Below are 56547 nucleotides of genomic sequence, written 5' to 3'. Positions count from 1 at the left end.
CGGTAATGACCATCGGAAAGGTCAGCAGCAGCGCCATGCCGGCAAACACCCAGGCGGCGAGAAACTTGCCGGTGACTGCCTCGAACAAGCTGATCGGTAGCGTCATCAACAGTTCGATGGAGCCGGATTTACGCTCCTCCGCCCATAAGCGCATCGCGATGGCGGGGATAAGGAACAGGTACAGCCAGGTATGGAAGCCGAAGAATGGCACCAGATCCGCCTGGCCCCGTTCGTAGAAGCCACCCAGATAAAAGGTGAACACCCCGGACAGTACCAGGAAAATCAGAATGAACACATAGGCGAGCGGCGTGGCGAAATAGCTGCCCAGCTCGCGCTTGAAGATCACCGGCAACTGGCTCATAGCGCCTCCCCGCGGGTCAATGTACGGAACACCTCGTCCAGCCGACCACGCTCCACGTTCAGCTTCACCGGCCAACCCTGCTGGCCGATCAACGCATTGATCTGCGGGAAGATCACCTCGCCCGGCTTGGCCAGCACCGTGACGCTGTGTTCCGGCTCGTTGTGCTCGACCCCCGCCACGCCCGGCATGGCTGCCAATGCAATCTCATCCAGCGGACCGTCGCTGACCAGCGTCACCGCCTGGTGATATTTCGAACGGCTCTCCAGCTCGAGTGGTGTGCCATCGGCCACCAAGCGACCGCTGGCGATCACCACCGCGCGGGTACATACCGCGGTGACCTCTTCAAGGATATGGGTCGAAATGATCACGATCTTGTCCTGCGCCAGCCCCTGAATCAGCTCGCGCACCTGATGCTTCTGGTTCGGGTCAAGGCCATCGGTGGGCTCGTCGAGGATCAGCACGCGCGGATCATGCAGAATCGCCTGCGCCAGCCCGACGCGCCGCTTGAAGCCCTTGGACAGCGTCTCGATCGTCTGGCCGAGCACCGCCTCCAATTCGACCTGCCCCGCCGCGGTATCGACCCGTACGCGCTTGTCCGCGCCGCGATAGCCGCGCACCTCAGCGATGAATTCAAGAAAGCCGCGTACCGTCATGTCGCCATAACAAGGCGCGCCTTCCGGCAGATAACCGATCTGCCGCTGGGCCTGCAACGTCTGGGTCTGGATGTCGCAACCGAAAATGCTGGCCGTACCGGAAGTCGGCGCGAGAAAGCCGGTCAGCATCTTCATGGTAGTGGACTTTCCGGCGCCATTGGGGCCGAGAAAACCCAGCACCTCACCAGGCTGGACGCTGAACGACAGCGCATCGACCGCCGTGTGCTGGGCAAATCGTTTGGTCAGATTCTTTAACTCGATCATTGGCCTCTCATCCATGGATCAAGGCCGGCGCCACGCATGCACCACGCAACCGGCCTGCAAAAATGCCGGCGGAACTATATGAAGATGGACGCGGCGAATGCAACGGACAAAGCGGTTGGGAGATTTACCGGAGATTGCATCGTTCGCTTCGCCCACTAGACCTTCGCAAAGCTACGCTTCTGCTCGCTTCTTAATCATTAAACATCATGGCTATTTCTGTACCTGAGGAAATTCGGCACAGCTGTCGCAGGCACTCGATATCGTCCAGTGTCATCTGGCATCGACGCTACTGGCAGTGCACTTTTTTTACGGTTCCGCGCTGAATCGTTAAATTGCTCGATGCCGGCACTAAGAATGTCTAACAATTCATCAAGCGTTAGATACACCTATGAAATTCCGGTGATAAGCAAATCAAGAGCAGCAATGATTTCATCGCGTTGCGCGGAGAGTTCCGCAACTTGGGTGCCAAGTTGCTTCTTGGTGATACTGGGCAGTTGCGGAGTTACCATCACGTACTGCCTGCCTTCAATTTCAAAGGTTGGCGTGAGGGTCGTGAGGGTTTTCCCTTTCATGGCAAAAGCCGTGTAGAGAGGCACCACAACTCGCGTACCCAGCTCGGCGATCAAATCGCTTTGCACATGGGTACGGCAGCTTTGGTGGCTGAGTTTGTGTTCTTGTAAACGGTAAACTCAGCATCAGAAGCTCCTCAGCTCATCGCTGAACACACCCTGGGCTTCCACGTATTCGTTATAGGCATCGATGGCTTTGCTGTTCTCTGCCAGCCATTGCTCACGCTGTTTGTTCTTCAGGGCCTCGACCAGAGCCTGTTCCAATGTCGCGGAGAGGTTGATATTCAAGTCTCTGGCTTTATGGAGTAAGTCACCGTTAACGCCGAGGTTAACAGCCCGCTTGGGGGCATGAGGGTCATAAGCTGCGAGCATGGTCCTCACTCCTTTGCTATGCATGCGCAGATGCCATGCGCGTACCGGCGTTCCATCAAAGGCGCATCCGACAACAGACGCAATCGTTCGCTTCGCTCACTGGGAGGGGCAAAAGCCGCCCCTTTCGGCGACCCGTCTCAGCTCTTGCCCTCCACATGCCGACCGAAGTTATCCAGAATAGCCTGCCAACCCTGGCGCTGGAGTTCGGGTGGGTTTTCGGTCTCCGCGTCGAAGCTGACGGTCACGAGAACGCCGTCGGGGCGCTCGGCAAACTCGATCTCGGCCTCACGGCCATCGCCCATCCGGTATTCGATGAGCTTCTTCGGTACGACGCGGGTGTAGGTGCCTTCGAAGTCGAAGCCTTCGCTGCCGTCCTTCGCTTCCATGCGTGACATGAACGTGCCGCCTTCGCGCAGATCGACGGTGCTGCTGGTCGTGTGCCAGTCATCCTGAGCCGCATTCCATTGCTTGATGTCCTCGGGATTGTTGTAGGCATCCCAGACTTTTCCGAGATCGGCCTTTACGTGAGTCTCTACGGTGATTTTCACGATGTTCTCCTTTGGATTGCAGTTGCCCTGTCCTGTAGTCGAACGGGGAAGTGGAAATTCGACACGGTAGTTGTTACGGCGGATATGCAATCCTCGAAAACGGTAGCGAACGGCAGGTGACCTGCCCGCTTCTCATTCCGCACGTTAAGGAATCATCGATGGCATTCGTGGCAAGCCTTATCGCAACACTGTCCCTGGCGGGTTATTTGCGTGGGCGCCGTGTTAAAGCACTGGTGGCCATTGCCGGCGCCGGCCTGGTTTTGCCGGTGTTGGTGGCGTTCACATCCTTTGTTTATCCGGCGGACCCGGAAGCACGCATGTGGGCAGCGATTGCCATTCCTGTCTCATACCTGTGGGGGCTGGCCGCCGCGGGTCTGGGCTATGGTGTAGCGGTGCTGGCGCTGAAAGGCCGGCGCGATATCTGATACCCCGAGGCGTGTACCCGACCTGAGCCTGCAAAAGGAGTCCCCATGCGCAGAGATGAGATCAAGGCGATATTCGATCAACAGGCTTCGAGCTATGACGAGCGCTGGGCCAAGACGGCGTCTATTCGCGAGGCCTTGCACTTGCTCCTCGAAGCGGTGTTTGCCGAGCTTCCGACTAATGCACGGCTGCTGTGTATCGGTGCGGGTACGGGTGAGGAGATCGCCTATCTCGCACAGCGCTTTCCGCAGTGGACCTTCACGGCGGTGGAGCCGTCCGCTGCCATGCTGGAAGTGTGCCGCGACAAGGCGATGAAGGGAGGCTTTGCATCGCGCTGCGAGTTTCACGAGGGTTATCTGGAATCACTGCCAGGGCAGGCGCCGTTCGATGCGGCGACCTGCTTCCTGGTTTCCCAGTTCATCCTGGAGCCGGAGGCTCGCACCGCATTTTTCCGGGCCATCGCGACGAGGCTTGGCCCGGGGGCGATATTGGCGAGTTCCGATCTGGCAGCGGATGTGGATTCGACCGCGTACGACGCCCTCCTCCATACCTGGATGAACATGATGCGGGCGGCGGACATCCCCGCCGCGGGCGTCGAGCAGATGCGTGCGGCCTATGCCAAAGACGTTGCGATTCGTCCTCCCGAGCGAATAGCTGCGATCATCGAGGCCGGCGGCTTCGGTGAGCCCGTTCCCTTCTACCAGGCCGGGTTGATCCATGCCTGGTTCGCGAGGCGCGCATCAGGCGAGGCGCCATGAGCCGGTCATGGGCCCTGCCCTTCCTGATCGCAGCGCTTGCAGGCGCGGCGATCTGGGCGTTGTCGCCCTTGATCACCGGCCAGACTGAACCCTGGGATGCAGGCCTGTACTACAGCGGCGCGCTGCTGGCAGCAGGATTGCTCTCGGGCGTCACGGTGCCGAAGCCGCTCTGGGCGCACTACCTGGGTGGCCTAGTCGGGCAGGCGCTGTACCTGCTGCTGTTCCTGCCGCCCAGCCCCTTGATGGCGGTAGGCCTGGTGTTCCTGCTGGTGTGGTCACTGCTGTTGCTGGTCGGTGCCGGTGCCGGCTCCCGCAGTTGGACGCGCTGAAGGCATCCGCCGTGCCGCTGCTCGTATAGCCAACACGCATCGTGCGAAGCTGAACTAGTGTTTCAAGACCGACAATACGACTCGCGCAACGGAGGATAAGCAATGGCTCCAGCCGATCTGGCCAGCATCTATCGACAGTACATCGCCTGTCTAAATGCCAGGGATTGGTCGAACCTGGGACACTTCGTGCACGACGAGGTGAGTCATAACGGCAAGCGGATCGGCCTGGCCGGTTATCGCCAAATGCTGGAGAACGACTACGCCAGCATTCCCGATCTACACTTCAACATCGAATTGCTGGTTGCCGAGCCGCCTTATGTCGCGAGCCGGCTGCAATTCGACTGCTCGCCAAAAGCCCGGTTTCTGGAGCTGAACGTCTACGGGCGGAAGGTTTCGTTCGCGGAGAACGTCTTCTATGCGTTCAAGGACGGGCGGATCTTCGAGGTCCGCTCCGTCATCGACAAGGCGGCCATCGAGGCGCAGCTGTCGACTCGGTCCGAGGGCACCTGATACTTCGCTCGCGCACCTCGGTTCGAGTCGGCAGGAAGGAATATCTGCGCTGGAAAACGCTTCGCGGTTTTCCACCCTACGCACACATCGAGCATCAATTTTTTTGTCCACTGCCTGCGCTTGCGGCACACTTGCCGCCTTCGAGGGCCCTGCCCCTTTTTAGCCGAATATTCGTATGACCCGCTCCCCTATCCGTCGTCTGCTCTTCTCCATCGTGCGCCGTGTGCTGTATTTCTGGGTGCGCTCGGAAACCATCAACCAGTCAGCCTTCAACCTCAAGCTGGACCGCAGCAGGCCGGTGTTCTATGTGTTGCAACGCGCCTCGCTGAGCGATCTGGCGGTACTCGATCAAGAGTGCGGCAAGGCCGGTTTGCCACGTCCGGTGGCGGAGGTCGCTGTGGGTAGCCATATCGAGCCAGCGGCGTTCATCTTTCTCAATCCCGCCGCGAGCTGGTTCGGTCGACGCACACGGATCGCGCCTCCGGCACCGCTGGTGCGGCTGGTCGGTGCACTGGAGCAGAATGCCGTGGATAACGCGCAAATCGTCCCGGTGAGCGTGTTCTGGGGCCAGTCCCCGGATCGCGAAACCAGGCCCTGGAAGCTGCTGTTCGCCGACAGCTGGGCGGTGACCGGCCGACTGCGCAAGCTGCTGAGTATCCTGATACTCGGGCGCAAGACGCGTGTGCAGTTCTCCACGCCGATCCAGCTCGACGAACTCGTGGCGATGAACAAGGGCCACGAGCGCACCCTGCGCATGGTTCATCGCATGCTGCGGGTGCACTTCCGGCAGCAGAAGACCTCAGTGATCGGTCCAGACCTTTCGCACCGACGCAATCTGGTCAAAGGGCTGGTACACGCACCGGCGGTGCGTCAGGCGATCCGCGACGAAGCCGAGCGCGAGAATATTTCCGTGGAGAAGGCGGAGGCCAAAGCGCTGCGCTACGGCAACGAGATCGCCTCGGACTATGCCTATACGGCGGTGCGCTTTCTCGAGGTGGTGCTGTCCTGGTTCTGGAACAAGATCTACGACGGCATCCGGGTCAATCACATCGAGCCGCTGCAGGAGGCGGTGCGCGGGCATGAGGTGATCTACGTGCCGTGCCACCGCAGCCATATCGACTATCTGCTGCTGTCCTATCTGCTGTTCCGCAACGGGCTGACGCCGCCGCACATCGCGGCTGGCATCAACCTCAACATGCCGGTGGTCGGCGGGCTGCTGCGCCGCGGCGGCGCCTTCTTCATGCGCCGCTCGTTCAAGGGCAACCCGCTGTACACCTCGGTGTTCAACGAATACTTGCACACGCTGTTCAGCCGGGGCTTTCCGGTCGAGTACTTCGTCGAGGGTGGCCGCTCGCGCACCGGGCGCATGCTGCAACCAAAAACCGGCATGTTGGCGATCACGCTGCGCAGCTACCTGCGGTCGCCGCGGCTGCCGATCCTTTTCGTGCCGGTGTACATCGGCTACGAGCGCGTACTGGAAGGTCGCACCTACCTGGGCGAATTGCGCGGCGCGCAGAAGAAGAAGGAGTCGATTTTCGACATTTTCAAAGTCATCGGCGCGCTAAAACAGCGGTTCGGCCAGGTCTGGGTGAATTTTGGCGAACCGCTCAAGCTCAACGCATTCCTGGACAAGGAGCAGTCCGGTTGGCGCCAGCAAAACCTGGCGCCGGATTACCGCCCGGAATGGCTCAGCGGCACGACCAATCGCCTCGCCGAGCGCATCGCCCAGCGACTCAACGAAGCGGCGGCGGTCAATCCGGTCAATCTGGTGGCGCTGGCGATGCTGTCCACCAGCCGTCAGGCGCTGGATCAGCGTTCGTTGGCGCGCATCCTCGATCTCTATCAGCGCCTGTTGCGCGCAGTGCCCTATTCGCCTCATACAACGCTACCGGACGGCAATGGCGAGGTACTGATCGACTATGTGAAGGACCTTGGCCTGCTTGCCGAACAGAAGGACGCGCTGGGCAACATCCTCTATCTCGACGAGCAGAACGCCGTCCTGATGACCTATTACCGTAACAACGTAATGCACATCTTCGCCCTGCCGGCGCTACTGGCGAGCTTCTTCCAGAGCAGTTCGCGGATCAGCCGCGCGCAGATCCTGCGCTTTACCCAGGCGTTGTATCCGTACCTGCGCGCGGAGCTGTTCATACGCTGGGAGCAGGAAGAGCTGGAGGCAGTGATCGACCAGTGGCTGGCGGCCTTCGTCGACCAGGGCCTGCTCAAGCTCGATGGCGAAACCTATGTGCGCCCGGCACCGAGTTCGCGTCAGTTCGTGCTGCTGACGCTACTGGCGCGGGTCATCGTGCAGACATTACAGCGCTTCTATATGGCAATTTCCCTGCTGCTCAACAGCGGTCAACACAGCCTCACCGCCGAAGAGTTGGAAACGCTCTGCACGGTGATGGCCCAGCGCCTGTCGATCCTGCATGGGTTGAACGCACCGGAATTCTTCGACAAGAGCCTGTTCCGCCATTTCATCAAGAGCCTTCAGGAGCAGGACGTGCTGCGTCTGGACGCGGCCGGCAAACTCGCTTACCACGACAAACTCGGCGAACTGGCCGAAGGCGTGGCCAAACGCGTGCTGCCCGCCGAGATCCGCCTGTCGATCCGTCAGGTGGCGCTGGAACGGCACGAGGAAGACCAACAAACGGGCTGACCGATTCCGGCATTCGCAACTGCGCGCTGCAAGGCGTCAGTGAATATTTCGGTAGTGCCGGTCTGGACGTCACGTACCGCATTGATTGTCTGACTTCGGCCAAGCGCCTGAGTGAGCGATATGCATATATGGCCAAGCTGGCGGGGCTGAAACACACATGCCACGTCGTTAGCCGAACGGCACTATCGGGGCATGTAGCTTCCTGCAGTTGCAATGACATTTCTGCCTGACAATTTTGTAAGCAAACTCACAGCAAACCCGCATGAATTCTAGCCTGGCGCGATCGAACGACCCGCCCTCATACGAGTCAGCATCATTACAACAGCTATTGTTTGACTGGATGATAGGGAAGACTCGATGACTAACTACGCCCGATTCGGCGCGATGATCGCCACTTCCACGATAGTCATGTTCGGCTTGATGTATTTGAATACATTTCAACTCGATCATATCCGCCTCAGCGAAACGCGCGTCTATATGGCGTTGATCATGGGTGCGACCATGGCGATCATCATGCTGTCGTTCATGCTCGGTATGTATCAAAAGCGCGGCGTAAATATTGTCATTTTCGCCGGCAGCGTGATGGTGTTCATCGCGTCGCTCTGGCTGGTACGCAGCCAGCAGACGGTGGATCAGGTGTCCTGGATGAAGGCAATGATCCCGCATCATTCGATCGCCATCCTCACCAGCGAACGCGCCACCATTACAGATCCGCGGGTGCGTGAGCTGGCGGATCAGATCATCCAGTCACAGCGCGAAGAGATCGTCCAGATGGAACGGTTGATCGACGAACTCGACAATGCGAAGTAAACACATCAGGTGCGAATGCGGAACAGGATTTCAAACGTGGTCCAACCGTCCTGGCTGCTGCAGCGAATCTCTGCTCGATGCGCTTCGAGGATGGAACGGGTGATCGCCAATCCCAGCCCAGCATTGCTCGGGCTACCTTCACGACGCGCTGGGTCGACCCGGTAGAAACGATCGAACAACCGCGGCAAATGCTGCTCTGGAATGGTCGCGCCCGGGTTGCTGATCGTCAGCACAACGTTTGTTTCATCCGCCTCGATCCTGAGCCGGATCACCCCGCCGTCCGGCGTGTAGCGCAGTGCATTGGACAGCAGATTCGACAGCGCACGGTGCAGCATCGCAGGGTCGCCCTGGATGCCTGCCATGCCGGATAGCTCGAAATGGACGCCGCGCTCGTCAGCGGTCAGCTGGTAGAAATCCAGCAGCTTTTCGCACAGCAGGTGCAGGTCGATCGGCTGCGCCCTTGGGATGACCAAGCCATTGTCCGCCTTGGCCAGAAACAGCATGTCATCGATCATTCGCGCCATGCGTCGCAGCTCTTCCAGATTGGAATAGAGGTTTTCCTGGTAGTCCTTGCTGCTGCGAGCACGGGTCAGCACCACCTCGGTATGCGTCATCAGATTGGATAGTGGTGTGCGCAGCTCATGGGCGATGTCGACAGAGAAGTTAGATAGCCGCACGAAGGCGTCCTCCAACCGCGCCAGCATGGCGTTGAAGGCCAGCATCAGTTGCTGCAGTTCGGCTGGCGTCGACTCGGCGGGTATGCGCTCGGTCAGCGACTTTACCGACATTGACGCTGCCACCTGAGTGACCTCACGCAACGGGCGCAAACCGCTGCGGGCCAGCAACCAGCCGAGCACACCGCTGATCAACGCGCAGAGCACCAGTGCGCTCCAGAGCCAGCCCGTGAGGACATGGAAGAACATCTTGTGGGTGGTGATATCGAGCGACAGCTCGACAGTCAGCGGCCGCCCCGCCACTTCGACCACGCCGGTCCTGCTGCGCCAGACTCGATTTCCACGCGGCACCTCGACGCCGGCGGAGCCGTGCGAATGGGAGTTAGCCGCGCGCGTGGCGCCCATATCAGCGAACAGCACCCGACCCTCGACATCGATGATGCGCGCCGACAGATCGCTGTGACCACCAAGCAAGGCCTGCAACTGCGGGCGCATAGCGTCGAACTGAGCCAATTCGTCGAGCCCCTGCAGCAAATGGCGGCTGGCCTGAAGCTTGTCTTCCAGCGTGTGGCGATCCAGCTCGTCGAAATGGTGCTGGCTTAGTTGGTAGAAGAAGAAACCAGCCGCACCGAGTACACCGGTGACGGCGAGCATGAACATCAGGCTGAGCCGGGCGGTAAGCGACAACCGCCTCATGGTGCATCCGGCTCGTCGAGCATGTAGCCCATGCCACGCGCGGTATGGATCAGCTTGGGTTCGAAGCCGTCGTCAATCTTGGCGCGCAGCCGCCGGATCGCCACCTCGATGACGTTGGTGTCACTGTCGAAATTCATGTCCCAGACTTGGCAAGCGATCAGCGACTTGGGCAGCACCTCGCCGCGCCGACGCAGCAGCAATTCCAACAGCGCGAACTCTTTAGCGGTGAGGTCGATGCGCTGGCTACCACGCATGGCTCGGCGCTTCATCAGGTCGACCTCGAGATCGGCAATCTTCAGCTGCGTCTGCAGCGCCGCGGCGTGGCCTCGGCGCAACAACGTGCGCACCCGCGCCAGCAGCTCGGAAAAGGCGAACGGCTTGATCAGATAATCATCGGCGCCCAGCTCCAGCCCCTTGACCCGGTCCTCGACGCGATCGCGCGCGGTAAGAAACAGCACCGGCACCTCGTTACCCGAGGCGCGCACCATGCGCAGCACTTCCCAACCCTCCAGGCCGGGCATCATCACGTCGAGGATTAGCAAGTCGTACGGCGCGCTCAACACGGCCTGCAGCGCATCGGTACCGGTGGTAACGCGGTCGACGGTAAAGCCCGCCTCGCTCAAGCCCTGTTGCAGGTAGATGCCGGTTTTCGGTTCGTCTTCGGCGACCAGAAGCTTCATCGACTCATTCCTTTCAAACATGGCGAGAGTGTGCGGCCAACGAGTGTGAGGAGCCAGAAGCTGACAGAAAAGTAATGTTCCGCTCAGCTTATCGAAAGCCGCATGGGGCTATTTTTCGATAGCGGAAAACGGGACTGTTAGTCGCTTGACCCTGCCATGAGGACAAGGTTGAAGATCATGCCAAGCCGGACTGACCGGCGTCTGTTTGAGGACTTCTCATGAGCACTATCGATCTTCGCGTACAAGGCATGACCTGTGGTTCCTGCGTCCGCCAAGTAAACCAGGCGCTGACAGCCGTCGTTGACGTCGTCCGCGTCGAGGTCGACGTCGACACGGGTCTGGTTCGGGTGGAAGGCAACGCCGACAGCACGGCGCTGATCGCCGCACTGGAGGACGCGGGTTATCCGGCGCACCTCGAGAACAACGCAGCGCCGATGACCACACGCAAAACCGGTTGTGGCAGCGGCTGCGGTTGTCGCTAAGTTCTTTTTTGCCAGGCTCTTCTGGAGGACATCCATGAAACTGAAACTCGCCATCTTCGCCGCCCTGTTCATGGCCGGTAGCGCACAGGCCGCTGAGATCATCGATGTGCACCGCGACGCCAATTGCGGCTGTTGCAAGGACTGGGTCAAGTACCTGCAGGCCAATGGCTTCGAGGTACGCGACCATGTCGAAAGTAATATGAGCGCGGTCAAGCAACGCCTCGGCGTGGCGCCGCGCCTCGCCTCCTGCCACACCGGCGTGATCGATGGCAAGTTCGTCGAGGGGCACGTGTCGGTGGCGCAGATCCACGAATTGAAGCAGCGAAACGACCTTGCCGGTGTCGCCGTGCCGGGGATGCCCGCAGGCTCTCCTGGCATGGATTACGCCCAGCCCGCGCAGGCCTATCAGGTGATCGGCCTGACGACTGGCGGCAGGGACGAGGTAATCGCGCGATATCCGGCGGACTGAGGAATCGATCCTCCATGCACTGCTTGGGTCGACACCAAGCAGCTCCTGAGCCGAGCGTGGGCACGCCCATACCAAAGACAGCTGACCAAGCAGGGCCATCATGCATTGCACATCTTCGCGCCGCACCTTCGTCAAAAGCCTGACCGCTGGCGGCATCGTTGCCGGGCTGGGCGTGTGGCGTCAGCCCGTGTGGGCCGTGGGGCAGCCCGGTCAGTCGAATGAACAGGGGGTGTTGGCGGGCACCGAGTTCGATCTGGCCATAGACTCCCTCAGCGTCAACTTCAGCGGACGCGAACGCACCGCCATGGCCATTAACGGCAGCATTCCTGGTCCGCTGCTGCGCTGGCGCGAAGGCGATACCGTGACATTGCGGGTGCATAACCGTCTGCCACAAGACACGTCCATCCATTGGCACGGCATCCTGCTGCCGGCCAACATGGACGGCGTGCCCGGCTTCAGCTTTGCCGGCATCGCCCCCGACGGCATGTACGAGTACCGCTTCAAGGTGAAACAGAGCGGCACCTATTGGTATCACAGCCACTCGGCGTTTCAGGAACAGCTCGGCGTCTATGGGCCGCTGGTGATTGATCCGCTCGAACCCGAGCCGTTCCAATACGAACGCGACTACGTGGTGATGCTCACTGACTGGACCGATGAAAGCCCGGCGCGAGTAATCGATAAGCTGAAAAAGCAATCCGACTATTACAACCGTGGCCGCCGCACAATGGGTGACTTCATCAATGACGTCGCCGACCGAGGCTGGCGCGAAACCGTAAGCAACCGCTGGGCCTGGGCGAAGATGAGGATGACGCCCACCGATCTTGCCGACGTCAGCGGCGACACCTACACCTACTTGCTCAACGGCCAGGCACCGAGCGGCAACTGGACCGGCCTGTTCCAGCCAGGCGAGCGTGTGCGCCTGCGCCTGATCAACGGCTCGGCGATGACCTATTTCGACTTTCGCATCCCTGGCTTGAAACTCACCGTGGTCGCTGCTGACGGCCAGAACGTCGAACCCGTGGAGGTTGATGAGCTGCGCCTGTCTGTGGCCGAAACGGTCGACATCATCGTCACCCCGGACGGCAATCAGGATGCCTATACCCTCTTTGCCCAATCCTTGGACCGCAGCGGCTATGCCCGCGGTACTCTGGCCATGCGCCAAGGCCTGAGCGCACCGGTACCCGAGCCGGATGCTCGTCCGGAGCTGAGTATGGACGACATGGGACACGGCGACGATCACGCCTCCCATGGCCCCGGCTCAGCGCAGCCGCACGCCATGGGACACGCTGCGATGAACCATGGCGAGACGAGTCACGCCGACATGGATCATTCGAGCATGGAGCATTCTTCCATGCAGCATGACGGCGCTGGGCGCAGCCAGATGCAGTCCCACCCGGCCAGCGAGAAAGCCAACCCGCTGGTGGACATGCAGACCATGATGCCTGTCGCCAAGCTCGACGATCCCGGTATCGGCCTGCGCGACAATGGCCGCCGCGTGCTGACCTATGCAGACCTGCGCAGCACCTTCCCGGATCCGGACGGACGAGAGCCGACACGCACCATCGAGCTGCACCTGACCGGCCATATGGAGCGCTTCGCCTGGTCGTTCGATGGCATCCCCTTCGCCGACGCCGAACCGATCCGCCTTGAATACGGTGAGCGTGTGCGCTTCGTGCTGGTCAACGACACCATGATGCACCACCCCATCCACCTTCATGGGCTGTGGAGTGACTTGGAAGACGAGCACGGTGCATTTCAGCTGCGCAAGCACACCATCGACATGCCGCCCGGCTCGAAACGCAGCTACCGCGTCACCGCCGACGCACTGGGACGCTGGGCCTACCACTGCCACATGCTGATGCACATGGACCTCGGCATGTTTCGCGAACTCCGCGTCGAAGAACCGAAGGAGCTCGCGCATGCGCCGCGCGCTGCGTCCGATAAAGGGAATCCGCATGACAATTAAAATCCCGCTAGCGATCGCCTTGAGCCTCACCGCTGCCGTGAGCCAGGCGCAGGAGCACATCGACCATTCCAGTCATGCCGGCCACGACCAAATGAAGCCCTCAATTGGCCATGGCGAGATAGTTCATGGTGCCAAGCCGCATGGCTCGGATTCAAACGACCCCCGCCCACACGGCTCCACTTCGCATCCTCCCAAGCATTCAAGCGCCACCGGGATTCCACCAGGCCAGGCGATCCGCTCCCCTATACCAACGCTCACCGAGGCGGACCGATCCGCGGCTTTTACCGACCAGCCGAAGCATCAGATGCACCAGGGCGGCACGCGGTTTTTCTTCGTCGCAGACGAAGTGGAATGGCAGGACAGTGACGCTGGCGACACCTTGGCCTGGGAACTGAACGGCTGGTTTGGCGGCGACATAGATCGCCTGGCCTTCCGCTCCGAAGGCGAACGCACCAACGGCCACACCGAGGAAGCCGAGCTGCAACTGCTCTGGAGCCACGCCATCGGCCCTTGGTGGGAGACCGTTGTCGGCGTACGCCAGGACTTCGAACCCGGCGCGCCGCAGACTTGGGGCACCCTTGGCGTGCAAGGCATGCCGCTGTACGGGCTGGAAACCGAAGCCACCGCGTTTCTCGGTGAAGACGGTCAGACGGCCCTTCGCCTGGAAGCCGAATACGACATTCTGCTGACCCAGCACTGGGTGTTGCAGCCCAAGGCCGAAATCAATATTCACGGGCGCAACGACGAGCGCCGAGGTGTCGGCTCAGGGCTGAGTGATGTCGGCGCCGGGCTACGCCTGCGCTATGAAATCAACCGAGCATTCGCGCCATACGTCGGGGTCACCTGGGTGCGCAGATACGCGAACACGGCCGACATGGCGCGCTCGGATGACGAAGACATCAGTGAAGCGCGCTTGGTGGCGGGTATCCGGTTCTGGTTCTGAAGTTACTCATATCCTCGCTCACCGGCAGCTATAACCGTTCTGCCTCATTAGCTCGCCTTCTTCGCTTACGATCAGCGCTTTCGCCGCTGGCGCCGGCGAACGCGGGCTACGTGCTCTAGCGCCTCCGGCCAAGAGCCGGTTGGCCGAATGAGTACGGCCCTACCAGTTGATGTGAGCTTCCACGGCTCGTAGGGCCGAACGTGTTCCGCCAGCCGCTCCTCACAGACAAGATCTGTACATCCATACAGATAAAGATTGCCTGAAGTCGCTCCGCTGCTCATCCTATGCCATTGTGAAAAATGGATAGATGACGGCGATGCGGCTTTTTCTCTGCGAAAAACCCTCCCAGGCCAAGGACATTGCCAAGGTCCTCGGCGCCAATCGGCGTGGCGACGGCTGCTGGCTCGGCCCTGGAGTGACCGTGACCTGGTGCATCGGCCATCTGCTGGAAACCGCCCCGCCGGATGCCTATGACACCCGCTACAAGCGCTGGGTGCTGGGCGATCTGCCGATCATTCCCGAGCGCTGGAAAATGCAGGTCAAGCCGAAAACCGCCAGCCAGTTCAAGGCGGTCAAGCGTTTGCTGAGTGAGGCCAGCGAACTGGTGATCGCCACCGACGCCGATCGCGAAGGCGAGATGATCGCCCGCGAGCTGGTGGAACACTGTCGTTTTCGCGGCCCTATCCAGCGGCTCTGGCTGTCGGCGCTAGACGATGCCTCGATCCGCAAGGCCTTGGCGGCGCTCAAGCCCGGCGCCGAAACTTTCAGCCTCTATCATTCGGCACTGGGCCGCTCGCGCGCCGACTGGCTGATCGGCATGAATATGAGCCGATTGTTCACCTTGCTAGGTCGCCAGTCCGGCTACCAGGGCGTGCTGCCGGTGGGCCGCGTGCAGACGCCAACATTGCGCCTGGTGGTGGATCGCGACCGCAGCATCGCCGACTTCGTGCCGGTGGCTTACTGGGCCATCGAGGTGCAGCTGCAGGCCGACAGCATGCCCTTCACCGCGCAATGGCGCGCCGCCGAGGATCGCTGCGACGACCAGGGCCGTTGCCTCGACCCGGAACATGCGCGCCAGGCAGCTACCGCCATCGAAAGCGCTGAGCAGGCGCAGGTGCTGAAGGTACGCACCGAGCGCATGCGTGAAGCGCCACCACTGCCCTTCGACCTCGGCACCCTGCAGGAAGTCTGCTCGAAGAAACTCGGCCTCGGTGCCCAGGAAACCCTGGATATCGCCCAGGCGCTCTACGAAACCCATAAGCTGATCACCTACCCGCGCAGCGATTGCGGCTACCTGCCGATGAGCCAGCATGGCGAGGCGCCGGCAATAATCGCCGCCCTTGGCCGCAGCGATCCATCACTGTCCGAACTGCTCAGCCATGTGCAGCCGCAACGCCGCTCGCGTGCTTGGAACGACGCCAAGGTCAGTGCCCACCACGGCATCATCCCCACCGCCGCTACCGATCTGTCACGCCTGGTAGGCAAACAACGCTCGGTCTATACGCTGATTCGCGCCCGCTACCTGGCGCAATTCCTGCCGAATCACGAATACGACCGCACCCAGGCGGACTTCGACTGCGCCGGCCGGGCGCTGCGGGCAGTGGGCAAGGTGATCGTCGAACCCGGCTGGCGCCGAGCGTTGCCCGAAGCGCTCACGCCGGCCAAGGGCCGTGAGCCGACACCCACCCAGGCTCTGCCAGCGCTGAGCGAAGGCCAGCACTGCGAAGTGGCCAGCGTCACCTTGAAAGATCTCTGGACCCAGCCGCCCAAGCCCTTCACCGAGGGCGACCTGATCAAGGCGATGAAGAACGTCGCCAAGCTGGTGGACGACCCACGCCTCAAGCAAAAGCTCAAGGACACCACCGGCATCGGCACCGAAGCGACGCGGGCCGGCATCATTCAGGGACTGCTTGATCGCGGCTACCTGAGCAAACAGGGCAAGGCGCTGTCGGCCAGCCCGGCGGCCTTCAGCCTGATCGATGCCGTGCCGCGCGCCATCGCCGACCCCGGCACTACGGCAATCTGGGAACAAGCGCTGGACATGGTGCAGAGCGGCGAGATGAGCCTGGAAGAGTTCGTCGCCAAGCAGTCCGCCTGGATGCGCAAGCAGGTGGAGCGCTGCCGCGACCTGCGCCTGACCATCAGCGGACCGCCGAACCCATCCGGCAAAGGCGCGCCCTGGAAGAAGAAGCGCAAGGCGGCGCCGCGCAAGAGTGCCAACGCTGGCAAGCGGGCGGCTCGTACAAGCACCCATCCCGCCTGAACTGCTCGCCAACGGGAGGGATCGGCCTCAGAAGCTTTGCCAGCAGCTGATTTTTGTTCTAGCGCGAAGCTTTGGCTTTGCTGACAGGCTAGCGCCTGCGTTCGCCGCGAGGGCGCGCCTCCTACAAAAAGCGGTGCAGTGTGGGCTTTTTGGCTTTGTAGGAGGGACAACCTCGGGGCGATGCTTTTGAGCTGCGTTGCGGGCTACTGCCGGTGATACGCCTCGCGCCAGATCTGATATTGCTCGTCCTGCCAGACGCGATCATGCAGGCGCGCCATGCCTTCGGGGTCGTTGAGCAATCGCCAACGCGCCGCTTCGGCGGGGCCATCGGGCCCGGCAGCGAGAATTTCACGCATACGCTGTTCACGTAGCACTTCGGCCGCTGGTACCACCTTGGCGTGTCGCGCACGCGCCATGGCGCAGACCAGCGCGTTGAATGAAGGGTCCACCGTGGCGGCGATGAACCCCTGCTGCAATGCATCGGCCTGGTTCTGTTGGTTGTAGCGGTCCGTGGCGGCCAGTTCGGCGGGCGGGTTGAATTCTTCGGGAATCAGGAACAGCTTGCGCCGGAGCGCCGCCAAGCCGGGGCCCGTGCGGCTGGTGAGTACCGAGACCGGCGCAGAGAGGATCAGCGACACCACGATGGGCGCCAGCCACCAGAGGAACGCTGGATCGAGCCAGGCTACCAGTACCGTCCAGAGCACGCCCAGCAGCATCTGCGAACCATGCCGGCGCAGCGCTTCGCCCCAGGGCGTGGCGTTGTCGGCGCGTTGCGGCGACTTCCACTGCACCGACCAACCAAGGAATGCCGCCGTGACGAAGACGGTGTGGAACAGCATGCGCACCGGCGCCAGCAGCATCGAGAACAGAGTTTCCAGAATCATCGACAGCAGCAACCGGAGCCCACCGCCATATTCCTTCGAACCCTGAATCCAGATCAGCACCACGCTGAGCAGCTTGGGCAGGAACAGTAGTGTCAGCGTCGCGGAGAACAGCGCAATCGCCTCCCGCGGATGCCACTGCGGCCACAGCGGATACAGCTGGTTGGGCTGCAGGAAATACTCCGGCACCATCAGCGTATGGATCGCCAGCAGCCCGGTGGACAGAGCCAGGAAGGTGAACCACAGCGGTGCCGACAGATAGGACATTACCCCGGTGAGGAACACGAAGCGGTGCACCGTGTGCATGCCCTTGACCAGGAACAGCCGGAAGTTCATTAGGTTGCCATGGCACCAGCGGCGGTCGCGCTTGAGTTCGTCGAGCAGGTTCGGCGGCAACTCTTCGTAGCTGCCGGGCAGGTCGTAGGCGATCCACACGCCCCAGCCGGCGCGGCGCATCAGGGCCGCCTCGACGAAATCGTGGGAGAGGATGTCGCCGGCGAAGGAACCCTTGCCCGGCAGCGGCGCCAGCGCGCAGTGCTCGATAAAGGGTTTGACCCGGATGATCGCGTTATGGCCCCAGTAGTGCGACTCGCCCAGCTGCCAGAAATTCAGCCCCGCGGTGAACAGCGGCCCATAGACCCGCGTGGCGAACTGCTGCATGCGCGCGTAGAGCGTATCCATGCCGGAGGCTTTCGGCCCGGTCTGGATGATGCCGGCGCCAGGGTTGACCTCCATCAGCCGCACTAACGACGTCAGGCAGCCGCCGCTCATCACGCTGTCGGCGTCCAGCACCACCATGTAGCGGTAACTGCTGCCCCAGCGCCGGCAGAAGTCGTCGATGTTGCCGCTCTTGCGCTTCACTCGGCGGCGACGGCGGCGATAGAAGATATGGCCGAAACCGTCGACCTCGCGGCACAGCTCCAGCCAGGCCTTCTGCTCGGCCACGCAGGTGTCGGGGTCGTTGCTGTCGCTGAGCACGAAGATGTCGAAGTGCTCGATCTCACCCGTGGCCAGCAGCGATTCGTAGGTGGCTCGCAGCCCGGCGAATACCCGTGGCACGTCCTCGTTGGCGATGGGCATTACCAGCGCCGTGCGCGCCTCGGCCGGAATCGGTTCGTTGCCCGTGCTGGTGGCGGAAATGTTGTAGCGGTCGCGTCCTTTGAGCAATTGGAAGAAGCCCATCAACGCCGTCCAGAAGCCCACCGACACCCAGCAGAACAGCAGAGCGAACAGCAACAGGATGCTGGTCTGCACCACGTAAGGCAGGATCTGCCGCGCCGACTCCTGCAACGGTTGGTGATAGACCACCTGCAGATCGACCAGCGCCCAGCCTTGATATGGCAGCACGGCCTTCATGTGCCAGGTGGCGATGGCCGTCTGCGCCAGCATCAGGATCAGCAGCGCGGCACGCCGGTAAGCGGCAACCCGGCGCCAGCCCGACCTGTCGATGGGCTGCGGCGCGTCGGGCTGCTCCACCGTGCGGTTCTTCTTGAACAGCAGGCGCCACCAGCTCAGGCGCAGCACGCTGGTATGCCAGGGCTCCGGCACCATCCGCGTGCGCACGATCGGCGGCGTCGACTGGATGCAGGTGCGGCCCTGATGATCCGCGGTCAGCACCCCGCCACGCTCGAAAAGGTCACCCCAGGCAAGCTTCAGCCGCGCCGCAGCCGAGCCGAGCGGATCGCTCGGCGATTCATTCCCGTCGGACGTGCCCTGTGCCAATGCCCGATGCACATCGGCCAGCTCGCCTCCTTGCCGATCCACCTGCTCGCCCAGCGCCTGGCGTTGCTCGGCATCGAGGGGAAGCTCGGCGAGATAACGCTGGGCGAGCGATTGTTGCGCGTGTTCAGTCATGGACGGGTATCTGATAGCTCCAGGTTTCGGACAGCGTGGTCTCGCCATCCACCAGCGCCGCGCGCAATTCCACCGGACGCGCCGGGTCCTTGACCCGCAGCCGCAGCGTCAGCCGCCAGCCCTTGGTGACCGGGTTATGGCGCAGGTTGTTCTCCACCAGCTCGACATTGTCATCGACGCTGACCTGGGTGCTGACCGGCGCGTCGGCCGGCAACTCGGCCAGGTTCGGCCCGACGAAGTCGACGATCAATGCGGTGCTGCCATCGGGTTGGCGAATCAGGTTGGACTGCTTCACATCGCCGGCCGACAGGCGCGTCTGCTTGACCCAGGCGAGCTCGGGATCATGCAACTCGGGTTCGTCCATAGTGAAGTGCAGGCGATATCCGATCTCGATCGCTTCGCCCGGCGCTGGCGTCTTTTCCGGCACCCAGAAGGCAACGATGTTGTCGTTGGTTTCATCCGGCGTGGGAATCTCGATCAGTTCGACGTGGCCCTTGCCCCAGTCGCCAACCGGCTCGATCCAGCCGCTGGGCCGCAGTTCGTAGCGATCGTCCAGATCTTCGTAACGACCGAAATCGCGGGTACGCTGCAGCAAGCCGAAGCCTCTCGGGTTCTCCACGTTGTAGCTGCTGATGGCCAGGCGCTTGGGGTTGTTTAGCGGACGCCAGATCCACTCGCCGTTGCCGGCATGGATCGCCAGGCCTTCAGAATCGTGCAACTGTGGCCGGTAGTTGAGCTGCTCGCTGGGCTGATTGGCGCCGAACAGGTACATGCTGGTGAGCGGTGCGATGCCGAGCTTTTCCACCGGCGCACGCAGGAAGACCTTGGACTGCACATCCACGATGCTGTCCTTGCCCGGCGTGACTTCCATGCGATAGGCACCGGTGGCACGCGGCGAATCCAGCAAGGCGTAGATCAGCAGGCTGCCGCGGTCGGCCTGTGGGCGCTCGACCCAGAACTCGGTGAAACGTGGAAATTCCTCGCCGCTCGGCAGTGCCGTGTCGATCGCCAGCCCACGTGCCGACAGGCCGTAGACCTGCCCCTTGCCGACCACGCGGAAATAGCTGGCGCCAAGCAGCGTCATCAGCTCGTCCTGCTTGTCCTTCTTGTTCAGCGGATAGAGCACCTTGAAGCCGGCGAAGCCGAGGTTCTGCAGCGCAGCGGGGTCGATGTCTACATTGCCGAACTCGAACATCTCCGGGTCGTAGCGGATTTCACGAACGCGGGTCGCGGTGACCTCGTTGATCTTCACCGGTACGTCGAAATGCATGCCCTGATGGTAGAAGAACAGCTCGAAAGGCGTTTCGGCATCGCGCCAGTAGCCCTTGTCTTCACGAAAGCGCAGCTGCTGATAATCGGCGAAGGCCATCTCACGGAATACCGCCGGCAGATTGCTCTTGGCCGGCACGTAGGGCGCCGCTGCCAGCTTCTCGGCCTTGCTAGCGACATCATCGAGGCTGAACGCCCAGCTGCTGCCGACGACAAAAGCCATGCAAAGGCCCAGCAGATTGCCCAGCACCCGGCTTCTGGTGCGAGCCTTCGATCCTTGATTCAAAATGGTAAACACGGTGCCTCCTGAACAGTACGAATTGCGCACAGACCTTTGCCTGCTTGCGTTCCTTGGTCTACTACCCGCACGAATGATTCCCCGCTGATCGAAAACAGCGCCGCTCGTCAGGCCATTTTTGGCCGTTACATTGGCTCTATTGCAATCAACGCAACTCGAACTGCTGCGTCTGTACGCGCTGCGAATCGAGCCCTACCTGCACCTCGAACATCCCCGCTTCAGCCACCTGGCGCAGTTGCGCATCGACGAACTTCAGCTGGTCTTCGCCAACCCTGAAACGCACCTGCTGCTCTTCGCCAGCCTTGAGCCAGACCTTGCGAAACCCCTTCAGCTCCTTGACCGGACGCACTACCGAGGCGGCCAGGTCATGGATATACAACTGCACGACCGTCGCGCCATCGTACTTGCCGATGTTCTTCAGCGTCACGCTGACGTCTAGGCTTGCGCCACGTGAAAGCACATCGGTCGACAGGCGCGGCGGCGACAGGCTGAATTGTGTGTAGCTCAGTCCGTAGCCGAAGGGGTACAGCGGGCCGTTCGGCTCATCGAAATATTGCGAGGTGTAGTTGCCCGGCTTGCCTTCGACGAAGGGCCGGCCCAGACGCGGATGGTTGTAATAGGTGGGAATCTGTCCCACGGAGCGCGGAAACGAGATCGGCAGCTTGCCCGAGGGGTTGTAGTCGCCGAACAGCACCTCGGCGATGGCGTGCCCGCCTTCGGTGCCGCTGAACCAGGTTTCCAGCATCGCGTCGGCGTTGGCCTGCGCCCAGGAAAGATTCAGCGGGCGGCCATTCATCAGCACCAGCACCAACGGCTTGCCGGTCTGTTTCAGGGCGCGCAGCAAAGCCTGCTGGCTACTCGGCAGCTGCAGGCTGGTGCGGCTGGATGATTCATGGGACATGCCGCGCGACTCGCCCACCACGGCGACGATGACGTCCGCCTGCTCGGCTGCAGCGACCGCCTCGGCGATCATCTCCTCGGCCGAGCGCCGGTCCTGCACGACCTCGGGATTGTCCCAGTTGAGGAAGTTCAGGTACTCGACCATCCGCGGGTCGTCGGTGATGTTGGCGCCACGGGCGTAAATCAGCCGTCCGCGCTCGCCGAGGGCAGCCTGGAGGCCTTGGCGCAGCGTAACCGTCTGCTTTGCCACACCCGCTGCTGACCAGCTGCCGAGCATGTCGATATGCGAATCGGCCAGCGGCCCGACCAAGGCGATGCGCGCCGCCTTGTCGAGTGGGAGGACATTGTTGCGGTTTTCCAGCAGTACCAGCGACTGGCGCGCCACCTCGCGGGCGGCCTCGCGGTGCAGGCGGCTTTCGGCGTTGACCTCGGGCGGATCTTCGCTGGGCTGGCCGATGCGCCGGTACGGGTCGTGGAACAGGCCCAGATCGTATTTTGCGCCCAGCACTTCGCGCACAGCCTGGTCGACGGCCTGTATCGGCACGTCACCCGCCTGCACCAGTTCGGCCAGATGCTCACCGTAGAGCGAGTCCGCCATGCTCATGTCGAGCCCGGCGTCTATTGCCAGCTTCGCCGCCTCGCGCCCATCGGCGGCCACACCATGGCGGAGCAGTTCGGTGATCGCTCCATGGTCGCTGATGGTCACGCCGGAAAAGCCCCAGTCATCACGCAGCAGGTCGCGCAGCAACCAGCGGTTGGCGCTGGCCGGTACGCCGTTGATGGTGTTCAGCGCCACCATCACCGCGCCGGCCCCGGCATCAACGGCCGCACGGTATGGCGGCAGGTAATCCTGGTGCATGCGCAGCGGGCTCATGTCCACCACGTTGTAATCGCGCCCGCCTTCGACCGCACCATAGAGCGCGAAATGCTTGACGCTGGCCATCAGGCTGTCGGGGTTACGCAGAGACTCGCCCTGGTAGGCGCCAACCATGGTGCGGGCGATCTCGGACACCAGATAAGGATCTTCACCGAAGCCTTCCGAGGTCCGCCCCCAGCGTGGGTCACGGGCGATATCGACCATGGGTGCGAAGGTCATGTCGAGCCCGTCGGCGCTGGCCTCGATGGCCGAAATACGCCCCGCCGTAGCGACCGCCTGCATGTCCCAGGTCGAAGCCAGGCCGAGGCCGATGGGGAAAGTAGTGCGATGCCCGTGCACCACGTCGTAGGCGAAGAAGATCGGGATCTGCAAGCGGCTGCGCAGCGCGGCATCCTGCAGGGGACGGTTGTCCTGCCGGGTGACCGAATTGAAGGTGCCGCCGACATTGCCTGCAGCCAGCTCCTCGGCAAGCCGCTCCCGGGGCATGTCCGCACCGATGCTGATCAGACGCAGCTGGCCTACCTTTTCCTGCAGCGTCATCCGCTGCAGCAACTGCTCGATAAACGCCGGTTTGTCGTCCAGCCTGCTTTCGGCCAGAACCGGACAAGCTATGAAGATGGTGAGCAAGCCGAGTAGACACAGCCTTTTCATGAGGGGTTCCCGCATAAGGGTCTTGGAGGCACAGTGTCGCGCTTCACGCGGACCCATGGATCGCGGTGTAGTGACATAGGGAAATGAACGGCACCAAAAAACCAGAGACAGGACGGCTCTGGTGAAGGAAATCGAAAGGTATTCAGCCCGCTTTGACGCTCATGCGGGACGAGGCGGCGATTATTACCGCCTTCATTTCGCGGCGTCGATCTTTTTTACAGTCTCGATCCAGGTCGGTTCCAGGCGCTGCTGATCGACATCCAGGCCCAGCGCTTCCATGGCGCTGCGGTGCTGTTCGATTTCCGCCCTCATTTCGAGAAGAGAGCCGCTGTTGGCGTCCAGCTGGTGCATCTGGGTGAGGCCCAGATGGTAGAAGCGCAGCAGCTTCATCGCGGTAGGATCTTCGAGCGCCACGCCCGCTTTCACGTGATGCATGACGTTAGTCACGCTCATCAGGCTGCGTTTGAGCCGCCAACCGTAGACCGCCGATGCCATCCACGGCTGCTGCCAATAGACCAGGCGAACCAGCAGTACCGTCAACCCGAGCCCGATCACCACACCGGCGATGTTCAGGCGCAGGTTGTCGCCGCCCGGCTCGCCGAATATCGCCACTGCGGCGGCGGACAGCCCCATCGCCAAGAGCACGAAAGTGGCCACGACGGCCAGCGTGCTGCGTCTGGTTTGCTGGCGGTAGGTTTCGGGATTCAGCGGCTTGATTTCGAATGCGGGCATCAGGGCTCCTCGATTGCCAGATATGTTACGTGCGGCGAGAGCTTCGCGGCTGAAGCCGCGCCCTCAGTCGATGCACCTGTGGGACGGCTCTGGGTAGATTGCTGGTGGGCTGAAGCCCACCCTACGATACTGAAGTGGAGCGCTGCCCGGCCCACCCTACGCCACATCGGCGCGCATTATCACCGTATCGACTACACGCAGCTATCTGTATCGGAGCGGAAAGCGGGCCGGACAGGCAATGCCATCCGGCCCGCTGTGAAAAGGCAGCTACGAGCTGCCTACGAGTAGATCAACCCTTGAGCTTGAGCGTGGTCTTGGCGACCAGCTCGCCCTGATAACGCGCAATGGTCAGTTCCTTGGTGGACGGCTGACGCGAGCCATCACCGCCGGCGATGGTCGAGGCACCGTAAGGCGTGCCGCCGTTGGTCTCGGAAATATCGAAGAACTCCCCAATGCCATAGCCGGTGGGCACGATGATCATTCCGTGGTGGGCCAGGGTGGTCCAGGTGGAAGTGATGGTCATTTCCTGCCCGCCACCCGTGCCGGTCGACGTAAACACACTGGCGACCTTGCCGTGCAGCGCGCCTTTGGCCCAGAGGCCGCCGGTCTGGTCGAGGAAATTGCGCATCTGCCCGGACATGTTGCCGAAGCGGGTCGGCGTGCCGAAGATGATCGCGTCGTAATCGGGCAGCTCGGCGGCAGTAGCGATGTCTGCAGCCTGATCGGTCTTGCCGCCTGCATTCTTGAAGACATCTTGCGGCATGGTTTCCGGCACACGCTTGATGGTCACTTCGGCGCCTTGAACACGACGCGCACCGTCGGCGACCGCGTTGGCCATGGTTTCGATGTGGCCATACATCGAGTGATACAGCACGAGAATCTTCGCCATTTTCGTTTCCTCTTTCTGGGTTATGTTTCGACTCTGTTTCTATCTACGCTGTCGCCGAATCGCTCAGCGAACGTCCACCAGCACCACTTCGCTATGTTCCAGCGCCTTGATGGTGAGCAGCGTCTCATCACGCACCGCCACGCCATCCCCTGTCGCTGCAACGAGCCCAGCAACCTCGATACGCCCACTGGCGGGCACCAGATAGACCTTGCGACCATCACCAATTCGGTATTGGGCAACCTGACCTGGTGAAAGTGCAGCTGCGGCCAGACGCGCGTCGGCCCGGATCGGCAACGCATCGCTGTCATCAGCCATGCCGCTAGCCAGCGTGACAAATGCACCCGCACGCTCCACTGTAGGGAACGGGCGCGTACCCCAGCTTGGAGGCAGCCCGGTTTGGTCCGGGTAGATCCAAATCTGGAAAATCTCGGTGGGCTCGCTTTCGAGGTTGTATTCGCTATGGGCGATGCCGGTGCCGGCACTCATGACCTGTACATCACCGGCAGCCGTACGACCGCTATTACCCAGGCTGTCTTCGTGGCTGATGGCGCCCTTGCGGACGTAGGTGATGATTTCCATGTCGCGGTGCGTATGGGTCGGGAAGCCCGAGTTCGGCGCGATGGTGTCGTCATTCCAGACCCGCAAGCGGCCCCAGTGCATGCGCAGCGGGTCGTGATAGTCGGCAAATGAAAAATGATGGCGGGCATGCAACCAGCCATGGTGTGCGGCGCCAAGCTCGGCGCGCGGGCGGATTTCGATCATCGATGGCAGCCTCTGGGTCAATCAGCTCGACACCTTGCCGAGCGCTATGGCCGCCATTTTCCATTCAATCGATCGTCTGAATAGCGGATATTCTCGGTAAAACCTATCTATCTATCCGATACTTCAGGCGCCTGATGTTACGACAGGAATCCGAGAACCTCGTCCAACAGCAGTTGCGGAACCTCTTCGGCGATGTAATGACCTGCCGGCAGCGCCTTGCCTTGCACGCTCGTTGCGACGGCACGCCACTCTTTGAGCGGATCGAAGCAACGCTCGACGACGCCTTTAGCGCCCCATAGCACCAGCAGGGGCGCCTCGATACGCCGGTCAGCGGCACGATCTTCCCGGTCGTGCTGCAGATCGATACCGGCACTGGCCCGATAATCCTCGCAGAATGCGTGAACGGTGCCGGGCAGCTTCATGCAGCGCAGGTATTCGGCGTAGGCGGCAGCGGTGAACGGATGATGGTCGGCGCGGGTCGCCACGGCGGTCTTCAATACCAGCTCGGGCGCAGTCTCCATGAGCGTTTCCGGCAACGGTGCCGGACGGATCAGAAAGAACCAGTGCCAGTAAGCGCGCGCGAAGGTTTCATCGGTCTGGCTGTACATCGCGAGGGTCGGTGCGATGTCCAACAGAATCAGCCGGCGAACCGTCTGTGGATGATCCATCGCCAGACGATGGCTGACCCGCGCGCCGCGGTCGTGGGCAAGAATATCGAAACGCTTGAAGCCCAAGGTGCGCATCAACTCCACCTGATCAAGCGCCATCTCGCGCTTGCTGTAGGCCACGTGATCCTGACCGCCTTCGGGCTTGCTGCTATCACCGTAACCGCGCAAATCGGCCGCCACGACGGTGAAGTGTTCGGCAAGCTGATCGGCCACTTCGTGCCACATGACATGCGTCTGCGGGTAGCCGTGGAGCAGCAGCAAGGGCGGTCCGGAGCCGCCTTTGCGATAGGCGATCCGTACGCCATTGACCTCGCACTCGTCACGCTGGAACTGCTCGAACATGGGACCACTCCTGAAGGTTAGGACCTTAAGATTAGGCCCACATCGTTCAAGCGCAACAGCATCATTCAACCCATCAGCAGCGGCAGAAATAGCGCGATGAGAATGCCCAGCAGGCTCATGCCCAGCGCAGCGAAGGCGCCGCACTCATCGCTTTCCTCCAACGCGCGAGCTGTACCGATGGCGTGGGCGTTGATGCCGTAACTCAGGCCCCGGGCAGCGGGATGATCGACACCGGCCCAACCCAGCAGCCACGGCCCCAGCGCCGTACCGATGACGCCGGTGAGCATCACGAATACCGCCGCCAGCGAAGCGAGGCCGCCAATCTGCTCAGCCACCAGCATGGCGATTGGCATGGTTGCAGCCTTGGGCGACAGGCTCATCAGCACCGACAGATCCGCCCCCAAAGCGCTGGCGATCACCAACGTCAGGACGACGCCCAGCACGCCGCCGCTCACCAGGGTGATGAGGATCGGCCAGAACAGCTGCTGGATGCGCTTGATATGACGATACAGCGGTACCGCCAAGGCCACCGTTGCGGGGCCAACCAGCACGGCGATCATCGAGGCGCCCTCGCGGTAGCTCGCATAATCGATCCCGCATAGGTAGAGCGTTCCGACCACCAGCAGCATGCCTATCATCACCGGCTGCAGCACCAGCCAGCCGCTGCGTCGGTAGAGTGCCAGTGCGAGCTGGAACGCGATCAGCGTCAGCGCCACGGAAAACAGCGGGTGGTCCAGTGTCATCGCCCAGACATCACGCCATTCAAGACGATTCATAGCTGATTCTCCTTGCGGCGCTCCGTCCGCCGAATGAGGTACTGCATCAGCCAGCCGCAAAACGGAACGGTGACCATCAACGAAAGCACCAGCCCGGCCGCGATGGCAGGCAGATCGGCCAGCAAGGCATCGCTACTGGTCATGATCCCGGCCGCCGGCACGATAAGCAGCAGCGGCAGGTATTGCAGCAGCAGCGCGGCGGTTTTCTCGAGTGGTTCGGGGATGCCGCGGCGCAGCAACAGCAGGCCGAACAGCAGCACCATGCCGATGATTGGCCCAGGCAATGCCGGAAGCAGCAGAAGATTGATGACGCTGCCAAGCAATTGCAGCACTACTAGCCAGGTCAGGCCTTTGAGGATCATTGGAATTCCTTGAGTCGACAGCAGAACGGAACGCAGGGGGTTAAGCCAAGGATCGATAGCAGCATGCGCGCACAACCGATGCAAGCCCGGGACTATCGCCCGCTGCGGTGGTGGCAAAACAGGTGCAGATAGACGGAAAAAAACCGGATCAGTTAGCCAATGGATTTCGTCCTGATTCACCTGTGACCCGGCGTCGCAGGGCCTAGATAGTTAGTCGTCTCGTTAGGTTGCCGAAATTGAGCAGAAGTCCAGGCACGGCCAGCCTTCCACGCTGTTTCGGTCATCGCAAACCTTCATTCGTCCGCTATCTGATCCGTATTTAAGCTCGATGTCTGAGTCTGTTATGCACTTCTGCTCCACTCGATCATTCGCCCTGCCTGAATACCTGATGGGGCGCATGAAATGACCGAACGAATTCCCGCCACGATCATCGCCACTGTTGATCCAAGCAAACCGATACGCCTGACGCCCGCACAGACTGGCGGGCCGATCCATACCCGCAGCTTCTCCGGCCTGTTCCGCAATCTGCGCCTGCTGGGTGGCGGTCTGTTGCTGCTGCTCTACTTCGGCACCCAATGGTTGAACTGGGATGGCCGCCAAGCAGTGCTCTGGGATCTCGGTAAACAGCAATTCCATATCTTTGGGGCCACCTTCTGGCCGCAGGACTTCATCCTGCTGTCGGCATTGCTGATCATCGCGGCCTTTGGCCTGTTCTTCATCACGGTACTGGCTGGCCGCGTATGGTGCGGCTCCGCGTGCCCGCAGAGCACCTGGACCTGGGTTTTCATGTGGGCGGAAAAGGTCACCGAGGGCGACCGCGGGCAGCGGATCAAACTCGACGCCGCGCCCTGGTCCGCCTCGAAGTTGCTACGCCGCACCGCCAAACACGCGATCTGGCTGGCGGTTAGTCTCGCGACGGCGCTCGCCTTCGTCGGCTACTTCACTCCGGTACGCGAATTGGTCCGTGATCTGTTCACCCTGGAGCTCGGGTTGTCCGCCGGCTTCTGGCTGTTCTTTTTCACCGCTGCGACCTACCTCAATGCGGGGTGGCTGCGTGAAAAGGTCTGCCTGCACATGTGTCCCTATTCGCGCTTCCAGGCGGTGATGTTCGATGCCGACACGCTGCTGGTTTCCTACGATGCGGCCCGTGGCGAAAGCCGCGGCGCGCGACGCAAGGACAGCGATCCGCGCGCGCAGGGCCTCGGTGACTGTATCGACTGCACCCTGTGCGTGCAGGTCTGCCCCACCGGCATCGACATCCGCGACGGCCTGCAGCTGGACTGCATCAGTTGCGGCGCCTGCGTCGATGCATGCGACAACGTGATGGACAGGATGGGCTATGCGCGCGGCCTGGTTCGCTTCACGTCTGAACGCGCGCTACAGGGCGGCAGAACGCGCCTGCTTCGCCCGCGCCTGATCGGCTATGCCGCCGCACTGCTGATGATGATTGGCGCCTTCGTCTGGGCGCTGGATGTTCGGCCGATGCTTTCGCTGGATGTCACCAAGGACCGCACCCTGTATCGCGAAAATACGCAGGGCCAGGTCGAAAACATGTACAGCCTCAAGGTCATCAACAAGACCCAGCAGCACCGGCAGTACGCGATATTGCTCGGTGAGGGACCATTCGAGCTGCACGGCCGACGCGAAATCAGCCTGGCGCCCGGCGAGATCGCCGACCTGCCGGTCAGCGTGGCGCTTACCGACGCCAGCCATGGCCGGGCGCTGAGCCGCAGACTGCAGTTCGAGGTACGCGACCTGGTCGATCCGCACAGCGCCGTCAGTACCTACAGCACCTTTGTCGCGCCAGCCAATCCGTGAGCCGCGCGGCAACACGAGATACACCGTCCGCGCTTCGTGCAGTATCGTCACCCATTGCCGCAGCTGAGCCAGACGCATGAAGCGCTACGAAAAATTCGCTGACGAGATAGCCGAACTGATCCGCACCGGGGTACTGGGGCCGGGCGAAAGAGTGCCGTCGGTGCGCCACGCCAGCCGCACCTACGGGGTCAGCCCGTCGACGGTATTCCAGGCTTACTACCTGCTCGAAGATCGCGGCCTGATTCAGGCGCGGGCGCGTTCGGGCTACTTCGTTCGCGAACATGCCAAGCGTCCGCTGCACGAACCCGAGATCGGCCCGCGGCTGGCCGAAACCACCGACGTTGGCGTCAGCGAGCTGGTGTTCTCGGTGCTCGCCTCGCTACGCGATCCAAACACCGTGCCCTTCGGCTCGGCCTTTCCCAGCCCGGAACTCTTTCCGCTGCAACGCCTGGCTCGGTCCATGGCTCAGTGCGTACGCGACATGCCGGCCAGCGCGGTGATCGCCGAGATGACGGCCGGCAATCCGGACCTGCGCCGGCAACTCGCCCTGCGCTACATGGTCAGCGGCGTGATGCTGCCGATGGACGAACTGGTGATCACCACCGGCGCCATGGAGGCGCTGAACCTGTGCCTGCAGGTCGTGACCGAGCCAGGTGATCTGGTTGCCATCGAAGCGCCTGCTTTCTACGCCACGCTGCAGGTGCTGGAGCGGCTCAAGCTCAAGGCGGTGGAAATCCCGGTGCATCCGCGCGAGGGCATCGATCTGGACACACTCGCTGACAGCCTCGCCAAGCTTCCGATCAAGGCGTGCTGGTTCATGAGCAGCCTGCAAAATCCGCTGGGCGCGAGCATGGGTGAACCGAAGAAACTGCAGCTTTACGAGCTGCTGCGGCAGCATCAGATACCACTGATCGAAGACGACGTCTACGCCGAGCTCTATTTCACCCAGGAACCGCCCAAGCCCGTCAAAAGCCATGACCGCGACGGCCTGGTCATGCACTGCGGCTCATTCTCCAAAAGCCTCGCGCCGGGTTATCGAGTCGGCTGGGTCGCTGGCGGGCGGTACGCCGAGCAGATCGGCCGGCTCAAGCTCATGACCACGATTTCTCCTTCCGTCCCGGCCCAGGCGGCCATCGCCAACTACCTGCAGCACGGCGGTTACGACCGTCATTTGCGCAAGCTGCGCCACGCGCTGGAAATGCAGCAAGGCGCAATGCTCGCCTCCGCCGCCCGACATTTCCCGGCGACCACGCGGGTCACACGCCCCGGCGGCGGCTACTTTCTGTGGTTCGAATTCCCGGAGCAGGTCGATTCCCTGCAACTGCTGCAGCTCGCGCTCGCCCAAGGCATCAGTCTCGCCCCCGGCCCGATCTTCTCGGCCACTCAACGATTCCGAAACTGCGCGCGGTTGAACCATGGCCACCCGTGGGATGCGCGCAGCGAAAAGGCCATGGAATTGCTCGGACGGATGATCAAATCGTTCTAAATCGAAGCCTCGGCAGTAAGCCACGCACGACGCTAAATCTCGATCGTTCCCTGCAGGTACTGCACTGCTCGCCCGGCGACGAACACGCGCTCCCCTTCCACCCGGCAATACAGTAGCCCGCTACGACGCGAGGCCTGCAGCGCAACCAGCGATGATTTGCCCAGGCGCCCGCTCCAGTAAGGCGCAAGACCGGCATAAATCGAGCCCGTCACCGGATCTTCATCACCACCATTGGCCGGCCAGAAATAACGCGAGACGAAGTCCTGCTCACGCCCCGGCGCGGTGATCACCACATCCAGCGGGGCGAGTGTCTTGAGGGCAGCAAGGTCCGGCGTCAGAGCGCGTACCTGCTCCTCGTCCTCGTATACGGCGAACCAGGCCTGACTGCTTTTCAGGACGGCTTGCGGAACGATGCCTAGGCCGTTGGATAACTCCGCCGGAGGGTCATCCACGCGCTCGGGTTCGCGGTTGGGGAAGTTCATTTCCAGCAAGCCGTCGTCCAGCTGCGCGACGCTGATGTCGCCCACCGCCGCCGCACGGAAGGTCAGCGGCGCCGTCGCCATTCGCTGGCTGAGCAGCACGAAGGCGCTAGCCAACGTTGCGTGACCGCAAAAGTCGATCTCGGTAATGGGCGAGAACCAGCGAATATGAAAAGCACCGTCCGGCTCGCGTACCAGAAAGGCGGTTTCCGACAGGTTGTTCTCGATGGCGATCGACTGCATCTGCGCATCGCTCAGCCATTGCTCCAGCGGCACCACCGCGGCGGAGTTGCCCTTGAACAACACATCGGTAAATGCATCGACCTGATAGATCGGCAGTTTCATGCTCGCCCTCATCCCTGCTTGGCGCCCGCCATCGGGCGCGCTAATCGAACGAGTCTCGCCGAGCGGGAAGCGCTCGGCAATCTTCCTGAGTGACTGGCTGTGGCCGGGTCAGGAGCTCGACACCATGCTGGCGGTCAGCGTGGGCTTGATCGGCTCTGCCGGTGGCTGACATTGCGTCTGTGCGCCGACCTGCAGATAGGGCTGGAGAATCGGCGCCATGCCTTTGAGCACCTGCACCGGCAGCGCCGAGGTGAAGCGGAAACTGTCCGCGCCGCGCCCTGGAACGTAGGCGGTCAAGGTGCCGAAATGATTCGGGCCGAGAAAGAAAACGAAGGTGGCAGTCCGGTTCAATGCCAGAGAACTGATCAGCCGCCCGCCTGCCCCAATGGTCTGGATGCGGTTGTCGCCCGTTCCGGTCTTGCCGCCAACACGCAGCGGTTCGCCGTCACTTTGCAGGAAGCTGCCGCGCAGCCGGCGCGCCGTACCACCCTCAACCACATTGGCGAGCGCTTCGCGTAACGCCGCGGCCACCTCACTGTGCAGCACCCTGACACCCGTATTCGGCCTGATGCCCACGCGCGTTTCATACGGCGTGTCGCTGGCAAAATGCAGGCTGTCGATACGCACGCTGGGCAGGCGCACGCCGTCGTTGACGATGATGCCCATCAGCTCCGCCAGCGCGGCCGGGCGATCGCCGGAACTGCCCAGCGCGGTGGCGAGCGACGGCACCAGATGATCGAAGGGATAACCCAGACGCTGCCAGCGACGGTGGATGTCGGTGAAGGCTTCCACTTCCAGCATGATGCGAATGCGGCTGTCGCGCGCGCTCTTGTGCCGGCTGCGGAACAGCCAGCCGTAGACCTCCTGGCGCTCGGCGGTGCTGGCAGCGATCACCTCGGAGATGCCTGCATCCGGGTGCTTGATCAGATAGCCCAGCAACCACAGGTCCAGCGGATGCACCCTGGCGATGTAGCCCTGATCCGGCAGGCTATAGGCGCCCGGTCCGTAACGGGTGTAGAGCGAATCGAGCTTGTCGTCGTTGAGTTCGACGCCCGGCAGGGCTTGCTTGAGGAAGCGGTCGAAAGCAGCACGATCGGCCTCCGGCATCAGGTAGCGGTGCACCGCGGCGAGCCGGGGCGGCGTCGGGCGCATGCCGTCCAGCAGCACTTCGATGCGTTCCTCAGCAGTCTTGCCACGGTACTTTTTCCAGAAGCGCTGAAGGAACACCGAGCCCTCGCGGTCGGCGAAGCGTCGCAGATATTCACGCCGCTCGGGGTTGTCGTCACTTTTCAACAGCTCGGCGCCGTTGGAGGTCTGGTAGGTGCTGTACCTCACCAGATCACGCATCAAGCGTACGAACGGCAGGTTGATCGACTCTCGCAGCGCCTCGCGCATGGTGGGCAAACGTCCGTCATCCTCACGACGAAAATTGCCGAATCGATGCATACCGGCCCCGGTGAAGAAACGCTCGGCGGGACTGGCCGAGTAGCGGCGTTCCAGCGCCGCATCGAGCATCGCCGGTAGGTTGCGGTCCTCGTGCTCGATCAGATAACCCACGGCCCAGCGTGTCAGCGGATCGAGCGCCTCGGCTTTGCGCAATTCGCTGATTTCGGTTTGCGCGTAGCGATCGTGCAATTCGGCGATCACTTCGAGATAGGTAGTCAGCACGCGCAGCTTGGCCGTGGAGCCAAGCTCCAGTTTGCTGCCTTCATTGATATCGAACGGCTGGTTGGTGTTGTCGGTCTGTACACGCACGCGGAAGCCCTGCTCACCGCGCTCGAACAGCGTGAAGCTGTAGCGGACGTCCGCGGTGCGCTCCGGCGACAACATGCGTTCGCCGAACAGCCCTACTTCACCAGCAAACTCCGGCTCCGCCAGGCGCAGCAGATAGTCGCTGACTTGCTTCTGCAATTCGCCGTGCAATGGTGTGGTGGCGGCCAGATCGAGACGATCCAGTTCATACAGCGACACGCCGAGCAGACTGCTCAAACGCATGCGCGCGGCGGTAATGCCCTTGCTGGTCGGCACCTCGCGGATGCCCGGCTCGCGGCGTAGATCACGGAACATCACCTTCTGCTGCAGCGCCGCGTTGCGCAGCCGGGTGCCGATCACCCCACCGTTGGCCAGCAGACGGATGTGGCTGTCGGTGAGCTCCGCCATGTCTTCACGTCCGGAGAACAGGTAATACGACGGGCGCCGCTGAGCGATCAGCAACGACAACACCTGGCGCAGCGCCAGGCCCCGTGCCTCATAACTGACATCGGCGTTGCGGCGCGAGTCCAGCGCACGGTTGACCTCGGCGAAATCCGCGCCGAACCAGAGGCGCAGTCCATCGGCAATGCCATGCACTTCGCCGTGACCGTACGCCGCCGACAGCGGCACGCTGTTGAGGTAGTCGCGCACGATACGCTTGCGCGTGGTCAAGGTTTGCTGGCCTTCGCGGTAGGTGCGCACGCTCGCCGAAATCATCTGCCGAATCTTTTCTTCGACGCTTCCGGTTCGGCCTTCAGGCGAGTGGCGGTATTTCTCTACCTGGGTCGCGAGCGTACTGCCGCCAGCCGCCTGTACCGGCAGGCCGAGCTTCTTTTCGACCTGGCTCACAGCCGCCATGGTGAAACGCGGCCAGTCCACAGCCGGGTTCGCGCGGGGTCGCTCGGCATTGAGCAGCCCACGATCCTCAATGAACAGCAGGCTCATCGCGATGATGGGCGGCACGTCTTCGAAGGTTTCGTAGTACTGATGCGGGTAGCTGTTGGCGTATAAGGGCTCGCCACGGCAATCGCCTATCGTCAGCCCCGCCTGCGACTTTTCCGGATAGGGCAGGAAGAAGCCGTGGCTGGCGTAGCGTTGCAAGGCCGGCGAAAAACGCACCTGCTGTTGGATATCGAAACCGCGCTCGGTCAGCCGCTCGAGAAACTTTGGCAGCGCCGCATAGCCCAGACGCCGATCGAAAGGCCCAGCCTCGGGGAAGCGGATATTGGTGCTCGCGCCGGGCTCGACCCGATAGTCGAGGTTCTCGGCATAACGGCTCAGCCATAGCGCCTGCAGCTTTGAGGTATGCATCTCATGCCAGGCCGCATAGCCACCGCCTGCCAGCAGCGAGATGCCCAGCAACAGCGTCATGCGGCGCGCCAGACGGCTGCCGTGCGTGGTTGGTCTACCGGTTTTGCTGGCCTTCGATGCGCGCTTGCCACCAGCCGCCCGGGAGGTATCGCTCCGCCATACTGCGCCCATATGTTCCGGCCTGGCTTCCTAGGAAAATCACAGGCTTAAGCTTAGCTGTTGGCGTTTCGTTCACGTGTTCAAGCAGACGAACGGAGCCGCTCAAGAACGGCCTTGGCAGAGCCCCTTATTCGATCCACGTTGGATAAAAACCGAGCCGCGCTTGCAGCTGAGCATCCCGCACCTGCAAAACCTCGGCAGGCAACGGCTTTTGATTGCTTTCACTGCCGACGGCATCGCCATGAAAGAAGTAGCGCTGCCCATCATCCAGGGTGAGAAACAGCCCTAGCGCGCCATGCCCGGGCAGTTTCACCACAATCAGCCGCCCGTCGCCAAACAGGTCGAGGCTATCCTCGAATCCATAAAAAGAACGCCGTTCGAAGCGCAGCGGCTGCCAATCGACCCCATGAGCGAACTGCGCCGGGATGACTGCAGGCGGCGTTGCGGTGCGGGCGTAATGAATGCTTTCCGGATTGGCCAGCACCGGCAGATCGGCAAAGTCGGCCAGCCCGGACGCGTACTCCCAACGGGCGCAACCCAGCACAACCCGGTCGACGCTTATGCCATCGCGATCAAGCTGATCACGCGCAGGCTGTACGGCCCGGTAGCGCCTTTCACGCCAAGGAATCACGCTGTCCAGCTGCGCATCGATCTGCCGGCCGAGGCCCGTGCCGAATAGCAGCCGACTGCCCTGATGCTCGATCAGGACGGCAATTTGATTGACGGTTGGCGGCTGTACCCAGCCACCGTCGCGCCAGGAGAATTCACCGCTGGACGTGGTCTGCGCGGTGCGAACCAAGCTGAAGCGCAGTTCCGCTGCGCTCACGGTTCCGGCCAATAACATCAATGACAAGCCAACTATCCTCAGGCTGCGCATGGCTCACACTCCTGCCTCGGGAAGGAATGGCGAAAACTGGGGCGAAGCGAACGCCAACGGCAGGCGCGAGCGGCGCAGCGTCCAGCGTCCCGGCGTCAGTGCGAGCATTCGCTCCGCGCCGGCCGGCGGTGTGACATTCAACGCCTCGTACTGCTCAGGCCAGATCAGCTCGGCACGCGCCTGCAGGTGCAGCAGATCGCCGCTGCTGAAATCGATCAACAGCAGCCCACAGCGCGGGTCGCGCAGCAGATTGCCGAGCGTGTTGAATAGCCGGTTGCCGCTGTAGTCCGGTATCCAGAGCCGACCGTCCCGGCCGACCTCGATAAAACCGGCCGGTCCGCCACGATGCGAAATATCCACCCCGCCACCCTGTGGGTCCGAACTCTGGCTGGCGATGAACAACGTGTCCGCCGCCTGTACCAGCCCCAGCCATTGTTCGTCCAGGCCGTCACCCTCAAGCATTAACCCCGGCAGGCGCGGGGTTGCCTGCCAATCGCGTGCCTGGATGTACTTCGGGCAATTGCCGAACGACTGCGCGACCGCGACGCTGAAGCCGCGCTCGTCACTCTCGACTATGCGCCCATTCATCCTGTTGCGTCTGCGGGTCGGCCATTCGAGCCCGAGCAGACCGACCGCGGCGCGCGGCTGCAGCAATGATGCGATCGGATCGTCGATCTGTGGCCGGGCGCCAACGCACAGCAAGGCTGGATGGGGGGACCAGGCGAACCCAGCCGCGCCGCAGAGTATCGATGCATGAGGCTGCCCTTCGCTGTCCACCGCCGCTACCAGCAAAGCCGGTAATTGCGCGAAAAATTCCCGATGCTGCTCAGGCATAAACGATCGGATCACGCGACTGCCTATCTGCTCGGCTTTTTCGCGAACGCCGGCACGGGTCTGAACGGATTGCTCGCCGACGTGGAAGGGGCTGCTCATGGCGATATCCCCTATTCCAGGCCGGGCATGCTGATGTAGTCCGGCAGCTCGCGGATGCGCGAGCACCAGGCACGGATTGCCGGGTACGGACCGAGATCGATACCGCCCTCACCAGCCAGCGCCGCGTAGGGGTATACCGCGAGATCGGCGATGTTTGGCGCAGCGGTTTCGGCCAGCCAGGCATGTTCGGTGAGCTGCTGCTCGACTAGCTGCAAAGCGGCGAGCGCACGGCTGGCGGTCAAGGGTTCGTCGATCGGCCGGCGGAACAAGCGCCCTACCCGAGCCGTCGCCGGGCCGTGATGCATCTCGTTGGCGGCGAAACTCAGCCAGCCAACGACGCGCGCCTGAGTGAGCGCATCTTGCGGATACCAGACTTCGTCGGCGTAGCGCCGTGCCAGGTAGACGAGGATGGCCTGGGAGTCGACCACGCGGGTATCGCCATCCTCCAGAACCGGCACCTGCCCGCGCGGATTGATAGCGAGAAACGACGGTTGCTTGTGCTCGCCTTGCAGCAGATTCACCGGCACCAGCTCAACCGGCTGGCCGATCAGGCTGAGAAACAGGCGCGCTTTGTAGCAGTTACCGGACAGGGTCAGATCGTACAGCTTCATCGTGTCGCTCCTTCGCAGATGTGGTTGGGTAAGGCACGACTGGATAATAGACAGACCTGTCTGTACACTGCAAGTGCAAAATGTTCTCAAGGATGACGATTGGAGCGAAAAGAACCGCTGCCGCATAATGGCCGCCCGAGGAGACCGACATGGCATCGAACAAGCGCGACCTACTGCTCAGCACCGCCGAGCGGCTGTTTTACACAGAGGGCTACCACGCCACGGGCATCGACCGGATTCTCAATGAGTCCGGCGTGGCCAAGATGACGCTGTACAAGCACTTCAAGTCGAAGGAAGAACTGATCCTGGCGGTGCTCGACGCACGCCAGCAGCCGATGCTCGAGCGTCTGCGCGAAGCGCGCGACAAGCTGCCGCCGCGCAAGGCGCTGCTCGGCGTTTTCGATGGGTTGAACAATATGATTCACAGCCCGAACGCGTTCTGTGGCTGCTTGTTCATCAACGCCGCGGCTGAATATCACGACCGCGATCATCCGATTCATCAGCGCTCGGCGACTTACAAGGCCCAGTTTCAGACGCATCTGCGCGAGCTGCTCGAAGCGCTCGACGCACCGCAGCCGGAGCAACTTGCGCGGCAACTACAATTTTTGATCGAGGGTGCGCTGAGCATGGCGCACATCGAAGGGCCGGCTGATCAAGCGCTACTGGCCAAGGCGGCGGCCGATCAATTGCTGCAGGCCGCCGGTATCTGAATAACTGCAGGCAGATGCGCGCCCTTACGTCGGGCGCTCTTCCTTCACGCGGAACCAGGCGGCGTAGAGCGCCGGCAGGAACAACAGCGTCAGTGCCGTCGCGACGATCAAGCCACCCATGATCGCCACGGCCATCGGTCCAAAGAACACGCTGCGTGACAGTGGAATCATCGCCAGCACCGAGGCCAGTGCAGTCAATACGATGGGCCGGAATCGGCGCACGGTGGCGTCGATGATCGCATTGAAGCGATCTTGGCCGGCGCCGATGTCCTGTTCGATCTGGTCCACCAGAATCACCGAGTTGCGCATGATCATCCCCGAGAGCGCGATGGTGCCGAGCATCGCGACGAAGCCGAACGGCTTACCGAACAACAGCAGGAACAGCGCAACGCCGATCAGCCCTAGCGGCGCGGTGAGGAACACCATGGCCGAGCGCGAGAAGCTCTTGAGCTGGATCATCAACAGGCTGACCACGACGATGATGAACAGCGGCATACCGGCATTCACCGACGCTTGCCCACGGCTGGAATCTTCCACCGTGCCGCCAACTTCCAGCAGATAGCCGCTGGGGAGCGCATCGCGAATCTCACTCAATGTCGGTTCGATCTGCTGCACCAGCGAAGCCGGCTGCTGTTCTCCGTAGACATCGGCACGCACCGTCACGGTCGGCAGGCGATTGCGGTGCCAGATCACGCCTTCCTCGAAGCCATATTCCAGCGTGGCGACCTGTGACAAAGGCACGCTGAGGCCGCTGGCGGTAGGAATCGCCAGGCTGGGCAGCATCGACAACATCTCGCGCTCACGTTCGGTGCCGCGCAGCAGAATCTCGATCAGCTCGTTGTCCTCGCGAAACTGGCCGGCGGTGGTACCGGTGAAGGTGCGCTTGAGGAAACTCGATAGCTCGACCGTGCTCACCCCAAGGGCGCGGGCGCGATCCTGGTCGACATTCAGCCAAACCACCTTGCTCGGCTCTTGCCAATCCAGGTGTACGTTGGCCACGTGGGGGTTCTCACGCACCTTGGCTGCGACCTGACGCGCCAACTTGCGCACCGCATCAATGTGCTCGCCGGTCACTCGGAACTGCACCGGATACCCCACGGGCGGGCCATTTTCCAGCCGGCTGACGCGCCCACGCAGGGTCGGGAAATCTTCGCGCAGGCGATCGATCAACCAGCTGCGCAGGGCTTCGCGTTCCTCAATGCTTTCGGCCAGCACCACGATCTGGGCGAAACTCGTAGCGGGCAGCTGCTGGTCGAGCGGCAGATAGAAACGCGGTGACCCGTTGCCGACATAGGCCACGTAGTTGTCGATGCCAGCGCGCTCCGCGAGCATTTCCTCGAGGCGGTGCACCTCGGCTTCGGTGGCCTTGAGCGAAGCGCCTTCGGCCAGCTTGAGATCGACCATAAGCTCCAGACGCCCAGACGCCGGAAAGAACTGCTGCGGGACGATGCGGAACAGGCCGATCGCACCGACGAAGAGCAACAGCGTCAGTACGATCACCATTTTGCGCCGACGCACGCAGAACTGGATGAGGCGCCTGACCCGCTGGTAGAACGGCGTCGAATAGGGATCGTGCCCTTCGTCGCTACCGCCGTGTTTTTGCGCGTGACGCTTGGCCAGATCCGGCAGCAGTTTCGCACCCAATAGAGGGACGAATACCACCGCGGCGATCCACGAGGCAACCAGTGCGATAGTCACCACTTGAAAGATTGAACGGGTGTATTCACCGGTACTCGACTGCGCCGTGGCAATCGGCAAGAAACCCGCCGCGGTGATCAGGGTGCCGGTCAGCATCGGAAAAGCCGTGCTGGTCCAGGCGTAGCTCGCCGCCTTGAGCCGGTCGAAGCCCTGCTCCATTTTGATTGCCATCATCTCTACCGCAATGATCGCGTCGTCCACCATCAGCCCGAGCGCCAACACCAGCGCGCCGAGCGATATCTTGTGCAGACCGATGTCGAGGTAATTCATGGTCGCGAAGGTCATCGCCAAGACCAGCGGGATCGATAGCGCCACCACCAGACCGGTGCGCACGCCGAGCGAGAAGAAGCTCACCAGCAGCACGATCACCAGCGCCTCGATGAGCACCTGAACGAACTCGCCGACACCAGTCTTCACCGCCGCCGGTTGGTCGGACACCTTGCGCAGCTCCATGCCGGCCGGCAATTCCTGCTGCAATCGCGCGAATTCGCCCTGCAATGCCTCGCCCAGCATGAGGATGTCGCCACCGTCCTTCATCGACACCGCCAGACCGATCGCCGGCTCGCCCATGAAGCGCATACGGGGCGCCGGCGGATCGTTGAAGCCACGATAGACGTCAGCCACATCGCCGATACGGAAGGTGCTGCCAGCCACGCGGATGGGGAAGTCGCGAATTTCCTTGACCGTCTCGAAGCTGCCCGTCACACGTAGTTGGACGCGGTCGCTCGAGGTCTCGACGAAGCCCGCCGACAACACCGTATTCTGCGCTTCGAGCGCCTGCTGCACGGCTTCCAGCGGTACTCCCAGGTTGGCCAGCTTGACGTTGGAAAGCTCGATCCAGATCTTTTCGTCCTGCAGGCCGATCAGCTCGACCTTGCCGACATTCGTCACGCGCTGCAGCTGCAGCTGGATGCGGTCGGCATAATCCTTGAGCACCGCATAGTCGAAGCCCTTGCCGGTCAGCGCATAGATGTTGCCGAAGGTGGTGCCGAACTCGTCATTGAAGAAAGGGCCCTGCACGCCGGCCGGGAAGGTATGGCGGATATCGCCGATCTTCTTGCGAATCTGGTACCAGAGTTCGGGAATCTCCCCGGAGCCCATCGAATCGCGCGCCATGAAGGTCACGTTGGATTCGCCCGGTCGCGAGAAGGAAACGATGCGTTCGTAATCGCCGGTCTCCATCAGCTTCTTCTCGATGCGCTCGGTGACCTGACGGGAGACTTCCTCGGCCGTGGCGCCGGGCCATTGAGTCTGGATCACCATCGCCTTGAAGGTGAAAGGCGGATCTTCGCTCTGGCCGAGTTTGCTGTAGGAAAGTACCCCGACGACGGCCACCAGCAGCATCAGATAGATCACGATCTGCCGGTTACCCAGCGCCCAGGCGGAGAGATTGAAGCGCATCGCGATTACTCCTGCGCCGCCAGCACGACCGGTCGGTTGTCGCGGTCCACTGCCCTTACCTCCTGGTCTTCGTGCAGCATCTGAACGCCGGCCAGCACGACCCAGTCGTCAGCCTGCAAGCCATCCAATATGGGTACCAGGGTTTCGCCGAAGGCACCGGTGCGCACGGCGACTCGCTCCAAGGTGGCGCCCTCCGTCACTCGCCAGACATAGGCCTTGCCCTGCTCGGCCGTGACAGCCGAAAGCGGCACGGCCAGCGGCACCTCGCCGTTGTTGCGGATCGACACCAGGGCGCTCTGACCCAGCTCGGCCGGCACCTCGGCATCGGCGAACGCGACGCGCGCCGAGTAGGTACGCGATTGCTGATCAGCCGCCGGCGATAACTCACGAATGTGTCCGGGGTACTGCTTGCCGGGATGCGACCAGATTTCCACCGAGACCTTCTGCCCCACCGCATAACGATCCAGCGCCTGCTCCGGCAAATGGATCGCCACCTCACGCTCGCCATCAGCGGCCAACACGAACGCGGTCTGTCCTGCCGCGACCACCTGGCCGACCTCGACCCGACGTTGAGCGATTACCCCCTCGCGGGTCGCCCGCAGAACGGCGTAGTCGACCTGGTTGCGCGCCACGTCGAACTCAGCGCGCGCCTGCTGCAGACGCGCCTGGGCCGAGCGAAAGGCGTTTTCGGAAGAATCGAACTGCGAGCGGCTGACCAGTTGGCGATCCATGAGCGTCTTGTAGCGCTCGTGCTCGGCGCGCGCGACGCGAAGGTTGGCCTCGGCGGCGGCTACCTGGGCGCGCAGACCTTCCAACTGCAATTGCACGTCGCGCGGATCGAGCTTGGCCAACGGCTGATCCTTGCGCACTCGTTCACCGGCTTCGACCAGACGCTCGGTCACCTTTCCGCCGATTCGGAACGACAGTTCAGGCTCGTAACGCGCATGCACCTCGCCCGGATAGCTCTCGACCGCCTCGCTGGCCGGTTGCGGTTGAACCACCATGACCGGCCTTGCCGAGAGCTGCTCGGGCTCGCCGTTGCCGCAGCCGGATAACAAGGCGAGACCAATGACACCAAGGAAAGGCAAGGCATGTCGGAACACGTTTGGTTCTCTCTCTGTCGCAAGGCGGGCTTTAATACCTATACTGGCCGGCATAGTAAAAATACCGAACTCACCAGTCTAGTATTAAAAACACTTATGACAGAAAAACCATCCGTGCCCTCTGGTCCGGGCCGCCCGAAGGATCCAGCCAAGCGCGAAGCGATTCTCGCCGCCGCTCAGGTGTTGTTTCTCAGCAACGGCTATGAAGGCAGCAGCATGGACGCCATCGCCGCCGAGGCGGGCGTCTCGAAGCTCACGCTGTATAGCCACTTCAAGGATAAGGAGGCGTTGTTTGGCGAGGCGATAAAGACCACCTGTGAGACGCGCCTGCCGCGCACGCTGTTCGTACTCGAAGACGGTTGTTCGATCCGGCAGGTGCTGCTGGATCTGGGCCGCGCATTCCATGCGCTGGTCAACAGCCCGGAATCCATCGGACTGCACCGTGTCATGGTCGCCTTGGCCACGCAGAATTCCGCGCTGTCACGCATGTTTTTCGATGCGGGACCGCAGCGCTTGCTGGTGGATCTGGAGCATCTGCTGATTCAGGCCAACCAGCGCGGACTGCTGCAGGTAAGCGAGCCTATGCGCGCCGCCGAACACTTCTGCTCGTTGATAAAAGGCGTTGCGCACTTCCGCTTGCTGATCGGCTACACGGATGCGCCCGATTCGGAAGAGGCCGACAAACATGTGCAGGACTGCGTCGCGCTGTTCATCCGCGCCTATGACTGCGCGCAGTCTGCGGAGGGCTGAGCCGGCACGAACATCCCGGCTCGAACAATCACGACGCAGCCGGAGCAGCCGTAGGATCTACAGAGCGGAAAGCGTTCGAAATTCATCCTGCGCCAGCTGATCGGTCATACCACTGACGAAATCCTGCAGCATTCGGCAGCGGTAGTAGAACTCCCACAACGGCTGGTCAGGCGATTCCATGGGGTGGGCTTTCATGGCCTCGTGGTAGGCCTTGATCAGTTGGCTTGGCAATCGCCGCGCCAGCATCTGCAGATGTGGTTCGCTGCGGCAGCCACCCTCGGTCAAGGCCTGGAAGGTTTCCGGGGCGACGCGCAGCAGTGGTGCGTAGGCCTCGAGCAAGCCTTGCAGGATCCGATAGCCCTGCAATTGCAGGGTTTCCACTTCCCGATGGCAGAACACGCGGTCCATCGCAACGTCCTTGAAGGTCTGCACAATGGCGTTGGCCAGACTGGAATCTTCCAGCAGCGCTCGATCCAGCGTGCCGTGGTAGACGGATTCGATGTTGTCAACGAACTGCTGAGCCGCGTGCTGCACCAGCGGATGGACCATGTTCACCCGCAACCAGATGAAGAACTCGCCAACCTTGTTGATCGGTTCCCTCCGCGCCCTCGACTCGGCATAGGCGACCATGCTGCGGAAGCTGCGCCCAGCTGGCGAGATCGGCTCGTCCGGCGACCCGTGCTCGGCGAACTTGACCACCAGCAGATTTGCCAGCTGTTCGATGGTGAAGATGCCCTTCTCCACCGAGTCCTCGATATCGGCCAGGCAATAGGCGATGTCGTCCGCTGCTTCCATGATGTAGGCGACGGGATGGCGCGTGCCGGATTGCAGACCCAGCGCGGTGCGCAAATCATCCACGAACGGCTCTTCGGATAGATAGAAGCCCGGCTTCTTGTGCAGATAGGCGCCAGGCGTGCCCTTGTCAGGCTTGGGCGCGTAGGCAGCCCGCACGTACTTGAGCAGGCCGGCCGTCTGGGTATAGGTCAGATTGAGCCGCAACAGGCTCACCACCAAACGAATCGCCTGAGCGTTGCCTTCGAACTGTTTGAGATCGAGCAGCATGCGTGCGCGCAGCTCGATACCGCCCTGCTCCATCGGTACGGCCGAGTCGAAAAGCGTCTCGAGATGGCGTGCAAACCACTCACTGATGGCGAACTCGCCGAAGTGTCCGAAGGGCGGATTACCGATGTCGTGCATCAGGCAGGCCATTTCCACCAAGCTTTCCAGTGCCCCTTCCAGATCATCGAGGCCATACAGGCTGGCCTTGTTGCCAAGCTGCTTATATAGCGTACGGACGATAAAACGACCGGTCTGTTGGACCTCCAGCGAATGCGTCAGCCGGCTACGCACCGCCGCATTGCGCTCCAGCGGGAACACCTGCGTTTTCTGCTGTAGGCGGCGCACCGCCGCCGAATTTATGATTCGGCCGCGGTCGCTTTCCAGATGATCGATGACCGCCTGCAGATTGCCTTCCGAGGCGCGCATCCCCGGCTCCAACTGGCCGTAGGGCCGTTGACGGGTGATCTTGTCCTTGAAGTTCAGGGGCACTGGCATGGATCGCACTCGATAAATAAGAAAGCCGAGCCTAGCGCGGCATGACGGCTTTACCAAGACCGCTGCCCCGCCGAGCCCTGCTCGACTAGAATCGCCCGCTCAGCCAGGAGCGAAGCATCATGAGCAGAGCGGATTTTCATCGCCAACATGCCGAGCGGGCGACCGCCGAAGCACGGCGGCTGCTCGACAAGCGACCCGAACTGGGAGCTCGCTGGCTGCCCTGGGTCGCCTCGGAACTCTACCAACTCACCCCACCGGAATACGCGGCGATGGTTCGCCGTGAACTGGCTCGCCTGAACGAAGGCTGAAGCACAGCCAGCCCGGCACCAACGCTTCAACCAGACCTCAATCGCCTCGCCTCAACGGCAGGCAATACGTTGTGAGCAGAAAAAACCTTTGCAGTCATCAGACGACATATTCAAGTAAAGGCTGATTCTGCCGATGTCATATTACGACTAACTTCAGTGGCATCCGGCCTTGAGGAAACAACAATGAAAAATCTGAAGGTCAGCTACAAGCTGGCTCTGGGTTTCGCAGCCGTACTGCTGTTGACCGTCTGCGTCGCCGTTATCGGCGTGTTCAGCATGGACGCGCTGATCTCCCGCAGCGACAAGGCACAGACGGCTGAGAGCCTGCTCAACGAAGCCAACGAAATTCGCTACGCGCAGGTGCGCTTCGAGGGGCGCAGCGATCCCAGCCACGTCGCTCGCGTCAAGGATTCGGTGGCAACCATCGTTCAGATCATCGAACAAGAAAGGGCCAGCTTCTCCGAGCCACAAGACCTCGAATATCTGGAAACCATCGCCAATGAAGCCCACCGTTACCAGGATGCGTTCGAAAGACTGGTAGCCCTCCACGCGCAGAAAACGCAAACCCGCGCCAACTGGGTCGAGACTGGAAACAACACTGACAAACTGATCGGCGACCTGGAGCGACGCTGGAACGGCGTCCAGGGCAACCCGGTACTGCATCCAGCCAGCGATACCGCCAACATCGCCCTGCTCACCAGCGAACTGTCCAAGCAGAACCGGCTGCTGCGCTACACGGTGCGTGGCTACCTGATGGAAGAGTCCGAGGCCGCCCTGCAGGCGCTCAATCAGCAGTTCGATAGCCTTAACGCGGCCATCACATCCCTGGAAAGCGAGCTGATCGGGCCTCAGGCCGAACGCTTGAAGATACTCAAGGCCAGCGCGAACGAATACGTCGAGCTGGTCAAGAAGTTACCGCCCATCGTCGCTCTGCAACAACAGGCGCACCAGGACATGGAGGCGATCTTCGCCAGGCTCTATGAACAGGCTCAGGGCATCATCGCCAGCCAGACCAGCAAACGCGCCGAGGAAGCCCAGACCAAGAAGGTGCAAGTCATTGGCATCACGTTGCTGGCTATTGCCCTAGGTGTGCTGATCAGCGCCTTGATCGTTCGGCAGATTACCCAGCCGCTGAATCAGGCGGTGCGAATGGCCGAGCGTATCGGCGCCGGCGACATGACCGGACAGGATGTGGATAAACGCCACGACGAATTCGGTCAGCTGCTCGATGGGCTGGGCAAAACCCGCAGCAACCTGCAATCGCTCATCGGCCATATTGGCGGTATCACCACGCAGCTGGCGGCCGCCTCGGAAGAACTGTCGGCGGTCACCGCCCAGGCCAGCGCAGGCGTGAACAGCCAACGTCAGGAAACCGATCAGGTCGCCACCGCCATGCATGAAATGACCGCCACGGTACAGGAAGTGGCGCGCAACGCCGAAGAAGCATCCGGCGCTGCCAGGCGCGCCGACCAACAGGCAACCAAGGGCAACGCCGTGGTGCAACGGGCGCTGGCACAGGTCGATCGATTGTCCGCGGAAGTTACGCTTTCCGCCGAAGCCATGACCCAGCTGAACCAGGAAACAGATGGCATCAGCACCGTGCTGACGGTGATCAACGGCATCGCCGAACAAACCAATCTGCTCGCACTCAACGCGGCAATCGAGGCGGCACGTGCAGGCGAGGCGGGTCGTGGTTTCGCCGTGGTCGCCGACGAAGTCCGCGGCCTGGCACAGCGCACCCAGCAATCCACCGCGCAGATCGAGGAGCTGATCAGCAACCTGCAGAAAGGCGCGCGTACCGCCTCGGGGATGATGGACAGCAGTAGCAGTCTCGCCAAGGACACGGTCAGCCTGGCGCGTGATGTCGGTGAGGAACTGCAGGCGATCACCGAGACAGTGTCGATCATTCAGGCGATGAATCAGCAGATCGCCACCGCTGCAGAGCAGCAAAGCTCAGTGGCCGAGGAGATCAATCGCAGTGTGCTCAACGTGCGCGACGTGGCCGACCAATCCGCCGAAGCGGCGCAGGAAACGGCCGCATCCACGGCGCAACTGGCTCAACTGGGTAGCGAGTTGCAGACGCTGATTGGCCGCTTCAAGGTCTGATGTGAAATCTGCAGAACCGGATCGGGCATGGAAGTCGCAATCCGGTTTCTTCAGACAGCCGAACCGCCCAGCGCCATGCGCACCCGGCCCAGTAGCCAGCCGCCGCCTACGTTGATCATCAGCCCCAGCATTACCAGCAGCGCTCCGATCGCCTGCATCACACCAAGATGCTCATCGAGCAGCAGCGCTGCGGAGGTCAGCCCCACCACCGGTACCAGCAGCGAGAAAGGCGCCACGGTGTTGGCCGGGTAGCGCGACAACAGCCGGCTCCACAGGCTGTAGCCGAGGATGGTCGCACCGAACGCCAGATAGAGAAGCACCAAAACCGAACTCCAGCCGATGCCGCGCAACGCGCTTTCGATCACTTGCGGGCCTTCCATCATCCATGAAAGCGCAAAGAATGGGATCGGTGGAATCAGGCTGCCCCACACCACCAGTCCAACCAGGTTCACTTTGCCCACCTTGCGCGTCACGATATTGCCCAGCGCCCACATCGACGCCGCACAGATGGTCAGCACGAAGCCGGCCAAGGTCATGCTGCGATCGCCCTGCATGCCGATCAGCAGCAGCCCGCCCGCCGCGATCAACAAGCCGATGAAATTGGTCGCCCGCAGACGCTCGCCAAGAAACAGCGCGGCGAAGAACAGCGTGAAAAATGCCTGCGATTGCAGCACCAACGAGGCCAGCCCGGCCGGCATGCCGACATTCATCGCCGAGAACAAAAAAGCGAACTGCCCAAGCGAGATAGTCGCGCCATAGGCCAGCAGCCAGCGCAGCGGCAGTTGCGGGCGTTTGATGAACAGAATCGCCGGGAAGGCGGCAAGCAGGAAACGCAACGCGCCCAGCAGCATCGGCGGAATATCGTCCAGACCGACCTTGATCACCACGAAGTTCATGCCCCAGACAACGATTACCACGAGGGCCAGCAGGAGGTCTTTGGGTGCCATAGCGCACTTCCCAAGTTAAAAAATCATTAAAGCCCTCCATAGCGATCGTGCACTCATACAGCGAGCAAAGGATTCGGCAATACAGTCGCAGCGCGGCAAACCTGCCGCAAATGGCTCTTTCCGGCGTGGGTCGATGCCATGCACTCCGTGCCAGCTTCGGGTGCAAAGAGCTAGAATCGCTAGCGAACGAATCAACCCGCACGAGAGCAAGCATGGGCGCACAGTGGAAAGCGAAGCATAAAGAAGCGGCAGCCAACGCCAAGGGACGCACCTTCGGCAAGCTATCGAAGGAGATCATGATCGCAGCCCGCAGCGGCGCCGATCCGGATATGAATCCCCGCTTGCGCCTGGTGGTGGAACAGGCCAAGAAAGCCTCGATGCCGCGAGAAACCCTGGAGCGCGCAATCAAGAAAGGCGCCGGCCTGCTCGGTGAAAGCATCAACTACGAGCGCACCACCTATGAAGGTTTCGCCCCGCATCAGGTGCCGGTGATCGTCGAGTGCCTGACCGACAACGTCAACCGCACCGTCGCTGAAATCCGCGTACTGTTCCGCAAGGGTCAACTCGGTTCGTCCGGCTCGGTCGCTTGGGATTTCGACCACTGCGGCCTGATCGAAGCGGCGCCGGACACAGCTGATGCCGATCCGGAACTGGCCGCCATCGAAGCCGGCGCGCAGGATTTCGAAGCCGCCGAAGACGGGGCCACGCTATTCATCAGTGACCCTAGCGACATGGATGTGGTCTGCCGTGCGCTGCCCGAACAGGGCTTCACCGTACAGTCGGCACAGCTCGGCTATCGACCCAAGAACCCAGTCACCAGCCTGTCGGACGCGGAACTCGAAGAGGTCGAAGCCTTCCTCGCGGCCATCGATGCCCATGACGATGTGCAGAACGTCTATGTCGGCTTGGCGGGCTGACTCTGGATTCAATGGAGGGAAGGTCATGAGCACGAACAAACCGAATACGCCATACGCCCAGCGCGAACAGGGTTATCGCGAGAAGGCGCTAAAAATGTACCCCTGGGTCTGTGGACGTTGCGCGCGGGAGTTCTCAGGCAAGCGGCTGAGCGAATTGACGGTCCACCACAAGGACCACAACCACGATAACAACCCCGAGGATGGTTCCAACTGGGAACTGCTCTGCCTGTATTGCCACGACAACGAGCATTCACGCTATACGGACAATCAGTACCAGGCCGAAGCCAGGCCAGGCAGCGATCTGGGCCCGAAGGAGACTTTCAAGGCCTTCGCCAACCTGGGTGACCTGCTCAAGGGCAAGTCAGATTGATTCAGTGATTTTGCGATCAGCTCCCGTTTCGCCGTAAGCCGCGACGAAACGGGTGCAGCTCGCACGTTCCGGTTACTTGACCAGCAGGACCGGCACCGAAACCTCGTGGACCACACGGTTAGCAACCGAGCCCAGCAACATGCCGGTGAAACTGCCCAGGCCGCGTGTGCCCATGACCACGGTGTCGCAGCCGAATTGCTGCACCGCCGTATTCACCTGCGCTGCGACATCGCCCAGAACGGCATGGGTCTGGTGCGGTATGCCGGCGGCCTGTAACTCCGTAGCGGCTTCCTCCAGAGTACGGCGCGATTTTTCGAGAAAGCTCTTGTTCAGATCTTCAACCGTACTTACGGTGACGAACTCGCCATAGATAACCGGTTCCTGCTGCGCATTCAGGACGTGCACCTGAAGCGGTTTAGGCGCATCGGCGGCGAAGTGGACGATGTATCGCAGCGCTCGTTTAGCGTTGTCCGAACCATCGAAAGCTAAAAGAATATTGCGCATGGCGGGTCTCCATTGAACATTTGAGAACAGCATAGACCACCGCCCAATGCAGCCGAGCGCCAGGAACATATCCATTGAGCTGGATCAAACCCGGCCCCGTAAACAATCAACTCCTTTGCGAGACAGTCGATGAGCACAACCCCCAACGCTCCGTTCGGCGTCGGCGACGCCTCTTTCAAGGCAGCCGGCGGCGAAGCCGGCATCCAACAGTTGGTCACGGACTTCTACCGGATCATGGACGAGCACGAAGCCGCCCATTGCGTACGTCGTTTATATCCGCAGGATCTGAGCGAGGCGCGCGAACGTCTGGCGGCGTTTCTCTGTGGCTGGCTGGGTGGGCCGCGCCGTTACGCCGAGAAATTCGGCAGCATCAGCATCCCGCAATTCCACAGACGCTGGACTGTGGGCGAAGCTGAGCGGGACGCCTGGCTCGGATGCATGGCGCTCGCCATTGCCAGGCAGGGCTACTCAGCGGACTTCGCCGACTACCTGTTGGTGCAGTTGCGGGTACCGGCGGAACGCATCCTGCAAGCCGGACAACAGTCGTGCCCGGCGCACCTGCACTCGCCGCTGCCATAGCCGACGCGGAACGACAGGCCGAACCCTGGGCACATCGCTGCGTCATAACTCTGTGGGATAACGATGCTCGGATGCGGCATCCGCAGCTTCGAACAGCAGTCAGGGTGATTAGATGAAGATCCGCTTTGCCTCGGTCAACGAGCAGAAGATTCGCGACGCACGGGAATTCCTCGAGCAGAGCGGCATCGAGATCATCAGCTTCCCGGTGCGCATCGTCGAACAGCAAACCGAAGATCTGCATCAGTTGGTCAGTGACAAGCTGATGGACGCCTTCAAAATGATTGGCAAACCGGTCTTCGTCGAGCACTCGGGCCTGTTTATCAATAGCCTGAACGGCTTTCCCGGCGGGCTGACCCAGACATTCTGGGATCGCTTGCACGCTGTGCGCTTCTCCGAACTGATCGGCAATCTGGACGACCCTTCCGCGGTGGCACGTTCGCTGATCGGCTACTGCGACGGTCGCAAGCGGCATTTCTTCGAGGGTGAAGTTACCGGCAGGATTTCCCGCGAACCGGCGGGTGCAGAGGGCTTCGAGTGGGACAACGTGTTCATTCCCGACGGTTACTCCTGCACGTTCGCCGAGTTGGGTGGCGTCCATAACGAGCTTTCCATGCGTAAGCGGGCACTGGATGCCTTCATCAATCACTTGCGCCGGGTCTGAGAGGTATCGATGCAGAAGCTTCTGGAGGCGTACCGGCATAACCGCCTGATTCTTTTCGTAGGCTCCGGCGTGTCGGCCAATATCGGATTACCGCCCTGGCGCGACCTGATCAACGAAATTGCCCAGCAACTCGATTACGACCCCGATGTCTTCGATACCTATGGAAACTTCCTCTCGCTTGCCGAGTACTACCGCATCAGGAAAGGCAACATCGGGCCACTGCGCAGCTGGATGGACCGGGAGTGGCACAAGAGCATCGAGATCCGCGATTCGGAGATTCACCGGCTGATCGTTCAGGGCCGGTTTCCAGCCATCTACACGACCAACTACGACCGCTGGCTGGAAAATGCCCATGACGCTCATGGCGTCGGTTACATCAAGATCGCCAATGCCAGTGACCTGGTAAAGGCCCGCGATGGCGTCAGGCAGATCGTCAAATTCCACGGCGACTTCGATGACGATGACTCGATCGTGCTCGACGAAACGAGCTATTACGAACGCCTGCAATTCGAAACGCCGCTGGATATCAAGTTACGCGCCGACACATTGAGCAAAGCCGTTCTGTTTATTGGCTACAGCCTTTCGGATACCAACATTCGATTATTGTTCTACAAACTATCGAAGATCTGGAACGAACACGAAACCCTTGGCGTCCGGCCGATATCCTATGTCTTTTCGCACAAACCCAACCCGGTGCAGGAAGAAATTCTCAGCCAATGGGGAATTCAGATGATTACTTCGGAAGATGACGAACCGGGGTTGGCCTTGCAGAACTTTTTGCGAAATCTGGTTGAAGGCTAACGGGCAATGGTTATATCAAGCGAAGCGAAAGAATAAACAAACGAAGCGATAAAAGTGCGATGCCGTCTGGCATCGCACTCGCATGCATCAGTAGTTGTAACCAATACCGACGCTATAGAAGAACGCTCCATCGTCATAACGATCTCGCGCATCGCTTCCGCTCTTGAACAGGAACTGATACTCAGCCATCGCAGTGATGAACGTCTTGTCCTGAACCCAGTATTTGATGCCGAGTTCCGGTCCACCCATGAAGGTCTCGTCCACTTCTTCGCCGTAGACCCCACCCACGCTCAGGCCAATGAATGGGCGAGTGTTTCCACTACCGAAGTGGTAGTCATAAAACACGCGGGTCGAGCCGTCGAACTGGACGCTTTCATCTTCCGAGTCTCTGGCATTCACCGTTTGCCGGACGCCCCACATGGATCGCTCATCAAGATAAGTACCCCAACTACCCTGTACCGAGAACACTGTATCGTCGAAATCCTTATCGCTACTTCCCGCACCACTCAAGGTAACTTCACGATCACCCGCCACCGGAGCGGCAACTGCGATAGCGGGAAGCATGGCGGCAACCAGGAGAGAAGTTTTGAAAAGTCGTTTCATGACAACACCCTCTTGTTCTTACTATGGCGGATACGCAGTAACGCTCACGCGATGCGTATTTTAATGACAAGAGGGCACAACCACTGTTCATTTTATTTTAGGTATGTCAAGCAACCCGTTATTTTAATTGATTATTTATTTTTTATCGCCGCTTCGCTAATTAGGCCTGACCGGCTGATCCCCCTAAACAACAAACGGAACGAATCTATGCAACCGGTCAGCCGACATGAATCCGAACTTAAAATGGATGGTTAATATCACGCCGAGCCACTTTTTCGTGCCGACACGTCTTCCGGCAGTGGTTCATCTTCTGGGTCCGTATCGAACTGTCGCCCCATGGCGATTCGTAGCCAGACCGGTATCAGCAATAACCCAACCGCCAGGCACAGCCAACTGATGAGGGAGCTTCCCTGTGGTGGAGGGAACATCAAGCGGCCAACACCGATCAGCAATGTATAAAGCGAAACGGCGGTTACCACCACGGCGAACAGCCGAGTCCCCAACGCCTTGACCGACACCGCAGCCCCAATGCCGTTGAGCATCGCTGCGTGCCGCCAGAAGCCGAAGGGGCGAACACGGCGATAGAAGCGTTTGAGCGTGGCGTCATCGGTCGCCGGAGTGATGAAGGTAACCAGGATCGCGGCGGATGTAGTGGTCAAGGCCATGATCCCGAGACGTATCCATTCGCGCTCCGGATCGGTGCCCAGGTAATAGAGAAGCAAAGGCGCCGTAATCAGCGATACCGCCATGGCGGTTAGCTCCGAGTACAGATTGATTCGCTCCCAGAGCCAACGCAGCACTAGCACCGACCCCATCCCCGCACCAAACAGCAAGGAGATGAACCAGGCGGTCTGGATCGAACCGAGGTTGGCCATGATGACCATCGCGATCACCAGAATCAGCACGTTGGACAACCGCGCCACCAGCACCAATTCGCGGTCCCTTGGCTTGCGCTTGAGCACATGTGGCGCGAATACGCCGCCATAGACGTCGTTGCTCCAATAAGACGCGCCCCAGTTGAGGTGTGTATCGACGGTAGAAGCCAGCGCGGCCAGCAATCCGACGAGCATCAGGCCGCGCACACCGGGCGGTAACAAATCTTCGATACCTTGCACGAACAGTGCTTCTCGCCCGGCCGTGAAACCATCGCCGGCCATTTCGGCTGGAGTGAACGGATACAGCACCAGCAGCCCAACCGCGATCGCCAGCCAGAATAGGCTGCGCAAAAAGATCTGTAGCCAGGCGAAGACCAGACCGGCGATTCGAGCGTCGCGGTCGGTCGGGCACGCCATGCTTCGCTGCGCAAGATAGCCAGTACCATCGGAGTTCATCTGGAAGAACCACTGCAGACCGATGATGACCAGGAACGGCATCAGCGCCTCACCCGCATCGGCTGGAGGGGCGAAGGACAACATTCTGCTTGCCTGCTCGGCTCCGTAGATTTCCACGATGCGATCCGTCAATCCGCCTAACCCACCGGCGGCGTCGACGACGAACCAGGCATAAAACAGCGTGCCGATCATCGCCAGGCTGAATTGCACCACATCGGTCTGGACGACAGCGCGTAGCCCCCCGGTTATCGAATACATCGCGGTGAACGCGAGAATCAGCAGGATCGATATCAGGTTATTGGCGCTCATCATCGCCGGCTCCAGCCCGGTAATACTTTCGCCGAGCTGTATGCCTGTAGTGGCGATGAAATCCACGATGGGCTCGTAAACTCCGGAGGGCAGCCACAGGTGCCATGGCAAGAACACCTCGGCGATACGAATGGCAGCCACCAGCACCATCGCCAGCACCACGCAATTGATCACCGTGCCGTAGTAGATCGCCTTGAGCAAACGTAGCGGAGTAACACCCTTGCCGCTGTATCGCACTCGGGTCAGCTCGGCATCGGTCAACACGCCGGCCCTGCGCCAGCCAACCGCGAAAACGAACGCCATGAGCAGAAACGCAAGGCCGTAAATCCACAATCGCCAAAGCGCGAAGATGCCAGCCGTCGCAACGAGACCGGTAACGAGCAGCGGCGTATCGGCAGCGAACTGAGTCGCCCCCATGGAAAAGCCGGCCTTCCAACCCTTGATCGTCTTGCCGGCGAGAAAATACTCATCGAGGCTCTGAGAAGCCTTTCCGCGCGCACGGAGGCCCGAACCCAGACCGTACAGGATGAAAACCACCACTATCAGGAGATCTATCATTGTTATGGCCCTGTGGAGTAGTTCTCTTCAGAGCCTGCACTGCAGCGAAAAATTGCGGCCATCGGATAAACGGATCGGACGGGCCGGCTAGCCAGCTGACGGCGCTCATCGGGTACCATGCGCTGCGTCATCGGATACCACTCATGTTCGAACTCCAACCGCGCCAATTACCTGCCGAATGTCAGCCGCTACTCGACAAGTTCTACCGAGCCCATCGCAGCCACATGCGGGTACCGGCCGGTGCGCATTGCTGGGTCGTCGGGCACACCGATATCGTTGCCGGTCTCTGCTTGAGCGGCATTGCCGATGGTCACTGGTTGACCGGATTGCTGGTCGCGCCAAGTCAGCGCAACCAGGGTCTGGCGACGCGGTTGGTAACCCGGGCACTGGCCGCAAATCACGGACCTGTCTGGCTGTTTTGTGAGCTCAAGGTAATTGCCTTCTACCGACAGCTGAACTTTACCGAGGCCACCGTTCTGCCTGAAGTGCTGGCATCCCGTCTGCAGCGTTACAACCGAAACAAGAAGCTCGTGGCGCTATGGCACGATAACGAGAATTCCCATGTCACATAATGTTTTGAAGATCGCTACAGCCTGCCTGCTCAACGAAGCCGGTCACATATTGGTTGTCCGCAAGCGCGGTACGCGGATGTTCATGTTGCCGGGCGGCAAGATCGAGGCGGGAGAAACGCCGTTGCAGGCGTTGCGGCGCGAGCTTCACGAGGAGCTGGGTTTACGGGTCGAGGAATCGCAACTGCAGGCGCTTGGACATTTCCAGTCGCGCGCAGCCAACGAGCCAGATCATTGGGTTGAAGCAAACGTTTTCGTGAGCCGTGTTGAAGGCGAGGTACAGGTACAGGCAGAAATCGAAGCGCTGGACTGGCTGGTACCTCGTACGCAGCAGCAGGAACATCTCGCCCCGCTGTTGCGCGAACAGGTACTCCCCGCTCTGCTCCAGCGACTAGCAGCGAAAGAAAGTTGACACCATCATCTGGTGCTGGCGCTAGGCTATGGAGAGATGGGATCACTTGCCGGAAAAGTTTCTTCTAGCGCCTCGTCCAGCTTATCTTCATCGGCCTCGTCTGGACGGCGTTCGATGTGGTCTTCTTGATCTGATCCCGGCTGGGTAGGTTGATTCGAGTCTTTGCCGTTCATGGTGAGCTCCTCTGAGTTTGAATCAGAACGTTAGGCCACCCAGCAATGCAGTCGTTCGGCGGGATCGAATACCTATTCGCAGGCAAAAAAAGGGGCGGGGTTTAATCCCCGCCCGCCTCCTTCCCTGCTTCCTTTATTCCCAGCTCGTCTTCCTGACGCACCGCATCCAGCGATTAATCCTGACCAACATCCTTGCCGGCCTGCACTTGTCCTTAAGCACAGGTGCGATATTAAAGTTTTGGACGACAACTACAACTCCCAAAAATTCGTAATGGCTTTTTGATAGGAATGTGAGATTTCACTTTTCCCCTTTAAAATCAATCAGTTAAAAAATAGCTTTTAGTAAAGAGAGTATAGCCAGCAAAGCTCTTCACTCTTTTCTTACACGCCGTGTAAGTAAATGCGTACATAGCAAAGAGCTTTCGAGGAAGTACGACGAAACCAGGACTAACCCTGTTGGTTAGCCCGACATGTAGAAAAAATAGAAAGCCTGGGAACGCCCCTTACGTTGCCGGTAAGGGGCGCCGTTCCTTAGTGGAACAGGGACTCGCTCGATAAACCGTTACGCTCGAATATCTCGCGTAACCGCTTAAGCGCTTCGACCTGAATCTGCCTTACCCGCTCGCGGGTCAGCCCGATTTCCTGGCCGACCTCTTCCAGCGTGCAGCTTTCATGGCCACGCAAACCGAAGCGCCGGATGACCACCTCGCGCTGCTTCTCGG

At 61.2% G+C, this 56547-nt stretch carries 54 protein-coding genes and 2 pseudogenes (2 of these 56 only partly in view); 26 read left to right on the top strand and 30 right to left on the bottom strand.

Annotated features, from left to right (window positions below):
- Both E0D86_RS02090 and E0D86_RS02085 read right to left on the bottom strand, forming a co-directional pair.
- On the bottom strand, positions 1–361 hold the beginning of the coding sequence (locus E0D86_RS02090) for an ABC transporter permease subunit (protein ID WP_131648321.1). It extends 371 nt beyond the left edge of the window; 361 of the gene's 732 nt are visible here — the first part of the coding sequence; its start codon is at positions 359–361; its stop codon lies beyond the left edge, outside the window.
- Positions 358–1278, bottom strand: coding sequence for an ABC transporter ATP-binding protein (locus E0D86_RS02085; RefSeq protein WP_131648320.1), 921 nt, complete (start codon positions 1276–1278; stop codon positions 358–360). Before E0D86_RS02085 ends, E0D86_RS02090 begins: the two co-directional genes overlap by 4 nt.
- Positions 1279–1519: 241 nt before the next feature.
- Here E0D86_RS02085 and E0D86_RS21820 point away from each other — a divergent pair.
- Positions 1520–1603: pseudogene (locus E0D86_RS21820) on the top strand (ANT(3'') family aminoglycoside nucleotidyltransferase); the annotation flags it as partial.
- Between the two features lie 61 nt (positions 1604–1664).
- On the opposite strand, the gene E0D86_RS02080 reads toward E0D86_RS21820, so the two are convergent.
- The 3 genes from E0D86_RS02080 to E0D86_RS02070 form a co-directional block, all read right to left on the bottom strand.
- Positions 1665–1916: a CcdB family protein gene (locus E0D86_RS02080; protein ID WP_131648319.1), complete on the bottom strand. Its 252-nt coding sequence runs from the start codon at positions 1914–1916 to the stop codon at positions 1665–1667.
- 57 nt (positions 1917–1973) lie between these two features.
- Positions 1974–2219, bottom strand: coding sequence for a type II toxin-antitoxin system CcdA family antitoxin (locus E0D86_RS02075; protein ID WP_131648318.1), 246 nt, complete (start codon positions 2217–2219; stop codon positions 1974–1976).
- Positions 2220–2356: 137 nt separating this feature from the next.
- Complete coding sequence (locus E0D86_RS02070; protein ID WP_131648317.1) at positions 2357–2767, bottom strand: SRPBCC family protein; 411 nt, start codon at positions 2765–2767, stop codon at positions 2357–2359.
- Positions 2768–2925: 158 nt separating this feature from the next.
- Here E0D86_RS02070 and E0D86_RS02065 point away from each other — a divergent pair, with 158 nt between their 5' ends.
- The 6 genes from E0D86_RS02065 (at position 2926) to E0D86_RS02040 (ending at position 8256) form a co-directional block, all read left to right on the top strand.
- A complete protein-coding gene (locus E0D86_RS02065; protein WP_131648316.1) occupies positions 2926–3192 on the top strand; it encodes a hypothetical protein in 267 nt (88 codons plus the stop codon).
- Between the two features lie 45 nt (positions 3193–3237).
- Positions 3238–3948, top strand: a complete 711-nt coding sequence (locus tag E0D86_RS02060; RefSeq protein WP_131648315.1) for a class I SAM-dependent methyltransferase — start codon at positions 3238–3240, stop codon at positions 3946–3948.
- Complete coding sequence (locus tag E0D86_RS02055) at positions 3945–4277, top strand: hypothetical protein (RefSeq protein ID WP_131648314.1); 333 nt, start codon at positions 3945–3947, stop codon at positions 4275–4277. The genes E0D86_RS02060 and E0D86_RS02055 overlap by 4 nt, the downstream gene beginning before the upstream one ends.
- Positions 4278–4379: 102 nt before the next feature.
- Positions 4380–4787 carry an ester cyclase gene (locus E0D86_RS02050; protein ID WP_131648313.1) on the top strand — a complete coding sequence of 136 codons (408 nt, stop codon included), beginning with the start codon at positions 4380–4382 and terminating at the stop codon, positions 4785–4787.
- A 175-nt stretch (positions 4788–4962) separates the two neighbouring features.
- A complete protein-coding gene (gene plsB / locus E0D86_RS02045) occupies positions 4963–7446 on the top strand; it encodes a glycerol-3-phosphate 1-O-acyltransferase PlsB (protein WP_131648312.1) in 2484 nt (827 codons plus the stop codon).
- A 357-nt stretch (positions 7447–7803) separates the two neighbouring features.
- On the top strand, positions 7804–8256 hold the full coding sequence (locus E0D86_RS02040) for a DUF305 domain-containing protein (protein WP_131648311.1): 453 nt from the start codon (positions 7804–7806) through the stop codon (positions 8254–8256).
- A 5-nt stretch (positions 8257–8261) separates the two neighbouring features.
- Here the strand turns inward: E0D86_RS02040 and E0D86_RS02035 are convergent, their stop codons facing one another.
- Together E0D86_RS02035 and E0D86_RS02030 are read right to left on the bottom strand one after the other, a co-directional pair.
- Positions 8262–9626, bottom strand: coding sequence for a heavy metal sensor histidine kinase (locus E0D86_RS02035; protein WP_131648310.1), 1365 nt, complete (start codon positions 9624–9626; stop codon positions 8262–8264).
- The gene (locus E0D86_RS02030; protein ID WP_131648309.1) at positions 9623–10306 is read right to left on the bottom strand and encodes a heavy metal response regulator transcription factor; all 684 of its coding nucleotides are present in this window, start codon (positions 10304–10306) and stop codon (positions 9623–9625) included. The genes E0D86_RS02035 and E0D86_RS02030 overlap by 4 nt, the downstream gene beginning before the upstream one ends.
- A 218-nt stretch (positions 10307–10524) precedes the next feature.
- On the opposite strand from E0D86_RS02030, the gene E0D86_RS02025 reads away from it, so the two are divergent.
- The 5 genes from E0D86_RS02025 (at position 10525) to E0D86_RS02005 (ending at position 16429) form a co-directional block, all read left to right on the top strand.
- Positions 10525–10788, top strand: coding sequence for a heavy-metal-associated domain-containing protein (locus tag E0D86_RS02025; protein WP_131648308.1), 264 nt, complete (start codon positions 10525–10527; stop codon positions 10786–10788).
- A gap of 34 nt (positions 10789–10822) precedes the next feature.
- Complete coding sequence (locus E0D86_RS02020) at positions 10823–11257, top strand: DUF411 domain-containing protein (RefSeq protein WP_131648307.1); 435 nt, start codon at positions 10823–10825, stop codon at positions 11255–11257.
- A 100-nt stretch (positions 11258–11357) separates the two neighbouring features.
- Positions 11358–13223 (top strand): copper resistance system multicopper oxidase, encoded by a 1866-nt coding sequence (locus tag E0D86_RS02015; protein WP_131648306.1) that lies wholly within the window; start codon positions 11358–11360, stop codon positions 13221–13223.
- The gene (locus E0D86_RS02010; protein ID WP_131648305.1) at positions 13213–14166 is read left to right on the top strand and encodes a copper resistance protein B; all 954 of its coding nucleotides are present in this window, start codon (positions 13213–13215) and stop codon (positions 14164–14166) included. The genes E0D86_RS02015 and E0D86_RS02010 overlap by 11 nt, the downstream gene beginning before the upstream one ends.
- A 316-nt stretch (positions 14167–14482) precedes the next feature.
- Entirely contained in the window at positions 14483–16429 is a 1947-nt protein-coding gene (locus E0D86_RS02005) for a DNA topoisomerase III (RefSeq protein WP_131648304.1), read from the top strand.
- A 203-nt stretch (positions 16430–16632) separates the two neighbouring features.
- Here E0D86_RS02005 and mdoH read toward each other — a convergent pair whose 3' ends face one another.
- From mdoH to E0D86_RS01960, 9 genes are all read right to left on the bottom strand, one after another.
- The gene (mdoH, locus tag E0D86_RS02000) at positions 16633–19164 is read right to left on the bottom strand and encodes a glucans biosynthesis glucosyltransferase MdoH (protein WP_131648303.1); all 2532 of its coding nucleotides are present in this window, start codon (positions 19162–19164) and stop codon (positions 16633–16635) included.
- Positions 19157–20656, bottom strand: coding sequence for a glucan biosynthesis protein G (locus E0D86_RS01995; RefSeq protein ID WP_131648954.1), 1500 nt, complete (start codon positions 20654–20656; stop codon positions 19157–19159). The genes mdoH and E0D86_RS01995 overlap by 8 nt, the downstream gene beginning before the upstream one ends.
- A gap of 220 nt (positions 20657–20876) precedes the next feature.
- Positions 20877–23159 (bottom strand): beta-glucosidase BglX, encoded by a 2283-nt coding sequence (bglX, locus tag E0D86_RS01990; protein WP_131648302.1) that lies wholly within the window; start codon positions 23157–23159, stop codon positions 20877–20879.
- A 192-nt stretch (positions 23160–23351) separates the two neighbouring features.
- Positions 23352–23891 (bottom strand): DUF3087 domain-containing protein, encoded by a 540-nt coding sequence (locus E0D86_RS01985; RefSeq protein WP_131648301.1) that lies wholly within the window; start codon positions 23889–23891, stop codon positions 23352–23354.
- Positions 23892–24180: 289 nt separating this feature from the next.
- The gene (gene wrbA, locus E0D86_RS01980) at positions 24181–24780 is read right to left on the bottom strand and encodes an NAD(P)H:quinone oxidoreductase (protein WP_131648300.1); all 600 of its coding nucleotides are present in this window, start codon (positions 24778–24780) and stop codon (positions 24181–24183) included.
- A gap of 63 nt (positions 24781–24843) precedes the next feature.
- Positions 24844–25542: a pirin-like bicupin family protein gene (locus E0D86_RS01975; RefSeq protein WP_131648299.1), complete on the bottom strand. Its 699-nt coding sequence runs from the start codon at positions 25540–25542 to the stop codon at positions 24844–24846.
- Positions 25543–25679: 137 nt separating this feature from the next.
- Positions 25680–26552 carry an alpha/beta fold hydrolase gene (locus E0D86_RS01970; protein ID WP_131648298.1) on the bottom strand — a complete coding sequence of 291 codons (873 nt, stop codon included), beginning with the start codon at positions 26550–26552 and terminating at the stop codon, positions 25680–25682.
- 65 nt (positions 26553–26617) lie between these two features.
- Positions 26618–27328: an LrgB family protein gene (locus E0D86_RS01965; RefSeq protein ID WP_131648297.1), complete on the bottom strand. Its 711-nt coding sequence runs from the start codon at positions 27326–27328 to the stop codon at positions 26618–26620.
- Positions 27325–27690 carry a CidA/LrgA family protein gene (locus E0D86_RS01960; protein WP_131648296.1) on the bottom strand — a complete coding sequence of 122 codons (366 nt, stop codon included), beginning with the start codon at positions 27688–27690 and terminating at the stop codon, positions 27325–27327. The genes E0D86_RS01965 and E0D86_RS01960 overlap by 4 nt, the downstream gene beginning before the upstream one ends.
- A gap of 402 nt (positions 27691–28092) precedes the next feature.
- Between E0D86_RS01960 and ccoG the strand changes: the two genes are divergently transcribed.
- Positions 28093–29508: a cytochrome c oxidase accessory protein CcoG gene (gene ccoG / locus E0D86_RS01955; RefSeq protein ID WP_131648295.1), complete on the top strand. Its 1416-nt coding sequence runs from the start codon at positions 28093–28095 to the stop codon at positions 29506–29508.
- A gap of 76 nt (positions 29509–29584) precedes the next feature.
- The gene (gene mapR, locus E0D86_RS01950; RefSeq protein ID WP_131648294.1) at positions 29585–30994 is read left to right on the top strand and encodes a GntR family transcriptional regulator MpaR; all 1410 of its coding nucleotides are present in this window, start codon (positions 29585–29587) and stop codon (positions 30992–30994) included.
- Between the two features lie 32 nt (positions 30995–31026).
- Here the strand turns inward: mapR and E0D86_RS01945 are convergent, their stop codons facing one another.
- From E0D86_RS01945 to E0D86_RS01925, 5 genes are all read right to left on the bottom strand, one after another.
- Positions 31027–31806: a PhzF family phenazine biosynthesis protein gene (locus tag E0D86_RS01945; RefSeq protein ID WP_218568007.1), complete on the bottom strand. Its 780-nt coding sequence runs from the start codon at positions 31804–31806 to the stop codon at positions 31027–31029.
- A gap of 120 nt (positions 31807–31926) precedes the next feature.
- Positions 31927–34941 carry a transglycosylase domain-containing protein gene (locus E0D86_RS01940; RefSeq protein ID WP_256681112.1) on the bottom strand — a complete coding sequence of 1005 codons (3015 nt, stop codon included), beginning with the start codon at positions 34939–34941 and terminating at the stop codon, positions 31927–31929.
- 226 nt (positions 34942–35167) lie between these two features.
- Positions 35168–35917 carry a Zn-dependent hydrolase gene (locus tag E0D86_RS01935; protein WP_131648291.1) on the bottom strand — a complete coding sequence of 250 codons (750 nt, stop codon included), beginning with the start codon at positions 35915–35917 and terminating at the stop codon, positions 35168–35170.
- 3 nt (positions 35918–35920) lie between these two features.
- Positions 35921–36850 carry a pyridoxamine 5'-phosphate oxidase family protein gene (locus tag E0D86_RS01930; RefSeq protein ID WP_131648290.1) on the bottom strand — a complete coding sequence of 310 codons (930 nt, stop codon included), beginning with the start codon at positions 36848–36850 and terminating at the stop codon, positions 35921–35923.
- An 11-nt stretch (positions 36851–36861) separates the two neighbouring features.
- Positions 36862–37461 carry a glutathione S-transferase family protein gene (locus E0D86_RS01925; protein ID WP_131648289.1) on the bottom strand — a complete coding sequence of 200 codons (600 nt, stop codon included), beginning with the start codon at positions 37459–37461 and terminating at the stop codon, positions 36862–36864.
- 149 nt (positions 37462–37610) lie between these two features.
- Between E0D86_RS01925 and E0D86_RS01920 the strand changes: the two genes are divergently transcribed.
- Positions 37611–38171 (top strand): TetR/AcrR family transcriptional regulator, encoded by a 561-nt coding sequence (locus E0D86_RS01920; RefSeq protein ID WP_131648288.1) that lies wholly within the window; start codon positions 37611–37613, stop codon positions 38169–38171.
- Positions 38172–38195: 24 nt separating this feature from the next.
- Here E0D86_RS01920 and E0D86_RS01915 read toward each other — a convergent pair whose 3' ends face one another.
- Positions 38196–41270: an efflux RND transporter permease subunit gene (locus tag E0D86_RS01915; protein ID WP_131648287.1), complete on the bottom strand. Its 3075-nt coding sequence runs from the start codon at positions 41268–41270 to the stop codon at positions 38196–38198.
- Positions 41271–41275: 5 nt separating this feature from the next.
- The gene (locus tag E0D86_RS01910; protein ID WP_131648286.1) at positions 41276–42373 is read right to left on the bottom strand and encodes an efflux RND transporter periplasmic adaptor subunit; all 1098 of its coding nucleotides are present in this window, start codon (positions 42371–42373) and stop codon (positions 41276–41278) included.
- 96 nt (positions 42374–42469) lie between these two features.
- Between E0D86_RS01910 and E0D86_RS01905 the strand changes: the two genes are divergently transcribed.
- Positions 42470–43123: a TetR/AcrR family transcriptional regulator gene (locus E0D86_RS01905; RefSeq protein ID WP_131648285.1), complete on the top strand. Its 654-nt coding sequence runs from the start codon at positions 42470–42472 to the stop codon at positions 43121–43123.
- 57 nt (positions 43124–43180) lie between these two features.
- Here E0D86_RS01905 and dgt read toward each other — a convergent pair whose 3' ends face one another.
- Positions 43181–44677, bottom strand: coding sequence for a dGTPase (gene dgt, locus E0D86_RS01900; protein ID WP_131648284.1), 1497 nt, complete (start codon positions 44675–44677; stop codon positions 43181–43183).
- A 119-nt stretch (positions 44678–44796) separates the two neighbouring features.
- Here dgt and E0D86_RS01895 point away from each other — a divergent pair, with 119 nt between their 5' ends.
- The 3 genes and pseudogenes from E0D86_RS01895 (at position 44797) to E0D86_RS21810 (ending at position 47091) form a co-directional block, all read left to right on the top strand.
- Positions 44797–44985, top strand: coding sequence for a hypothetical protein (locus E0D86_RS01895; RefSeq protein WP_131648283.1), 189 nt, complete (start codon positions 44797–44799; stop codon positions 44983–44985).
- A 183-nt stretch (positions 44986–45168) separates the two neighbouring features.
- A pseudogene (locus E0D86_RS21815) lies at positions 45169–46233 on the top strand (methyl-accepting chemotaxis protein); the annotation flags it as partial.
- Between the two features lie 144 nt (positions 46234–46377).
- Entirely contained in the window at positions 46378–47091 is a 714-nt protein-coding gene (locus E0D86_RS21810; protein WP_371924038.1) for a methyl-accepting chemotaxis protein, read from the top strand.
- Between the two features lie 50 nt (positions 47092–47141).
- On the opposite strand, the gene E0D86_RS01885 is transcribed toward E0D86_RS21810, so the two are convergent.
- Positions 47142–48038, bottom strand: coding sequence for an EamA family transporter (locus E0D86_RS01885; RefSeq protein ID WP_131648281.1), 897 nt, complete (start codon positions 48036–48038; stop codon positions 47142–47144).
- A gap of 212 nt (positions 48039–48250) precedes the next feature.
- Here E0D86_RS01885 and E0D86_RS01880 point away from each other — a divergent pair, with 212 nt between their 5' ends.
- Positions 48251–48955, top strand: coding sequence for a YebC/PmpR family DNA-binding transcriptional regulator (locus E0D86_RS01880; protein WP_131648280.1), 705 nt, complete (start codon positions 48251–48253; stop codon positions 48953–48955).
- Between the two features lie 25 nt (positions 48956–48980).
- Positions 48981–49325, top strand: coding sequence for a YajD family HNH nuclease (locus E0D86_RS01875; protein WP_131648279.1), 345 nt, complete (start codon positions 48981–48983; stop codon positions 49323–49325).
- Between the two features lie 72 nt (positions 49326–49397).
- On the opposite strand, the gene E0D86_RS01870 is transcribed toward E0D86_RS01875, so the two are convergent.
- Positions 49398–49829 (bottom strand): universal stress protein, encoded by a 432-nt coding sequence (locus E0D86_RS01870; RefSeq protein ID WP_131648278.1) that lies wholly within the window; start codon positions 49827–49829, stop codon positions 49398–49400.
- Positions 49830–49958: 129 nt separating this feature from the next.
- Here E0D86_RS01870 and E0D86_RS01865 point away from each other — a divergent pair, with 129 nt between their 5' ends.
- The 3 genes from E0D86_RS01865 to E0D86_RS01855 all read left to right on the top strand — a co-directional run bounded on the left by E0D86_RS01865 (position 49959) and on the right by E0D86_RS01855 (position 51870).
- Entirely contained in the window at positions 49959–50408 is a 450-nt protein-coding gene (locus E0D86_RS01865) for a group II truncated hemoglobin (RefSeq protein ID WP_131648277.1), read from the top strand.
- A 112-nt stretch (positions 50409–50520) separates the two neighbouring features.
- The gene (locus E0D86_RS01860) at positions 50521–51069 is read left to right on the top strand and encodes a non-canonical purine NTP pyrophosphatase (RefSeq protein WP_131648276.1); all 549 of its coding nucleotides are present in this window, start codon (positions 50521–50523) and stop codon (positions 51067–51069) included.
- 9 nt (positions 51070–51078) lie between these two features.
- Positions 51079–51870 (top strand): SIR2 family protein, encoded by a 792-nt coding sequence (locus E0D86_RS01855; RefSeq protein ID WP_131648275.1) that lies wholly within the window; start codon positions 51079–51081, stop codon positions 51868–51870.
- 87 nt (positions 51871–51957) lie between these two features.
- On the opposite strand, the gene E0D86_RS01850 is transcribed toward E0D86_RS01855, so the two are convergent.
- A complete protein-coding gene (locus E0D86_RS01850) occupies positions 51958–52473 on the bottom strand; it encodes a hypothetical protein (protein WP_165914195.1) in 516 nt (171 codons plus the stop codon).
- Between the two features lie 257 nt (positions 52474–52730).
- Positions 52731–54671, bottom strand: coding sequence for a sodium:solute symporter family protein (locus E0D86_RS01845; RefSeq protein ID WP_131648274.1), 1941 nt, complete (start codon positions 54669–54671; stop codon positions 52731–52733).
- Positions 54672–54814: 143 nt separating this feature from the next.
- Here E0D86_RS01845 and E0D86_RS21740 point away from each other — a divergent pair, with 143 nt between their 5' ends.
- On the top strand, positions 54815–55243 hold the full coding sequence (locus tag E0D86_RS21740) for a GNAT family N-acetyltransferase (protein WP_165914194.1): 429 nt from the start codon (positions 54815–54817) through the stop codon (positions 55241–55243).
- Entirely contained in the window at positions 55233–55652 is a 420-nt protein-coding gene (locus E0D86_RS21735) for an NUDIX domain-containing protein (RefSeq protein WP_165914193.1), read from the top strand. The genes E0D86_RS21740 and E0D86_RS21735 overlap by 11 nt, the downstream gene beginning before the upstream one ends.
- 26 nt (positions 55653–55678) lie before the next feature.
- Here E0D86_RS21735 and E0D86_RS21325 read toward each other — a convergent pair whose 3' ends face one another.
- Positions 55679–55825 (bottom strand): hypothetical protein, encoded by a 147-nt coding sequence (locus tag E0D86_RS21325; protein WP_165914192.1) that lies wholly within the window; start codon positions 55823–55825, stop codon positions 55679–55681.
- A 531-nt stretch (positions 55826–56356) separates the two neighbouring features.
- Positions 56357–56547, bottom strand: the final stretch of a protein-coding gene (gene rpoS, locus E0D86_RS01835; RefSeq protein WP_131648273.1) for an RNA polymerase sigma factor RpoS. 808 nt of this gene lie beyond the right edge of the window; only the last 191 of its 999 coding nucleotides appear in the window; its start codon lies off the right edge, out of view; the stop codon is at positions 56357–56359.

The organism is Pseudomonas sp. IC_126 (assembly GCF_004331835.1).
In the GTDB taxonomy this organism is placed as follows: domain Bacteria; phylum Pseudomonadota; class Gammaproteobacteria; order Pseudomonadales; family Pseudomonadaceae; genus Stutzerimonas.
Note: the sequence above shows the minus strand (reverse complement) of the source record. Positions and strands in the feature narration are given on the sequence as shown.

Bases quoted from the DNA above. Each gene is read 5' to 3' on its own strand.
- E0D86_RS02085 (WP_131648320.1), bottom strand. From the start codon at position 1,278: ATGATCGAGTTAAAGAATCTGACCAAACGATTTGCCCAGCACACGGCG.
- E0D86_RS02075 (WP_131648318.1), bottom strand. From the start codon at position 2,219: ATGCTCGCAGCTTATGACCCTCATGCCCCCAAGCGGGCTGTTAACCTC.
- E0D86_RS02065 (WP_131648316.1), top strand. From the start codon at position 2,926: ATGGCATTCGTGGCAAGCCTTATCGCAACACTGTCCCTGGCGGGTTAT.
- E0D86_RS02060 (WP_131648315.1), top strand. From the start codon at position 3,238: ATGCGCAGAGATGAGATCAAGGCGATATTCGATCAACAGGCTTCGAGC.
- E0D86_RS02055 (WP_131648314.1), top strand. From the start codon at position 3,945: ATGAGCCGGTCATGGGCCCTGCCCTTCCTGATCGCAGCGCTTGCAGGC.
- E0D86_RS02050 (WP_131648313.1), top strand. From the start codon at position 4,380: ATGGCTCCAGCCGATCTGGCCAGCATCTATCGACAGTACATCGCCTGT.
- plsB (WP_131648312.1), top strand. From the start codon at position 4,963: ATGACCCGCTCCCCTATCCGTCGTCTGCTCTTCTCCATCGTGCGCCGT.
- E0D86_RS02040 (WP_131648311.1), top strand. From the start codon at position 7,804: ATGACTAACTACGCCCGATTCGGCGCGATGATCGCCACTTCCACGATA.
- E0D86_RS02035 (WP_131648310.1), bottom strand. From the start codon at position 9,626: ATGAGGCGGTTGTCGCTTACCGCCCGGCTCAGCCTGATGTTCATGCTC.
- E0D86_RS02030 (WP_131648309.1), bottom strand. From the start codon at position 10,306: ATGAAGCTTCTGGTCGCCGAAGACGAACCGAAAACCGGCATCTACCTG.
- E0D86_RS02025 (WP_131648308.1), top strand. From the start codon at position 10,525: ATGAGCACTATCGATCTTCGCGTACAAGGCATGACCTGTGGTTCCTGC.
- E0D86_RS02020 (WP_131648307.1), top strand. From the start codon at position 10,823: ATGAAACTGAAACTCGCCATCTTCGCCGCCCTGTTCATGGCCGGTAGC.
- E0D86_RS02015 (WP_131648306.1), top strand. From the start codon at position 11,358: ATGCATTGCACATCTTCGCGCCGCACCTTCGTCAAAAGCCTGACCGCT.
- E0D86_RS02010 (WP_131648305.1), top strand. From the start codon at position 13,213: ATGACAATTAAAATCCCGCTAGCGATCGCCTTGAGCCTCACCGCTGCC.
- E0D86_RS02005 (WP_131648304.1), top strand. From the start codon at position 14,483: ATGCGGCTTTTTCTCTGCGAAAAACCCTCCCAGGCCAAGGACATTGCC.
- mdoH (WP_131648303.1), bottom strand. From the start codon at position 19,164: ATGACTGAACACGCGCAACAATCGCTCGCCCAGCGTTATCTCGCCGAG.
- E0D86_RS01995 (WP_131648954.1), bottom strand. From the start codon at position 20,656: ATGGCTTTTGTCGTCGGCAGCAGCTGGGCGTTCAGCCTCGATGATGTC.
- bglX (WP_131648302.1), bottom strand. From the start codon at position 23,159: ATGAAAAGGCTGTGTCTACTCGGCTTGCTCACCATCTTCATAGCTTGT.
- E0D86_RS01985 (WP_131648301.1), bottom strand. From the start codon at position 23,891: ATGCCCGCATTCGAAATCAAGCCGCTGAATCCCGAAACCTACCGCCAG.
- wrbA (WP_131648300.1), bottom strand. From the start codon at position 24,780: ATGGCGAAGATTCTCGTGCTGTATCACTCGATGTATGGCCACATCGAA.
- E0D86_RS01975 (WP_131648299.1), bottom strand. From the start codon at position 25,542: ATGATCGAAATCCGCCCGCGCGCCGAGCTTGGCGCCGCACACCATGGC.
- E0D86_RS01970 (WP_131648298.1), bottom strand. From the start codon at position 26,552: ATGTTCGAGCAGTTCCAGCGTGACGAGTGCGAGGTCAATGGCGTACGG.
- E0D86_RS01965 (WP_131648297.1), bottom strand. From the start codon at position 27,328: ATGAATCGTCTTGAATGGCGTGATGTCTGGGCGATGACACTGGACCAC.
- E0D86_RS01960 (WP_131648296.1), bottom strand. From the start codon at position 27,690: ATGATCCTCAAAGGCCTGACCTGGCTAGTAGTGCTGCAATTGCTTGGC.
- ccoG (WP_131648295.1), top strand. From the start codon at position 28,093: ATGACCGAACGAATTCCCGCCACGATCATCGCCACTGTTGATCCAAGC.
- mapR (WP_131648294.1), top strand. From the start codon at position 29,585: ATGAAGCGCTACGAAAAATTCGCTGACGAGATAGCCGAACTGATCCGC.
- E0D86_RS01940 (WP_256681112.1), bottom strand. From the start codon at position 34,941: ATGACGCTGTTGCTGGGCATCTCGCTGCTGGCAGGCGGTGGCTATGCG.
- E0D86_RS01935 (WP_131648291.1), bottom strand. From the start codon at position 35,917: ATGCGCAGCCTGAGGATAGTTGGCTTGTCATTGATGTTATTGGCCGGA.
- E0D86_RS01930 (WP_131648290.1), bottom strand. From the start codon at position 36,850: ATGAGCAGCCCCTTCCACGTCGGCGAGCAATCCGTTCAGACCCGTGCC.
- E0D86_RS01925 (WP_131648289.1), bottom strand. From the start codon at position 37,461: ATGAAGCTGTACGATCTGACCCTGTCCGGTAACTGCTACAAAGCGCGC.
- E0D86_RS01920 (WP_131648288.1), top strand. From the start codon at position 37,611: ATGGCATCGAACAAGCGCGACCTACTGCTCAGCACCGCCGAGCGGCTG.
- E0D86_RS01915 (WP_131648287.1), bottom strand. From the start codon at position 41,270: ATGCGCTTCAATCTCTCCGCCTGGGCGCTGGGTAACCGGCAGATCGTG.
- E0D86_RS01905 (WP_131648285.1), top strand. From the start codon at position 42,470: ATGACAGAAAAACCATCCGTGCCCTCTGGTCCGGGCCGCCCGAAGGAT.
- dgt (WP_131648284.1), bottom strand. From the start codon at position 44,677: ATGCCAGTGCCCCTGAACTTCAAGGACAAGATCACCCGTCAACGGCCC.
- E0D86_RS01895 (WP_131648283.1), top strand. From the start codon at position 44,797: ATGAGCAGAGCGGATTTTCATCGCCAACATGCCGAGCGGGCGACCGCC.
- E0D86_RS21810 (WP_371924038.1), top strand. From the start codon at position 46,378: ATGCATGAAATGACCGCCACGGTACAGGAAGTGGCGCGCAACGCCGAA.
- E0D86_RS01885 (WP_131648281.1), bottom strand. From the start codon at position 48,038: ATGGCACCCAAAGACCTCCTGCTGGCCCTCGTGGTAATCGTTGTCTGG.
- E0D86_RS01880 (WP_131648280.1), top strand. From the start codon at position 48,251: ATGGGCGCACAGTGGAAAGCGAAGCATAAAGAAGCGGCAGCCAACGCC.
- E0D86_RS01875 (WP_131648279.1), top strand. From the start codon at position 48,981: ATGAGCACGAACAAACCGAATACGCCATACGCCCAGCGCGAACAGGGT.
- E0D86_RS01870 (WP_131648278.1), bottom strand. From the start codon at position 49,829: ATGCGCAATATTCTTTTAGCTTTCGATGGTTCGGACAACGCTAAACGA.
- E0D86_RS01865 (WP_131648277.1), top strand. From the start codon at position 49,959: ATGAGCACAACCCCCAACGCTCCGTTCGGCGTCGGCGACGCCTCTTTC.
- E0D86_RS01860 (WP_131648276.1), top strand. From the start codon at position 50,521: ATGAAGATCCGCTTTGCCTCGGTCAACGAGCAGAAGATTCGCGACGCA.
- E0D86_RS01855 (WP_131648275.1), top strand. From the start codon at position 51,079: ATGCAGAAGCTTCTGGAGGCGTACCGGCATAACCGCCTGATTCTTTTC.
- E0D86_RS01850 (WP_165914195.1), bottom strand. From the start codon at position 52,473: ATGAAACGACTTTTCAAAACTTCTCTCCTGGTTGCCGCCATGCTTCCC.
- E0D86_RS01845 (WP_131648274.1), bottom strand. From the start codon at position 54,671: ATGATAGATCTCCTGATAGTGGTGGTTTTCATCCTGTACGGTCTGGGT.
- E0D86_RS21740 (WP_165914194.1), top strand. From the start codon at position 54,815: ATGTTCGAACTCCAACCGCGCCAATTACCTGCCGAATGTCAGCCGCTA.
- E0D86_RS21735 (WP_165914193.1), top strand. From the start codon at position 55,233: ATGTCACATAATGTTTTGAAGATCGCTACAGCCTGCCTGCTCAACGAA.
- E0D86_RS21325 (WP_165914192.1), bottom strand. From the start codon at position 55,825: ATGAACGGCAAAGACTCGAATCAACCTACCCAGCCGGGATCAGATCAA.